Annotated in this window: 40 protein-coding genes (1 of these 40 running past the window's edge); 24 read left to right on the forward strand and 16 right to left on the reverse strand. The window is 63.5% G+C overall.

Features of this window, described 5'->3' with window-relative positions:
* The first annotated feature begins 321 nt into the window (after positions 1 to 321).
* Positions 322 to 1,293, forward strand: a complete 972-nt coding sequence (locus U5775_RS29735; protein WP_322061699.1) for a helix-turn-helix transcriptional regulator — start codon at positions 322 to 324, stop codon at positions 1,291 to 1,293.
* Here the strand turns inward: U5775_RS29735 and U5775_RS29740 are convergent.
* A complete protein-coding gene (locus tag U5775_RS29740; RefSeq protein ID WP_322061700.1) occupies positions 1,290 to 2,072 on the reverse strand; it encodes an alpha/beta hydrolase in 783 nt (260 codons plus the stop codon). The genes U5775_RS29735 and U5775_RS29740 overlap by 4 nt on opposite strands.
* Before the next feature lie 428 nt (positions 2,073 to 2,500).
* Here U5775_RS29740 and U5775_RS29745 point away from each other — a divergent pair, with 428 nt between their 5' ends.
* The 3 genes from U5775_RS29745 to U5775_RS29755 all read left to right on the forward strand — a co-directional run bounded on the left by U5775_RS29745 (position 2,501) and on the right by U5775_RS29755 (position 5,653).
* Complete coding sequence (locus U5775_RS29745) at positions 2,501 to 2,965, forward strand: DUF1425 domain-containing protein (protein ID WP_322061701.1); 465 nt, start codon at positions 2,501 to 2,503, stop codon at positions 2,963 to 2,965.
* A gap of 53 nt (positions 2,966 to 3,018) precedes the next feature.
* Positions 3,019 to 3,816 carry a DUF4189 domain-containing protein gene (locus U5775_RS29750; protein WP_322061702.1) on the forward strand — a complete coding sequence of 266 codons (798 nt, stop codon included), beginning with the start codon at positions 3,019 to 3,021 and terminating at the stop codon, positions 3,814 to 3,816.
* Positions 3,817 to 4,078: 262 nt separating this feature from the next.
* A complete protein-coding gene (locus tag U5775_RS29755) occupies positions 4,079 to 5,653 on the forward strand; it encodes a hypothetical protein (RefSeq protein ID WP_322061703.1) in 1,575 nt (524 codons plus the stop codon).
* Between the two features lie 507 nt (positions 5,654 to 6,160).
* Here U5775_RS29755 and U5775_RS29760 read toward each other — a convergent pair.
* Genes U5775_RS29760 through U5775_RS29770 form a run of 3 tightly spaced genes read right to left on the reverse strand, consistent with a single transcriptional unit; the run spans position 6,161 to position 7,468 of the window.
* Positions 6,161 to 6,658, reverse strand: a complete 498-nt coding sequence (locus U5775_RS29760) for a YeeE/YedE family protein (protein WP_322061704.1) — start codon at positions 6,656 to 6,658, stop codon at positions 6,161 to 6,163.
* A 1-nt stretch (position 6,659) separates the two neighbouring features.
* Positions 6,660 to 7,127 carry a YeeE/YedE family protein gene (locus U5775_RS29765; protein WP_322061705.1) on the reverse strand — a complete coding sequence of 156 codons (468 nt, stop codon included), beginning with the start codon at positions 7,125 to 7,127 and terminating at the stop codon, positions 6,660 to 6,662.
* Complete coding sequence (locus tag U5775_RS29770; protein WP_322061706.1) at positions 7,124 to 7,468, reverse strand: metalloregulator ArsR/SmtB family transcription factor; 345 nt, start codon at positions 7,466 to 7,468, stop codon at positions 7,124 to 7,126. The genes U5775_RS29765 and U5775_RS29770 overlap by 4 nt, the downstream gene beginning before the upstream one ends.
* 262 nt (positions 7,469 to 7,730) lie before the next feature.
* Here U5775_RS29770 and U5775_RS29775 point away from each other — a divergent pair, with 262 nt between their 5' ends.
* Together U5775_RS29775 and U5775_RS29780 are read left to right on the forward strand one after the other, a co-directional pair.
* On the forward strand, positions 7,731 to 8,699 hold the full coding sequence (locus U5775_RS29775; protein ID WP_322061707.1) for a zinc-binding alcohol dehydrogenase family protein: 969 nt from the start codon (positions 7,731 to 7,733) through the stop codon (positions 8,697 to 8,699).
* A 75-nt stretch (positions 8,700 to 8,774) separates the two neighbouring features.
* Positions 8,775 to 8,951, forward strand: a complete 177-nt coding sequence (locus tag U5775_RS29780) for a DUF1427 family protein (protein ID WP_322061708.1) — start codon at positions 8,775 to 8,777, stop codon at positions 8,949 to 8,951.
* Between the two features lie 19 nt (positions 8,952 to 8,970).
* Here the strand turns inward: U5775_RS29780 and U5775_RS29785 are convergent, their stop codons facing one another.
* Entirely contained in the window at positions 8,971 to 9,423 is a 453-nt protein-coding gene (locus tag U5775_RS29785; RefSeq protein WP_322061709.1) for a host attachment protein, read from the reverse strand.
* A gap of 306 nt (positions 9,424 to 9,729) precedes the next feature.
* On the opposite strand from U5775_RS29785, the gene U5775_RS29790 reads away from it, so the two are divergent.
* Positions 9,730 to 10,395 carry a pyridoxamine 5'-phosphate oxidase family protein gene (locus tag U5775_RS29790; RefSeq protein ID WP_322061755.1) on the forward strand — a complete coding sequence of 222 codons (666 nt, stop codon included), beginning with the start codon at positions 9,730 to 9,732 and terminating at the stop codon, positions 10,393 to 10,395.
* Positions 10,396 to 10,497: 102 nt separating this feature from the next.
* Here U5775_RS29790 and U5775_RS29795 read toward each other — a convergent pair whose 3' ends face one another.
* The 3 genes from U5775_RS29795 to U5775_RS29805 all read right to left on the reverse strand — a co-directional run bounded on the left by U5775_RS29795 (position 10,498) and on the right by U5775_RS29805 (position 13,351).
* A complete protein-coding gene (locus tag U5775_RS29795) occupies positions 10,498 to 10,632 on the reverse strand; it encodes an entericidin A/B family lipoprotein (RefSeq protein WP_322061710.1) in 135 nt (44 codons plus the stop codon).
* Positions 10,633 to 10,903: 271 nt separating this feature from the next.
* Positions 10,904 to 11,920 (reverse strand): IS110 family transposase, encoded by a 1,017-nt coding sequence (locus tag U5775_RS29800; protein ID WP_322061711.1) that lies wholly within the window; start codon positions 11,918 to 11,920, stop codon positions 10,904 to 10,906.
* Between the two features lie 324 nt (positions 11,921 to 12,244).
* On the reverse strand, positions 12,245 to 13,351 hold the full coding sequence (locus tag U5775_RS29805; protein ID WP_322061712.1) for a glycosyltransferase: 1,107 nt from the start codon (positions 13,349 to 13,351) through the stop codon (positions 12,245 to 12,247).
* Positions 13,352 to 13,533: 182 nt separating this feature from the next.
* Here U5775_RS29805 and U5775_RS29810 point away from each other — a divergent pair, with 182 nt between their 5' ends.
* On the forward strand, positions 13,534 to 14,649 hold the full coding sequence (locus U5775_RS29810) for a PLP-dependent cysteine synthase family protein (RefSeq protein ID WP_322061713.1): 1,116 nt from the start codon (positions 13,534 to 13,536) through the stop codon (positions 14,647 to 14,649).
* 197 nt (positions 14,650 to 14,846) lie between these two features.
* Positions 14,847 to 15,914 carry a glycosyltransferase family 2 protein gene (locus U5775_RS29815; protein WP_322061714.1) on the forward strand — a complete coding sequence of 356 codons (1,068 nt, stop codon included), beginning with the start codon at positions 14,847 to 14,849 and terminating at the stop codon, positions 15,912 to 15,914.
* Positions 15,915 to 15,927: 13 nt separating this feature from the next.
* On the opposite strand, the gene U5775_RS29820 is transcribed toward U5775_RS29815, so the two are convergent.
* Positions 15,928 to 17,310, reverse strand: coding sequence for a calcium-binding protein (locus U5775_RS29820; RefSeq protein ID WP_322061715.1), 1,383 nt, complete (start codon positions 17,308 to 17,310; stop codon positions 15,928 to 15,930).
* A gap of 566 nt (positions 17,311 to 17,876) precedes the next feature.
* Between U5775_RS29820 and U5775_RS29825 the strand changes: the two genes are divergently transcribed.
* From U5775_RS29825 to U5775_RS29890, 14 genes are all read left to right on the forward strand, one after another.
* On the forward strand, positions 17,877 to 18,968 hold the full coding sequence (locus U5775_RS29825; RefSeq protein WP_322061716.1) for a sugar transferase: 1,092 nt from the start codon (positions 17,877 to 17,879) through the stop codon (positions 18,966 to 18,968).
* Positions 18,969 to 19,086: 118 nt separating this feature from the next.
* A complete protein-coding gene (locus U5775_RS29830) occupies positions 19,087 to 20,292 on the forward strand; it encodes a polysaccharide biosynthesis/export family protein (RefSeq protein WP_322061717.1) in 1,206 nt (401 codons plus the stop codon).
* Positions 20,293 to 20,347: 55 nt separating this feature from the next.
* Positions 20,348 to 22,591, forward strand: a complete 2,244-nt coding sequence (locus U5775_RS29835) for a polysaccharide biosynthesis tyrosine autokinase (protein ID WP_322061718.1) — start codon at positions 20,348 to 20,350, stop codon at positions 22,589 to 22,591.
* Positions 22,592 to 22,665: 74 nt separating this feature from the next.
* Positions 22,666 to 23,829, forward strand: coding sequence for an SGNH/GDSL hydrolase family protein (locus U5775_RS29840; protein ID WP_322061719.1), 1,164 nt, complete (start codon positions 22,666 to 22,668; stop codon positions 23,827 to 23,829).
* A 123-nt stretch (positions 23,830 to 23,952) separates the two neighbouring features.
* On the forward strand, positions 23,953 to 24,780 hold the full coding sequence (locus U5775_RS29845; RefSeq protein ID WP_322061720.1) for a methyltransferase, TIGR04325 family: 828 nt from the start codon (positions 23,953 to 23,955) through the stop codon (positions 24,778 to 24,780).
* A 277-nt stretch (positions 24,781 to 25,057) separates the two neighbouring features.
* Complete coding sequence (locus tag U5775_RS29850; RefSeq protein ID WP_322061721.1) at positions 25,058 to 25,921, forward strand: cupin-like domain-containing protein; 864 nt, start codon at positions 25,058 to 25,060, stop codon at positions 25,919 to 25,921.
* 24 nt (positions 25,922 to 25,945) lie between these two features.
* Entirely contained in the window at positions 25,946 to 26,836 is an 891-nt protein-coding gene (locus U5775_RS29855; protein WP_322061722.1) for a hypothetical protein, read from the forward strand.
* 327 nt (positions 26,837 to 27,163) lie between these two features.
* Complete coding sequence (locus tag U5775_RS29860) at positions 27,164 to 28,267, forward strand: glycosyltransferase family 1 protein (protein WP_322061723.1); 1,104 nt, start codon at positions 27,164 to 27,166, stop codon at positions 28,265 to 28,267.
* A complete protein-coding gene (locus tag U5775_RS29865) occupies positions 28,255 to 29,472 on the forward strand; it encodes a glycosyltransferase family 4 protein (protein WP_322061724.1) in 1,218 nt (405 codons plus the stop codon). The genes U5775_RS29860 and U5775_RS29865 overlap by 13 nt, the downstream gene beginning before the upstream one ends.
* 59 nt (positions 29,473 to 29,531) lie before the next feature.
* Complete coding sequence (locus U5775_RS29870; RefSeq protein ID WP_322061725.1) at positions 29,532 to 30,941, forward strand: O-antigen ligase family protein; 1,410 nt, start codon at positions 29,532 to 29,534, stop codon at positions 30,939 to 30,941.
* A 188-nt stretch (positions 30,942 to 31,129) separates the two neighbouring features.
* Positions 31,130 to 32,065, forward strand: coding sequence for a glycosyltransferase family 2 protein (locus U5775_RS29875; protein WP_322061726.1), 936 nt, complete (start codon positions 31,130 to 31,132; stop codon positions 32,063 to 32,065).
* Positions 32,066 to 32,104: 39 nt separating this feature from the next.
* Complete coding sequence (locus tag U5775_RS29880; RefSeq protein WP_322061727.1) at positions 32,105 to 33,220, forward strand: glycosyltransferase family 1 protein; 1,116 nt, start codon at positions 32,105 to 32,107, stop codon at positions 33,218 to 33,220.
* A 158-nt stretch (positions 33,221 to 33,378) separates the two neighbouring features.
* A complete protein-coding gene (locus tag U5775_RS29885; RefSeq protein ID WP_322061728.1) occupies positions 33,379 to 35,415 on the forward strand; it encodes an acyltransferase family protein in 2,037 nt (678 codons plus the stop codon).
* Between the two features lie 98 nt (positions 35,416 to 35,513).
* Positions 35,514 to 36,596 (forward strand): acyltransferase, encoded by a 1,083-nt coding sequence (locus tag U5775_RS29890; RefSeq protein ID WP_322061729.1) that lies wholly within the window; start codon positions 35,514 to 35,516, stop codon positions 36,594 to 36,596.
* A 569-nt stretch (positions 36,597 to 37,165) separates the two neighbouring features.
* Here U5775_RS29890 and U5775_RS29895 read toward each other — a convergent pair.
* The 6 genes from U5775_RS29895 to U5775_RS29920 all read right to left on the reverse strand — a co-directional run bounded on the left by U5775_RS29895 (position 37,166) and on the right by U5775_RS29920 (position 55,328).
* Positions 37,166 to 38,563 carry an oligosaccharide flippase family protein gene (locus U5775_RS29895; protein WP_322061730.1) on the reverse strand — a complete coding sequence of 466 codons (1,398 nt, stop codon included), beginning with the start codon at positions 38,561 to 38,563 and terminating at the stop codon, positions 37,166 to 37,168.
* Positions 38,446 to 40,410 carry a hydrolase gene (locus U5775_RS29900; protein WP_322061731.1) on the reverse strand — a complete coding sequence of 655 codons (1,965 nt, stop codon included), beginning with the start codon at positions 40,408 to 40,410 and terminating at the stop codon, positions 38,446 to 38,448. The genes U5775_RS29895 and U5775_RS29900 overlap by 118 nt, the downstream gene beginning before the upstream one ends.
* A gap of 244 nt (positions 40,411 to 40,654) precedes the next feature.
* Positions 40,655 to 41,809 (reverse strand): SGNH/GDSL hydrolase family protein, encoded by a 1,155-nt coding sequence (locus tag U5775_RS29905; RefSeq protein ID WP_322061732.1) that lies wholly within the window; start codon positions 41,807 to 41,809, stop codon positions 40,655 to 40,657.
* 18 nt (positions 41,810 to 41,827) lie between these two features.
* Positions 41,828 to 44,182 carry a condensation domain-containing protein gene (locus U5775_RS29910; protein ID WP_322061733.1) on the reverse strand — a complete coding sequence of 785 codons (2,355 nt, stop codon included), beginning with the start codon at positions 44,180 to 44,182 and terminating at the stop codon, positions 41,828 to 41,830.
* Positions 44,183 to 44,185: 3 nt separating this feature from the next.
* Positions 44,186 to 54,106, reverse strand: a complete 9,921-nt coding sequence (locus U5775_RS29915) for a non-ribosomal peptide synthetase/type I polyketide synthase (protein WP_322061734.1) — start codon at positions 54,104 to 54,106, stop codon at positions 44,186 to 44,188.
* A 466-nt stretch (positions 54,107 to 54,572) separates the two neighbouring features.
* Positions 54,573 to 55,328, reverse strand: a complete 756-nt coding sequence (locus tag U5775_RS29920) for a 4'-phosphopantetheinyl transferase family protein (RefSeq protein WP_322061735.1) — start codon at positions 55,326 to 55,328, stop codon at positions 54,573 to 54,575.
* 558 nt (positions 55,329 to 55,886) lie between these two features.
* On the opposite strand from U5775_RS29920, the gene U5775_RS29925 reads away from it, so the two are divergent.
* Complete coding sequence (locus U5775_RS29925) at positions 55,887 to 56,804, forward strand: glycosyltransferase family 2 protein (RefSeq protein ID WP_322061736.1); 918 nt, start codon at positions 55,887 to 55,889, stop codon at positions 56,802 to 56,804.
* A 95-nt stretch (positions 56,805 to 56,899) separates the two neighbouring features.
* Here the strand turns inward: U5775_RS29925 and U5775_RS29930 are convergent, their stop codons facing one another.
* Positions 56,900 to 57,671 carry the 3' portion of a hypothetical protein gene (locus U5775_RS29930; RefSeq protein WP_322061737.1) on the reverse strand. The gene runs 995 nt beyond the window's last position, so only the last 772 of its 1,767 coding nucleotides appear in the window; its start codon lies beyond the right edge, outside the window; it ends in the stop codon at positions 56,900 to 56,902.

Raw genomic sequence — 57,671 nt, forward strand, 5'->3', positions numbered from 1 at the left:
ACGAGCCGCCGACAGTAATTGTTTGCGCTCAAGCGTGGTCAAGTTCATCTTTTCCATGTGTTTCATTGAATACCAAATCAGGTGCTTTTTCAATGACGCAATGGACTAGGCCATGCGCCGGCGCTATCTGGACGGTCGACGGCTTCGCATCTTGCTTTTGATTTCCGTATGCTTGCGAAGCAGGCGTCGGTAGTCCCGCTGTTTGGATTGTGCTCATTTTTATGCTATTAACATGAATACGAGGTATGATATTTTGAAGTCGCTGTGAGCCGATTTCAGCCCAGGCATAAGAAGAAGCCGGAATTGCGAACGGAGGCCTCCGTGCACGACCTCAGCCGATTTCTCCTCCTGCTACATCGTGCCGCCCGCGAGGTTCCCTTCGAGGATTTCCAGGAGCATGCGCTGACTTTACTCAAGCGCATAGTGCCGTTCGATGCCGCCCGATGGGGAACCGCACGTCATGACGCGCGGGGCGCTGAATTTCACGCGCCGTATTTGTATAACGACTCCCCGGAGACACTATCGGATTACGAGACGTTTCGTGAACATGACGGTGCTGGCAGGTGGTGCCTCGCTCATCTCGACACCGTGGGAAACTTCGAGCTGCACGCTCTCTACGCAGGCTATCCCTATCCGGGATTGCTCAACTACATCCGCCGATACCGCCACATGCATGCGCTCATTATTGGATGTAGGTCTGGGGACGATGGCTTGCATCAGGCGATCTCACTCTACGGCGCGTACGAGGACAAGCCATTCGACGAATCGCACCGACAGTTTCTCCAGACCGTCTTTCCCCATCTTACGGAGGCTTTGCATACGAGTCTCATACTCAAAATGGAGCGTCTCCGGCCATGTCGGTGCGACGCCATTTGGTCCCTTGCGATATGCGACGCGTCGGGGGACTATTGTTTCGTAGAGCCTAGCTTTCGAGAGATGCTGCGCCAAGAGTGGCCGGACCTCACGCATTGCACTTTGCCAGCGCCGCTCGCTGCAGTGAGCGATTCCCGCGCGCCCTCGCACCTGCAGGGCCGCGCCGTCATATTTTTCCTTGACGTTGTAAAGGACGTGGTTTTCATACGAGCGCGCGCGCGTATGCCTGTTGATGCGCTCTCGCGGCGCGAGCTTGAGATCGCTGGGCTGGCGGCCGCCGGACTCACTCACAAGGAAATCGCGAAATCCCTGATGCTTTCGCCCGCAACTGTTCGAAATCATCTACAGGCGATTCACGATCGCGCCGGCGTGCGCAACAATACCGAACTTATCGAGCAGCTCAAACGTGCCGGTTTCTAGCGCTCACGCCACCAGCGTTCAACCGGGGCTTCCAGATGGATGAAATGCCCTGTGTTTACTTCGGTGGACCGTGCGTGAGGAAAGAGTTGCGTCCATGTAAAGCGCTCGGCGTCGATGTTGACAAGCTGGTCCTCGCGGCCAAATACCAGTTGCACGGTCCGAATGCCAGTGGCGGCCTGTGGCAAAGGTTGCGGCTCGGCCCAGAAGTCCTGCACGATCACTTCGAATGCGCTTGAGTCCACGACGCTCTCATGCGTCAGCAAATTCATATACCAACGACGGCGGGTATCGGCCTCGGCACTCCAGTAGAGATCGAAGAAGTTGGCGCAACTCGTGACATGAGCTGCGAGGCGCGCGAAGCGTGAGTGGTCGCTCGCCGCCTTGAACTCTTCGAGTGCGGCGAGCAACGGTTCCGACGTGGGCGAAATCGTGAGTAGGCGCGTCGCCAAGCGCACAAACGCGTCGCCCATGTCATAGACAGGCGCGAGCAGCCAGAGCCTATCGATATATTGAGGAACGCGCTTCGCAAGTCGCAACGCGAGATGCGCGCCGAACGAATGCGCGATGATATCGACCGGACGTCCGCGCGACTCGGCGAGCATCCGGATCTCGTCTTCTGCCGCATCCACTAGTGCCTCGAACGGGCGCGCGAATAGCACGACCGATCGTGGCTGGTCCCACCAGTGAATCGACAGCGTCTTCCCGTAGAGGTTGCGCTCAGCGATCGAGGAAAGCCCCGGACCGCCATGCAGGAACAGCGCAGACAGGGGAGTGTTCATGCTCGCTCCGGTTGGCTTGTCGGCTTTGTCGAATGCTTACGAAGGTAAGTTGCAGTGAAAATTGTGCACTATGCTCGTGGCTGAACCATTGCGCGAATGCGCTGGCCGACCGTTCGAAGCGTCTTCCTGCCGCTTGCGTCGGCGGTGCTACAAGCGCAGTCCACGTTCGCGCGCCCAAGTTCCTGAGCGCGGCACGACACCGGCGTCCCAAGTGTCAGGTTACGTGCTTGGAAAGGTGAGGGCAATGATGCAAATGCACTATTGAGTCGAGATTGCCGGAACTGCTAGCTTGATACCGTGTGGGCAGACGACCATGCATCATCTGGTTGCCCAACATCGACGCTTTTCCGCACTGTGCGTACAGCAAGGCTCGTTCGAGCGGCCGCGCCAGAGTTTATTTCCATGACCCACGGAACCCTGAGGTCAACATGAAAAACAATAGAGTGATTCCAGTGACCAATGTATCCGAACAATTGTCGTCATTCACCCTAGGATTAAAACGGGCAAGACAACAACTGCGAACCGCAGGCTACGTGACTTTGCTGTTTCTGCTCGCGGTTCCGGCTTGTTACGCCCAGGGGGCGCCAAGCGTGGACACCTCAAAAATCGAATACTACGAAGCTATGTCCAGCGTAACCGTAACGTCGCTGTCGAGTGTCACGAGCATCAGAGGAATCACTGTTTCCGTCGCGTTCGCCAATTCGTCAAGCCAGAACCAGAATATTTATTACCGAATCGTCTGGCTTGATCAGGCCGGCAACGCGGTCGGTAGCCGGATGCCATGGAATGTGCTTGCCATTGGCGGGAATTCGGATCGGTCTATTTCGCTGACAACTAACGATCCATCCGCCTCGACTTATCGAATCCAGATTAGTCTCGGCAGAAATTTTTAAGGCTGTGCGCCCACAAATCAGACCGTTCAACATAATGAAATAAGGTGACGGAAATGGAATTCTGCCGATTTCTTATGCATATTGTTCTATTCATCTCGACTGCAGTTCTGATTTCAGCCTGTGGCGGCGGTGGTAGTGACAACGCCTCCAGCGGGCCGGGCGGACCGAGCTTCATTAGCTGGTCGGGCAGTAGCAACGGTTCTGTCGTGCTTGCGGCCAACAATGTCCAGATTCAGTTTCTTACCAACGGTGATTTGTACTATAGCAACGTCGAATATACGAACGTCAAGTTGGCGTCAACAAGCAGTGCCACCGTCGACTTGAATGGGACGCCGTTTGCGACCGTCACAAACACGACCGGTTCGAACGGCTCAACGATTGCAGTCCTTTATTGCGCGGGTACTACCACACTGGCCCAGATCGTTCCGACCGGTACGACGATTTCCATCGTCTGCGGGGGCGGCACGACGTCCGGCGGAGGCAGCAGCGGAACGGGTAGCAGCAGTTCGGGTTCAAACGGTGGCTCGACGGGGACAAGCGGCACCTACGGTGCAATCGCGGCGTCCGGCAACCAGACACATCTGCTGGGCGAAGGCATTTCGCATGACTATCCTACACAGGACGATGCGGACAACGCTGCAGTTTCAGCTTGCGCGTCCAATGGCGTAGCGGGCTGCGGCACCGTCACAGTCTTTGGCTCCGGCCAATGCGGTGCCTTGGCCGTCGGCAGCAACCTCGCTTGGGGCGCTGCCAGCGGCAGTTCTATGACCAACGCGCAAACCAGTGCGCTTAACGGATGTACCAGCGCTGGCGGGCAGGGGTGCAGTGTTCAGTTGGCAGCTTGTAACTGATCCTGTCGCATGAAAGCCTTGGAGTGTTGATTCGCGAGAACGCGGCTTCTGCTAGCGCAGACGTCATTGGGCAAATCCATGCTCATTGCCAAGGAGGTTGACATGGAAACGGAAATCTCCTTCCGGACGCGGTCGGTCATTAACTGCTCCACAACAAGCCTCGAATGCCTGATCATCGTCGTTGCCAGCATTGCTGGTAGGAGCATGCGGCGGCGGAGGAGGGGCTCAGTCCGTCGGTACGGCCATTGAAGGCGAAGCATTCATGGGGGCGGTCTCAAACGGAACGGTCACGGCCTACAAAATCGTGAACGGTACACAAGGTGCGGAGCTCGGTAGCGCGTCGACGGATAGCGTCGGCGACTATTCGGTCAATCTCGGCTCCTATACGGGACCGGTCCTGTTACAGTTAAGCGGTGGCACTTATGTGGATGAAGCAACCAATGGCAACGTCGCACTGTCGATCCCGATTCGCGCGGCGGTGGCGAATGCGGCCGGAACAATGACGGTCAGCGTCACAGGCCTGACCGAAGTCGTAGTTGAGAGCGCTCTCGCTGACCCGGGAGGACTGACGCCGCCCAATATTCAGAAGGAAAACAACGCGATCAAAACCGAACTTGGATTCGATCCAGAGACGACGTTACCAATCAGCGCGTTGGCCGCTCCCCCGTCTTCCGCGACGACGCTGCAAGTGGACTACGGTAGCTACCTTGCCGGCCTATCCCAATACGTTGCAGATAGCGGCGAAACAATGCGGACGGCCTTGCAGAATTACGCTGCCGCCATCAAGAGCGGAGGGTTGATTTACAACACCAACATCCTGGTGTCGCAAAGCAAGTTTCTCGAAAGGAATGCGAACAACAAATCGGGGGTGGCCACCTTGGCCGCCCTGATGGCGACGGCCAACCCCGTGGCTGCCACGTCAAGCACCGCGAGTACCGTCCTTGCCTCAACATTGATCGATCACTATGTGCCTAGCGCCGTCACGCCCACCGGACCGGAAATCTTCGTTACGGAAAGCGCTATGATTAATGGCAAAGCTACGAGTTTTTTCCCGACGGGGGGCAATACGGGTATCTCATATGGCCCGATGTTCGCCGGCGCCACTTTCTCTTCGGCTCGGCCGTGCGATGTCTATGTGGTTTCCGCAGACTACTACGGGGGTGAGAGCGAGCTGTTCCTGGACAACTGCGGAACACTACCTGGAATGCAGCCTTCAACGGCGATTTCCAGCCTGGGATGGTACTCAGACGCGTCGTTGGCCGCGCCTGAGCCGCCCGCTCCACCCGGTGATGGAAGCTGCACGACGACAGCCTATTTGTTCTCGGGTTGGTCGGGCATTTGCCAAGGGGCCAGCAATTGCTCAGCCTCGCTTACAGCCAATACACTACCTTCGGCCTACAACGGCACGATCCAACTAGCAGTTACCGCCAATTTCACCACCCAGACTGCAACTGGACTGTGCAGCGACGTACCTGACCTATCGGGCTCCTCACCGAGCTCATTCGCGGGCTCCGACGCTGGCTCATGGGAGGGCAATTGCAGCATTTCCAATGGTTCCGGAGCCGCGAATACAGTCGCTGTGTCCGGATCCGTCTCCGCGACCATTTCCTCGACCGGCGCAGTAAGCGGTTCCTTCAGTGGTGACGAGTCGGGCAGCATATCGGGAACCATCAACGCCAATGGGTCGCTTACAGCAACGTCTCAAGGCAACGCTGGATCGGACACGTGGAGCGGACAGTTCCAAGACACGAATGGAACGGTGACCGGATCCGGTAGCTGGTCGGGGCCAATGTCTGGGGGAAGCTGCAATGGCAACTGGAGCGTCAGCCAGAGTTAGTCGGAGCGTTAATCTTTGAAAGGTGTCGCCGGACAGTCACGGCGCGGCGCAATGGAGCCAGCGGAAACCGGAGTAAACAGGCAGATTCGAATGGGCTCAAGAATGCGGCTTTTTTGTTCGCTTCGGCAACTGTGTCTTCACTGCTTTCTGACCTCGGTTTGGACTTGCGGAAGCTCTCACCTTCGATTACGAGGCGATAGGCATTGTGTGGTGTGGCCGGTCCAGCGTCGCGGCGCCGCAGGATGCGAGTGCCGGGGAGCGTATCAGCCCATTCGTTAGATCTTACGTAACTTGACGTGACTATCGAAGCCGCGCTGTCGTACCTGCAGGCTGAGCTGCTTTGCGGACTTGCACCCAAACGGGCCACCACGGGGCGCTTTCGCTGTTGGGCCGGTAGCAGATGACCGAGCGATAGCCGACTGCGGCAACTTCGGCTACCTCGAAGCACGTGATCTGGCCGGCGCTCGCGAAGCCCGTGGTATTGCACGAATTTGCATGTACTCCTGACTAGCTCGAAGAGTAGCGGCGCTGCGCGTGCACCGCAGCAACGCGCTCGAGCACGGCAAAGATCGCCATGCCCGCAAGCATGGCGACTACGAAGAGCCATGCGCGCGGCTGGCCGCTCGCGGCGCTCACGAGCGCGGGGCCGGGGCAGAAGCCCGCGAGGCCCCAGCCCGCACCGAAGATGAGGGCGCTGGCGATCAGGCGCGTGTCGACGCGGCGTGCCGTGGGCAACTGCATGGGCGCACCGAGCACGCTCGCGGTGCGCGTGCGTGCGAGCCGAAAGCCGATGCTCGCGATAGCGACGGCGCCCGCCATCACGAAGGCGAGCGAGGGGTCCCACTGCCCGGGCAAGTCGAGGAAACCCAGCACCTTGGCCGGATTCGCCATCCCCGAGACGATCAAGCCGAGGCCGAAAAGCAGCCCGCAGGCGAAGGCGCTGACGTTGCGCGTCGCGTTGCGTCCGCCGCCGTTGCGCTGAGGATTGCCGCTGGACTGGTTCATCTCACGCTCCCGCGAGGTGGCGCACCGCGAACACGGTGACGAAGCCGGCGGCCATGAAGAGGCCGGTGGCGACGAACGAGCGCAGCGAGCCGCGCGCGATGCCGCATACGCCGTGGCCGCTCGTGCAGCCCGAGGCGTAGCGCGTGCCCACGCCGACGAGGAGCCCGGCGACGGCGAGCGTGACGGGCGAAGCATCGATGGTCGGCGACATGGCCCCGGCGCCTGCATTGGCAATCCCGGTGGCGTTCGCAGCGACGAGCCGCCAGAGCCACGGCGCGGCGACAAGGCCCGCGACGAATGCGATACGCCAGGCGCGCTCCCCGTGCCCACCTTGCAACAGCCCGCCTACGATGCCGCTGATGCCCGCGACGCGCCCATTGCCGAGCACGAAGAGCGCGGCGGCGGCACCGATCATGAGGCCGCCCGCGAAGGAAGCGAGCGGCGTGAAGTGCGCGAGATCGACGTTCATTCCGGATGCTCCGGCTGCGCCTTGATCTGGCCGCAGTAGAGGCTGGATAGCGTCTGCATCACCGCGATGACCTCGTGGCTCGCGAGGCGGTAATAGATGTACTTGCCTTCGCGACGCGTCTCGACGAGTCCTTCCTCGCGCAGCACGCCCAGATGCTGCGAAAGACTGGGCTGATGCACGCCGACGAGCGCTTCGAGCTCGCCCACGTTGCGCTCGCCTTCCGTGAGCTGGCACAAAAGGAGCAGCCGGTCTTCATGCGCGAGCGCCTTGAGCAGGGCGCAGCACTTTTCCGCGGATTCGCGCAGCGCCTCGCGCGCTCCAGGAGTCAGCGGTGAATTCATGTGTCGTGGCGCCGAGCGCGTAAGGAAGCGATGAACGTGCAGGTTGGCATGGAGCACCCGACAGTTGGTGAGCAAATATTATATCGATTCATAATATGTGTTGGACGGCACTGTGACAGCGCTCCGCGCGCGCTTTGTCCGAAATTCGAAAGCATCTGTCCACTCGACTGCGCGCCGGCAATCTAGACTCCGCTTCATGCCATTGCCGCTTCGCTCTGCGAGTGCGAAGCCAGCCACCCTACGACCCAAGCGGAGTCACGCCATGAAAGCCATCCAGTTCAAGACCTTCGGTACCCCCGACGTGCTCGAGTTCGTCGATCTGCCCACGCCCGCGCCCGCGGACGGCAGCGCGCTCGTGCAGGTGAAAAGCGCGTCGGTTAATCCGAGCGACGTGAAGAACGTCTCCGGTCACTTCGATCACACCGTGCCGCCGCGCGTGCCGGGGCGCGATTTCAGTGGCGTCGTGATGGCCGGCCCCAGCGAATGGATCGGCGCCGAAGTCTGGGGCACGGGCGGCGACATCGGCTTCACGCGCAACGGCACGCATGCCGAGTTCATCGAGATTCCGGCGGCGGCGCTCGCGCGCAAGCCCGCGTCGCTCACGCATGAGCAGGCCGCTTCAATCGGCGTGAATTTTGTGGTGGGCTGGCTGGGCACCGTCGATTACGCGCAGCTCGCCGCGGGCGAGACGATCGCCGTGATCGGCGTATCGGGCGGCGTGGGCGGCGCGGTCACGCAGATCGCGAAGGCGCGCGGCGCACGCGTGATCGGCATCGCGCGCGAGGAACCGCCTGCGGACTCGCCGGCCGCGCGCTTGATCGACGCCTTCGTGCCGATGGACGGCGACACGGTCCGGCGCGTGCAGGAGTTGACCGGCGGTGCGGGTGCGGACGTGGTCTACGACGCCGTGGGCGGCGTCGCGTTCGAGCTGGCGCTCGGGCTCGCGAAGCGGCGCGGACGGGTGGTCGAGATCAGCGCCACGGGCAAGCGGCGCGTGGAGTTCGATCTGATCGACTTCTATCACAACGAGACGCAGCTTTTCGGCGCCGACAGCGCCAAGCTCGGCGTCGTCGAGGCCGCGCCGATCATGCGCGCGCTCGCCGAAGCCTTCGACGCGGGGCGCTTCGCCGCGCCGGTGGTGGCCGAGCGCTATCCGCTCGAGCGCGCGCGCGAAGCGTATGCGGCCGTGGCGGCGGGTACGCGGGGGCGCGTCGTGATCGAGATCGCCTGACGCGTCTCGCCAGAGATGCCAGGGATCGATGATGACGACCCATCACGCCAAACGGAAAAACACGGGAGTCCCACGATGAAGGCTTATCTGGTTTCGTTCGCCGTGGGCGCGCTCGCAGGTCTCATTTACAGCCTGCTCGACGTGAAGTCGCCCGCGCCGCCCACCATCGCGCTCATCGGCCTGCTCGGCATGCTGGCGGGCGAGCACGGCATCGGTTTCGTGCGCACGTGCATCGCCCATTTCGCGGGTTGATCGCGGGCCCGAAAGCGCCTCAGGTCTGCGCCCGCACCAGCCGCTCCGGAAAATGCGTGCGCAGCGTGCGCGGGTCGAGCAGCGCGAGGTCCTTGTCGAGTTCGAGCGTGACGAGGCTGCGCGTCTGCGCGTCGAGCGCCTTGCGCAGCGCGCCGAGGAACGCGGGCGGCGCGGCCAGCACGAGCGTGCCGTAGCGCCCGTCATTGCGCGCCTTGGCGAGCGTTGTCGCGACCTGCGATGCGAACAGGGTGGTCTCGTGTTCGTGGTGCGCAGTATCGGGATCACTCGGCTGGCGGCCGCCCGCGGAGCGCTCGGTGCGCCCCGAGCGGTCGCTCACGAGGCTCTGTTCGGGCACGCGGCTTTCCGGATGGAGCAGCGTCTCGATTTCCTCGATGGCGCCCAGCGGACTTTCCGTCGCGAAGATGCGTGCGGTCACGCGGTTGGCGACGACGACCCAGATCATGTTCGACATGCTAGCCTCCCTGCCGGTGCTTCGGCGCAACGCACAGCCGAAGCGGTGAGTGGATTCGCGCGGCGCGGCGCGAACGTCAAGGGTAACGCGTTCGCGGTTTGCGGCGGCGCGGCATGCGCGGCCGATGCTCCGGACGCGCCCGGGTTTGCGCCATGCCATGCTTCATGGCGATTTTCATGGCGATCTGCGGCATGCTCTTCGTCCTCCCATGTTTCGGGAGGATGTTTCCCATGGATGCCGGATTCTGTTTTCCGGCGGAAGGGTCTATCTTGCAGACTCCACGGGCACGCAGCGAGGAGCCGCAAAATGGATACGTCCGCCATTCGTCATTCGAGCGATGTCGCGTTCACGCCGACGGTGAAGGCCATGCAGACGCGCCTCGGCTCGCGCGAAATCTATGCCCGCATGGAAGCGCAGCGCGGCTTCGGCACCGACCTCACGGCCGATGTCAGCGCGTTCATCGAGGCGCAGCGCAGCGTATTCCTCGCCACCGCGAACGCCGACGGCCAGCCGTACATCCAGCATCGCGGCGGCCCGCCGGGGTTCCTGCACGTAGTGGACGCGCGCACCATCGCGTTTGCGGACTTCATCGGCAATCAGCAATACATCACGCTCGGTAATTTGACGGACAACCCGAAGGCGTATCTGTTCCTCATCGATTACGCGCGGCGCAGGCGCATCAAGATCTGGGGCGACGCGCGCGTCGTGGAGGATGCGGTGTTAGTGGAGCGGCTGATGCCGCCCGGCTACAAGGCGCGTGCCGAGCGCGCGATTCGGTTTACGGTCACAGCGTGGGACAGCAACTGTCCGCAGCATATTCCGCAGCGTTTCGAGGCTGGGGATGTGAAGGCAGCGCTAGAGGCGCGCGATGAGCGCATCCGGGAGATGGAGGAGGCGGCGGTGCAGCGAGACGCGCGTGTGCGGGAACTGGAAACCGAGGTGGCGCGCCTGCGGGAATGCGCGCGCGATTAAAGCTGGCCGGACTCGACCCAAACGAAGGTGACCCAAACGAACGGTGCGCCGGCCACGCAGCACACCAACGCCGCGTGGCCGGCCCCATTGATTCCAGCGGTCTTATTTGACCTTGTCGGCTTCGTTCGTGATGGCGTTACCGCCCTTCGAAATATCCTGGCCGGCGCCAGCGATGGTGTTGCATGCGGCAAGCGTGACGGCGAAGAGGGCAAGGGCAATCGCAAGATAACGGCTCATGTCGGCTTATATGGACGCCTCCCGGTTTGCCAGGTGATGTTCAATGTGCGGCGCACAGGATCAGGTTGCAGACTTATATCCGGCCTTTGATGCGGACGCGGGTCCGCTGGCCCTGATGGAATTTGCCGGGGAAGGCCTCATCTCCTGGGAGTCCTCGAAGGACCGGCCGACATTCAGGCTTGCTTCCCCGCGGTCCGACCTGTTTTGCCATCACGCTTACATCTATCTGCGCAACCTATTGACGGTCCAACTCCTATAGTGGGTTGATCTTCTACGCGGCGTGAGCGACGTAGCCTGATTGGTATGTGCGACCGTGCGCAAGCAGCGCCCAGATCGTGCGCGCCATCTTGTTGGCCAGCGCCACCACCGCCACGTTGAACGGTCGTCGCGCCAGCAGACATTGCAGGGCTTTGCTCAGGTGTTTGTCATGTGTGAGCACGGAGCGCGCGCCATGAATCAGCAAGGTGCGCAAATACACGTCGCCTCGTTTGCTGATGCCCAACAGCTTCACACGCCCGCCAGTGCCGCTCTGACGCGGCACCAAGCCCAGGAACGCAGCGAATTCGCGTCCCGAATGAAACGTGCTTGCCTCGCCGATCGTCGCAATGGCGGCGGTGGCGCTAAGCAAGCCTACGCCCGGAATCGCCATGAGCCGCCTGGCCGCTTCGTTTTCGCGTCGCCAGAGCGCCAGCCGGCGCTCGATGGCAGCCATGTCGTGCGTGAGCGCCTCGATGCGCTGCAGTTGTTCTCGCAGCGTCTCGATCACCATCGCCGGCAATGTGTCGGCCAATTCCGTCAACGCCCGCGCTGCGTCGGCCATGCTGCGCCGGCCGGCTGGCACGCCTGCGCCGAACTCGTAGAGCAGGCCGTGCATCTGGTTGATCTGCATCTGGCGCATCTTCATCAACTGTTCACGCACGCGGTGCAACGTCAGCACGCTTTGCTGAGCTTCGCTCTTGACAGCGACAAAGCGCATCTCCGGACGTTGCGCTGCTTCCCAGATCGCCTGGGCATCGGCGGCATCCGTCTTGTTGCGCTTCACGAATGGTCTGACAAAGTGCGGGGCAATTAACCTCACCTCGTGCCCCAGCGCCACCAACTGCCGGGCCCAGTAATGCGCGCTGCCGCATGCCTCCAAGGCCACTATCGCCGGTGCCCGATTTGCGAAGAACGGGCGCACTTGAACTCGCTTCAGTTTCAGCCTTCCGACTTCGCCTGTTTCCATGTCGACCCAGTGAATCTGGAACACTCGCTTTGCCAAGTCCACGCCGAATGTCGTAGTCTTCATTTCGAGCCCTCCTTACCCCTGTGTGGTCGTTTCAACACCACCACTTTGGCACTCTGATGCCGTCGGGTACAGCGAGGGCTCCGCCGTTTCTACTGCCCCTCCAATCCGACGGAAGACGGAGGCGTCCATACCATCTCCTTATGCTTTCTAATGGGCGTTCAGGCGGATGCTCGGTCGACATTGCAGGACCACTCGCGCCGCCTGCAGGAATTGTACGCGCGAACCGGGGACACATGCTTGGGCCGCGCCGGGCCTGCGGCGGCCGGCGCTTTCCGATAGTCGTCCTTTTCGGTCAGGTGGGGACAGAGCTGCGTCAGAGGCGGCTCAAGTGCGCCGCTGATGCTTGCGCACCACGAGCCATTTAGGCGAGCGAAACCGCACGATGCTCACGTAGAGCCAGACGTAAGTGAGCGCAAACACCACCACGAAGCAGAACAGATGCAGCGTGTGGCGCCAGAACAGCGTGGCCGGGATCACGGCTACGAGGCACAGCAACCAGAGGTAGGGCGAGGTCAGCGAATTGCGGCGCGTGAGTTCGCGCGCGGTGCGCGCACCGACGGCCCAGCGCATCAGGCGCTTGTAGACGAGCATGTGCAGGTGCACGCCGTCGGGGATACCCGGCGACATGCCGCGCACGAACTTCTTCCGGTAGATCGAGAAGCAAGTCTCGAAGATCGGGTACATGAAAAGCAGCACCGGATACCAGGCCGAGACGTCGCGGTTGCGCATCACGAGCAGGATCGCCAGCTCGGCCAGCATGAAGCCGATGAAGTACGCGCCGCCGTCGCCGAGAAAGATCAGGCCCGCCGGAAAGTTCCAGATGAAGAAGCCCAGCACCGCGCCCATCATGATGAACGACGCGGAGAGCACGACCGCGTCGTGCACCTGGAACGCCACGTAGGCGAGCGAGGCGAACATCATGAAGGCGACCATCGAGGCGAGGCCGTTGAAGCCGTCGATGATGTTGATTGCGTTGGCGAGCGCCGCCACGGCCAGCACGGTGATCGCGCACGAGATCGCGGCGTAGGAAAGCAGGAAGTCGAGCGGCGGCACGCTGATGCGCGTGACGGCGATGTCGAGCGCGAAGTAAGCGAGCGCGGCGGCGGCCATGGTGCAGATCAGGCGCGCGAGCGGCGAGACTTTCTTGGTCAGATCCTCGACGAGCCCCGAGGCGAACGCGGGCAGCCCGCACGCGACGATGCCGAGAATCCCGCCCGAGACGGCCGGATACGTGAAATGAAGCTGCGCCGCCCCGACCACGAGCCCGACGAGGATGCCGGTGCCGCCGATGCGCGGCACGGGGCGCGCATGGAATTTCTGCACGCCCGCGAGATCGGAGTCGACGGAGAATCTTTCATGCAGATGCGCATAACGCACGATCAGCAGCGTGACCAGCAGCGAGACAAGAAAGCCGAGTGCGAAACTAAGCATGAAAGGTGAACGCAGGGCGAGAAGGGGGAATCCACAATTATACAAAGGCGGCGTGGCGCTTTCGGCGTGCGACGGGCGCCGAGCAGGCAAGGGCGCAACGGGGAACACGTCGCGCGCACCTTTGGCGCCCCGCGCGCACCCTTGTGCCATGATGGCCGCACCTCATCCGATGGATTGCGCCCATGTCCCATTCCGCCTGGGTTCGCGAAGCGATCCGCAAGATCGACGCGGACTTCAACCGCTCCGCCGACACGCATCTCGTACCGCTCGACCTGCCCGGCTATCCCGATCTGCGTTTCTATCTGAAGGACGAGTCGAGCCATCCCACCGGCAGCCTCAAGCACCGGCTCGCGCGCTCGCTCTTTCTCTATGCGCTCTGCAACGGCTGGCTCAACGAGAAAAGCACCGTGGTCGAGGCGTCGAGCGGCTCGACCGCGATCTCCGAGGCCTACTTCGCGCGCCTGCTCGGGCTGCCGTTCGTCGCGGTGATCCCGGCCAGCACCTCGCGCATGAAGATCGAGGAAATCGAGTTCTACGGCGGGCGCTGCCATCTCGTGAGCAAGTCCTCGGAGATCTACGAGGAGTCGCACCGCATCGCGCAGGCGCTGGGCGGCCACTTCATGGATCAGTTCACCTACGCCGAGCGCGCGACCGACTGGCGCGCCAACAACAACATCGCCGAGTCGATTTTCAGGCAGCTCGCGGCCGAGGAGCATCCCGTGCCCGCCTGGCTCGTGTCGAGCGGCGGCACCGGCGGCACGATCGCCACGCTCGGGCGCTATGTGCGCTACCGGCGGCACCTCACGCGCGTGCTCTGCGCCGATCCCGAGAACTCGGTGTTCTTCGACTATTTCCGCAGCGTGCTGGCGGGTAAGCCCGACGCGGGGCTCACGCTCGAGACGGGCTCGCGCGTGGAAGGCATCGGCCGTCCGCGCGTGGAGCGCTCGTTCATTCCCACTTGCATCGACGCCATGGTCAAGGTGCCCGACGCGCTCTCGTTCGCGGCCATGCGCTACCTCGCCGGGCGCCTGGGCAAGCGCGTGGGCGGCTCGACGGGGACGAACTTCGTCGGCGTGCTCTGGCTCGCGGAGCGCATGAAGGCGCGCGGAGAGGCGGGCGCGATCGTGAGCCTGCTGTGCGATAGCGGCGAGCGCTACCGGTCGACCTATTACGACGATGCGTGGTTCGCGGCGCAAGGCATCGATCTCGCGGGCGCCGAGGCATGGATCGCGCGCGCCGTGGACGGCGAGCCTGTGTTCGCGGCGGGTTCTGCCGGGGTGGAGTCCGCCGGGTTATAGGACAACGGCGGGACACGCGGAGGCGTGCAGGCCGCGCGCCATGCGGGTTTGCGGCGCTTCGGCGGCGATGCGCGCGCGTGATAGTATGGCGCGCCCGTGTCGGGTCGAGAGCCCATTCGAGGGCCAATTCCGGCGCTCAACCCCTGCATTAACCTGCGCTAACCCATTCGCCCGCGCCCGCGGGCTCGTCATTGCCGATGCCTCAGGATTCCGCTCAGGATCACGCCAACGATCACGACCATGCCGAGCCTTCCGCGAACGACGCTTCGCGCCCGCTCGTGTCGATGCTGCTCATTGCCTACAACCAGGCGAACGTGGTCGCCGACGCCGTTGCAGGCGCCTTGGCGCAGACCTACTCGCCGCTCGAAATCCTGATCTCCGACGATTGCTCGACCGACGGCAGCTGGGCGGCCATCGAAGCGGCCGTGCGCGACTATCGCGGCCCGCACCGCCTCGTGCTCAACCGCAACGAACAGAACGCGGGCATCAGCGCGCATCTCTCGAAGCTGGCCGCCATGAGCCAGGGCGCCTTGCTCGTCGTGGCCGCCGGCGACGACGTCCCGGTGCCCGAGCGCTGCGCGCGGCTCGTCGACTGCTGGAATGCACTGGGGCAGCGAGTGGACCTCATCGCCTCCGATCTCGTCGAGTTCGAGAGCGCGGCAGTGTCGACGGATGCGGGACATGATGTTGGACATGATGTAGGACGCATAGCCCCGACCGACCTCGGCCAGTACCGCCATTTCGACGACTGGGCGCGCGAGCGCCCGTGGGTCGTGGGCGCCTCGCACGCGTGGTCGCGACGCCTGTTCGAGCGCTTCGGGCCGATGCTGCCGGGCGCCATGGCCGAAGACCAGATCATGACGTTTCGCGCGGTCATGTCGGGCGGCGCGTACAGCCTGCGCGAGCCGCTCGTGCGCTACCGGCGCGGCGGCCTTTCGGGCAAGAAGCGCTTTCGCACCGTCGAGCAGTTCGTCGCGCGCGTGAAGCTCACAACGGCCTTCGGGCTTGCCGAGTCGGAGCAGTTTCAGCGCGATGCGCAGGTGGCGGGCGTCGCCGAGCCGATGCGCGCGCTGCTCGTGCCCAAGCTCGCGCGCGAGCGCTATGCGCGCGATGTGTTCGCGGCGGCGGGGTTCGGCGCGAAGCTCGCGCTGCTGCTGCGCACGCCGGACGTGAAAATGGGCTTCAAGATCCGCATGTTTCTTTATGCGGCGTGCCCATGCGTGTACAGGCCGTTCTTCGCGCTGCGCTCGCTCCTGAAGCGCTGAACCCCGCCAACGCTCACGAGCGGGGCGCACCCGCGAGTGTCACTTCCAGCAGGATCGGGTGATCGGGTATGGCCACGCCGAGCTTGCGCACGTCGCGATGGCTCGCGAGCGGGTCTGCCGACACGGTCGGATCGTAGAGATCGACGCGGCTGGCCGTCGCTCCGAAGTCGACTTCCACGTTGGCGGGCGGACTGCTGAGCGGCGTGCCCGCCCCCCGGTCCCAGATCGGCGTTTCGTTCCACAGCACCAGCACGAAGCGGCCGTCCTTCTTCTGCAGCAGCAAACTGTTCGCCGACGCCGGCATGCCCGCCAGCGCATAAGCCAGCGCGCCGCGTGCCGCGCCGTTGGCCGGCCGCACGGCGTCGGCGCGCAGAATCGACGTGAGATTGCGTATCGCGTGAGCTACAGGTTTCGCGCTGTTGTCGTAGCGGAAGAGCCCGTAGTGCAACTCGTTATTCTTGTGCTGCGGATCGGGCTTTTCGTCGAGCAGCTCATAGACGTAGGTCCGCTTCACGCCCGCCGCCGCCGCGTCCATGTAGCCGTTGAGCACGCCCTTGGCCTGCGTCGGTTCATCGACGCCCAGCATGTACCAGCCCGCCTGAGGCAACGAGAAGTAGCCGAATTCGGTGATGACGAACGGCAGGTTGTACTTCTTGAAGAGGCGGATCGCGGGGGGCATCCACTGGTCGCCGTTCGTGTTCCAGGCCGGTTGCTCGCCGTTCTGCGGATAGACATGCAGATTCACGTAGTCGGCGGCGTCCATGCGCGTTTCGACTGGCTTGGGATCGTAGCCCGTGAGGTCGTAGACGGCCACGCCCGCGAGCGCTGGCGTGCCGCGCACCCGCGTGTAGATCGCGCGCTGCGCGGCGAGTCCGCCGGCGGTGCCTGTGAGCCCGTCGTAAGTGACCGGCCAGTGGTCGACCTCGTTATAGCCCTCGAGCGCCGCGACGCTTCCCGGCACGGCGGCGTTCAGATGCGCCGCCTGTCCGACTGCGTCCGTGACTTCCGAGTGCGCGAAAAGGTTGAACTTGATGCCGCGCTGCGCGAGATAGACATAGGTCGAAAGCGGCGCGGCGCCGCCCGGCGTGGCGTCGCGAACGTGGTGGATGCCGAGCCACGCCAGATCGTCGGCGACATTGCGCACGTTGGCGTAGGCGCCATCGAGGTAATTGATGTGAGTATTGACGGCGAGCGTGTCGATGAAGGCGTCGGCGGGCATCGCGCGCACCGCGTCGGCCGCCTGCGCCGCCGATGCGCAGGCGAGCGCAAGGACGCTCGCAACGAAGCCTTCTGCGGCGCGCGTGGCAAACCACCTGACGAGCCGCGCATGCGGCGGGGTGCGCGAAACGGCCTTGCGAGCGAGCAGGGCGGCGCTAACGGCTACAGGATGCTTCACGGCGTATTCCTCGCGTGGGGCGACCCGCGGCTGCGCGCGCGTTGCCCCATGCCGGCGTCGCGGGACATTAGCCCGGCAGCGGATCTATATGGACGTGTCGCGGCATCCCCGGTGTGAATCCGGGTAGTGGCGTGCGTGATCTGAAGCGAAACTCAAGCGAAAAATTTCGGAATCCTTATTCAGAAGTTTTTCGCCACGTGAGTAGCGGCGGCATCGGTTGGTATTTGCTCATACCGAACGTGCTCCGCTGGTTTAGTCAGCAGACAGGTCATGCGATTGTTCAGTTCATTAAACCGGATCCGTCAAGGCGCGTCGGTGCGCCAGCGCACTTATCTCCCTTCTTGTGACATCCACAGGCACGCGCGTGGAGCGGCAACGGCTCGCCTGCGTCGGGTGCGGGAAGGGATCGCGTGAAGTTTGTGGGATTGCGCACGGACCCCCTGTTGCACGTTCCTTAATGTGTTGGCGTGGAGATCGAGGCGCGTAGTGCGGACGCATTCGCACAGAGTCAACAACCGTGCCGACTATGAACGACTGCCGAAGGCGACACGCATTGGGGTAGGGATATGTCTGAGCTAACGCAGCGCGCGACCGACATCGCGCTGATGCAGCGTGCGACCGACATCGCGCTGATTGTGCTGGGCGCTGTCTGCGCCGTGCACCTGAATTCGAATTTTCCGCAGTTTGGTCAGGTTCACCATCCTGATCCGACGCTGGTCGCGTTTTGCGCGGCGCTGGCCTTATCGGTGTTCCCTGCGTGCGGAACCTATAGCCCGCGCCGGAGCCGCTCGCTGTTCAGCGTTGCGGGCCGCACGGCGCTCGCGTGGCTTGCCGTGCAGCTCTGCGGTCTCGTGCTGCTCTATGCGATTCATCACGATCATTTGCTGTCGTTGCCGTGGTTCATTTACTGGACGCTGACGACGGGTATTTCGCTGCTGGCCTCGCATACGCTGTTCTTCTCGGAGTTCAGCGTGATGCGTCTCGCACATGCGTGGTGGCATCGGGAACCGCTCGAGGTCGAAACGCGCGGCGCGGTTCGCAGCGCCGTCGTCGGGCATGCCTTCAAACGCGTCTTCGACATCATCGCGGCGCTCAGTGCGCTGGTTCTGTTCGCGCCGCTGCTGCTCATCCTTGCCGTGCTGGTCCGGCGCGACGGCGGCCCGATTCTCTACGGTCACAAGCGCGTCGGGCGCCATGGCAAGACCTTCCGTTGTCTGAAGTTCCGCACGATGGTGGTGAACTCGGAGCAGGTGCTCAAGGATCTGCTCGCGCGCGATCCTGAGGCGCGCGCTGAATGGGAGCGCGAATTCAAGCTCAAGAACGACGTGCGCGTGACGCGTCTTGGCCGCTTTCTGCGCCATTCGAGTCTCGATGAATTGCCGCAGATCTGGAACGTTCTGCGCGGCGAGATGAGCTTTGTCGGTCCGCGGCCGATCATCGACGAGGAGCTGGAGCGCTATGGCGACGCACGCAAGTACTACCTGATGGCGACGCCTGGCATCACGGGCCTGTGGCAGGTGAGCGGACGCAATGACGTCGATTACGCGACACGCGTATCGCTCGATGTGTCCTATGTGACGAACTGGACCTTCCGCCGGGACATCGGGATTCTGTTCAAGACTTTTTTCGTGGTGATTCGCGGTAGCGGCGCGTATTGAGAACGCGTATCGAGCACGCGTATCGGGCAGGGGCAGTTGCGTCAGGCAGACCAGGTATCCGGGCCACACGTAATGGCCCGGAACGCATGTAACGGATTGGGGGTTGGAGGTTATTGCAATGGGAACGAACGCGAAGGAATGGATCGGCGCGGCGGCCTTAATACGCCGCGCGGCAGTGTGGATCGTGTGCCTGGGATTGGCAGGCCTGGGCGGCTGCGCGATGGCGCCGGGCATGACGTTCTCGCCGCCAAAGGGCGACGCCACCCAGAGTGCGGATGCGGCGACCGGCGCGTCGGTGCCGGACAGCATGGTGGCCAAGGGGATCGTGGGCGCGCCGTCCGGCCAGCTCGTCGAGATTACCGGCGAACTGGTGTCGAAAGAAGCCTTGGCGCGGCCGAAGGGCATTCCCACCGATGTGGAGAAGCTGTTCGGCACGCCCAAGCCGTATGAGATCGGTCCCGGCGACGTGCTCAGCATCGTGGTCTGGGATCACCCCGAACTCAACATGCCGACGATGAGCAGCGGTTCGACCGATTCCGCGTCGGGCGCCACGTCGGTGGCGTCGGGCTACACGGTCGACACCAACGGCTTCATTCAGTATGCCTATATTGGGCCGCTGAAGGTCGAGGGGCTCTCCGAGATGGGCGTGCGTGACGTGCTCGCCGGGAAGCTCGCGAAATACGTGCGTCAACCGCAGGTCACGGTGCGCATCGAGACTTACCGCAGCAAGCGCGTCTATATGGACGGCGAGGTCAAGACCCCGGGCGTGGAAGTGCTCAACGACCGGCCCATGACCTTGCCCGAGGCGATCAACCGGGCGGGCGGCTTCACCAGCAACGCCGATCGTTCGCGGGTCGCGGTCACGCGCGGCGACACCACCGTGGACGTGGACATGCCGGCGATGATCCGCAAGGGCTTCAACCCCGATCGCATCATTCTTCACAACGGCGACCTCGTGCGGGTCTACGCGCAGTCGGACAGCAAGGTATTCGTGGTCGGCGAGGTCGAGCGTCCCGGCGGCGTGATGTTCAACAACGGCCGCATGTCGCTCAACGAGGCGCTCGGCAACGCGGGCGGGATCAGCCAGGCGTCGGGCGACGCCTCGCAGGTCTACGTCGTGCGTGGACGCGATACCGGCAAGCCGGTCGTGTTCCACCTCGATGCGAGCAACGCCGCCGCGATGGCGACGGCCGATGGATTCGAGCTGAAGCCGAATGACGTGGTCTTTGTCGATACGTCTGCTCTCGTGAAGTGGAGCCGTGTTATCAGCCTGATTTTGCCGACGACCCAGGCCGCCGCGGCTAGCCGCGCAATAGGTTACTGATGTTTGCGCTTACGCGAGCCATACCTGGCAGTACGTCTCCAATCGAGAGGACAAGATGAAGCAGCGCGAATACTTGCTCGACGGGCCAGCAGAAGCGATCACGCCGCTGGCACCCGAAGGCGCACACATGGGCAATCTGCTCGATACGCTGTACTCGGGTCGCAAGACGATCCTGATCGCCACCGCGATCTTCACGCTCGCAGGCTTGATCTACGCGACGCTGGCACACCCGGTCTACGAATCGGACATGCTCATTCAGGTGGAGGAAAGCCCGAATTCCGCCAAGACGGCACTGGCCGATCTGTCCGCGCAGTTCGCAATCAAGACCGAAGCGTCGGCGGAAATGGAGGTGCTGCGTTCGCGGATGGTGGTGTCGTCGGCCGTGAACGCGACCAAGCTCTATATTCACGCGACACCGCACTACTTTCCGGTCATCGGCCGCTGGGCCGCGCAGCATCTGAGCCTCGGCAGCTGGTCGGGATGGGGCGGTTACGCGTGGGGCGACGAAGCGATCGACGTGACGCAATTCGACGTGCCGGAGCGCATGAACGGCCGGCCGTTCGTGCTGACCGCGCAAGGCGGCGGCGCCTATACGCTCAAGAGCGACGGCATTAGCCTCGAAGGCCGCGTGGGCCAGCCGCTGCACGCGCCGGTCGTGGGCGGTACGATCGATCTGCTCGTGAACGGTATCGACGCGCGGCCGGGCACGAATTTCAATCTGATGCGCACATCCGAGCTCAGTGCGATCCAGGCCTTGCAGGCGGCGCTGATGATTTCGGAGAAAGGTAAGGAATCCGATGTGATCGGCGTGGCGCTCGATGGCGACGATCCGGTTCTGACCAGCACGATTCTCAATGCGATCGGCAACGAGTACGTGCGGCAGAACGCACAGCGCACGCAGGAAGAAGCGCAGAAGTCGATTGCCTTCCTCGATCAGCAACTGCCGCAGCTCAAGGCGCAACTCGAGAAGGCCGAGAACGAATTCAATACCTTCCGCTCGGCACATGGCGCCGTGAACCTGGGCGCGGAAGCCACGGCGCTGTTGCAGAGCTCGGCGCAGGCCCAGCAGCGTATCGCCGAGTTGCGCCAGCAGCGCGCGCAGTTGATGGCCCGTTTCACGCCGGACAATCCCGCGCTGATCGCCGTCAACGGCGAGCTCGATGAAGCACAGAAGTCGCTTGGCGAGCTGGCGGCGCAGACGCGCGCGCTGCCGCCGGTGGAGCAGGGGCTCGTGCGTCTGCAGCGCGAAGTGACGGTGGATACGAACATCTACACGAACCTGCTCAACAACCGCGAGCAAATGCGTCTGCTCAAAGCGGGGCGCGTCTCGAACGTGCGCATGATCGACGCCGCCGTGCCGGGCGAAAGCCCGGTTCGGCCCAAGCGCGCCGTGCTCGTGATCGCGGCGTTCTTCACCGGCCTGTTCATCGGCATCGCGATCGTGCTGCTGCGCCAGCGGCTCAACCGCGGCGTGACGCTCGTCGACGAGATCGAAGTGGGCACGGGGCTGGCCGTCTTTGCGGCCGTGCCGCGCAGCCGCGTGCAGCATACGCTGACGCGCCGCACGCCGAACAATGCACTGGGCGCGAACACGGTGCTCGCGCACACGGCCGTATTCGACGCGGCGGTCGAGAGTCTGCGCAGCTTCCGCAGCGCGCTCGAATACTCGCTGCAGAATGCGAGCAATCGCGTCGTGCTGCTGGCAGGACCAACGCCGATGGTGGGCAAGTCGTTCGTCTCGGTCAATCTGGCGGCCGTGTTCGGCGCGGCGGGCAAGCGCGTGCTGCTGATCGACGCCGACCTGCGGCGCGGTTCGCTGAACCGGCATGTGGGCGTGCCGAATGCCCCCGGCGTCACGGACATCGTGGAGCGCTATCACGACTGCGGCGACGTGGTGCACCACGAAGTCATGCCGGGCGTCGACTTCGTCGCGACGGGCGGCTACGTGACCAACGCCAGCGAACTGCTGCGCGAAGGCAGTTTCGAAGAGTTCGTGGATTGGGCCAACGATGCGTATGACCTCGTGCTGATCGACGCGCCGCCGATCTTGCCGGTCGCGGATGCGGGGATCGTCGGCAAGCTCGCGGGCACGGTGTTCGTGGTCGCGCGCCAGGGCGCCACGAGCGTCGCCGAGCTGCGTGAATCCGTGCGCCGCTTCGAGCAGGTCGGCGTGCCGATTCGCGGCGTGATCTTCAACGACATGGCATCGCGTCCGGGTCGCTATGGCAACGCGTACAGCGCCTACGGCTATTCGAGCTATGGTTTCGCGGGGGACGAGGGGAAGGCGGCTCGCCCGTAGCGTCAGATCTTTGATCGCAGCGCCGGCCAGGATCGCAGTGAATTTCGGGGTTGATCGCATTGGGGGGCTGGTCCATGTCCCGTTCTATGTCCCGTCTGTGCAGCGTGTCCTTGGTCGTGCTTTGCGGCGCGCTGATCGTGGCCGGCCTGATGGTCGCGAGGCTGGCCGACCCGGACCTGTTGTTCCGGCCGGCCGCTGCTTTCGCTGCCGGCTCGGCCGTACCGTCCGGCAGGATACGATTTGCGGTGCTCGGCGATTCCGATAGCCAGTCCTACCATGACGCGCTGATGCTGCGAGATCCCGGCGAGCGCGGCGGCCCCTGGCGCGCGACCACCTGGCAGTGGACCGAGGTGCTGGCCCGGTTGCGTGGCGACCAGATCGACTTCGGTAAATGGGGGGCTTGGGGAACCGGCAAGTATCGCGCCTATGCTGATGAAGCGCTCGGCTTTCTCGCCCGTATGCCGCCCAAAGACGACTACCGCTACAACTTTGCCGTCAGCGGCGCGACCTGCAATCAGTTGATGGGGCATCCGCTGCGCGAGACGATCCGCCTCGTCGACTTGATGGATACCGATCCGCAAGCGTGGCGCGGCGGCATCGTGCTGATCCGGATCGGCGTCAACGATGTCTCGGACGAAGTCATCGACGAGTTGTCCCGTGACCGGAACGCATCGCATCCCAACGCCGTGATCGACGCCTGTATTGCCGAAATCGGCGCATCGGTCGCGCTGATCCGCGAGCACCATCCGGATACCGATGTCGTACTCGTGGGCGTGCTGAGCCGTGCGGATGGCTCGGACGTGCGCCGTTGGCAATCGGCGCAGGCGATGGCCAATATCGATACCGGCCTCGACCGCTTCGACAATGGCTTGCGCAAGCTGGCCGCGGGCGATCGCCATGTCTATTTTCTCGATGACCGCGCCTGGTTGAGGAGCTTGTGGGGCGGGCGTGACGCCCAGGGCCGCCCGTCTTACAAGACCGTGCATCTGTCGCCGGGCTGGGCGATCACGAATACGACCGGCGACGATCCGCATAATGCAGGTCTTTCCGATGGTCATGCCGGCGTGGTCTGGAATACGCTTTGGGCGCAGAACCTCGTCACCGTCCTGAATACCGCATTCGGATTGCATCTGAAGCCGATCACGGATGCCGAGGTCATCGGCTTTCTGCGGCCGAGCTTTACCACAACAAGCGCGCGCCCGGCGTTGCGATTGCCCACGGCCTTGTCGAAAAACTAGCGCTGCATGAGCGACGGCGAACATTCGCGTTGTCGAAGATCGGTAAGGATGTCTTCGCGCACCACGATTATCGGTAAGGATGTCGCCGTGCACCACAATTCAATTCTGGATTGGAACACATCGATGGAAGCGAAAATCAGTCTGCGCGATACGCAAATCGTCTGGGCCGCGAAGATTTTCCGGCTTCTCGGCATGCTCGCTTCTGGCCGCCGCTTGATCGAGGGAATCGAACGCACTGGCTTCGGCGCCACGATGTGCGGATGGATACTGGGCTACCGGCGTAGCTTCCGCACGCTCGACGAAGCCGAAAAGGCAGTCCGCCCCTACGCGAAGGGCGGCCACGAAAATCCGGTGAGACTCGAGCTCAGCCGCGTCGCCAAGCCCAGTGATTACGCCGCGTTCTATTACCTGCGCGACCGCATGCCTGGCATCAAGACCATATTCGATATGGGCGGCAGCGTCGGTAATCTCTACTATTGCTACCGCGATTACTTGCCGCTGGACGCGGATGCGATCTGGACCGTCCACGATCTTCCCGAGTACGTTCAGATGGGCCGGGAAATGGCCAGCGAAAAGGGCGAACGCAACCTTCAATTCACGCATGACCTGCAAAGGGTCGATGGCGTCGATTTATTAATCGTCAGTGGATCGCTACACTATTTCGATGAGCCGCTGCCGGCATTCATTGAAAAACTCAAGCAGCGGCCTCGATATATTCTTATCAATCGAACGCCGCTGACCGACGGTCCGGAATTCGCCGTCGTTCAGGACGCCGGATATATTCGTGTGGCTTGCAAGCTCTACAACCGTTCGAAGCTTATCGACGATTTCCGGCGTCTGGGCTACGGCGTAGGCGGAGAATGGCAGGCGGCGGAGCTCGGGCTTACCGTGGTGGATCGTCCATCGTCCAGCGTGGGAGCCTATACGGGCCTATGGCTCGAACGTCAGTAGCAGCAGGGTAGTTGGGCCAGAATTCGCGCCAACGTCGACGTACCGAGGGATGTTCGTCAACGCACATTGGGCCGACACGCGCGATAGTAGGCTACCAGCAATGGTTTTCAACCTATGAAGGTGTGCCATGTTTATGCCTGGCGATGATACCGCGTTAGCTAATACGTCACACCCCTTTCCCCTGGACGCTTCTATTCTTTTAGCTTGTCAGAAAGAATTCAAAAGTAATTTTAATACATATCCATTTAAATTCAAGCATACATTACACCAAAGTGGTTTGTTCGAAATTCCGCGGATCGTCGAGCTCACCAAGCGGATGATCGAAAAAAGTGCGGACTTCTGCGCGCTGGATTTCAAGCACGGTTCGGTAGCGACCAAGTTCAGCGATGGCGCCATCGACAAGAAGTTCAACGCCATGCCGCAGAGCGAGCGTCTTGACGAGACGGTGGCGCGCCTTGGCGAAAGCGGCACGTGGATCAAGCTGACCCGGGCGCAGGACTATGACGCCGAATATGCGCGAGTTCTCGATACGATTACGTGCGAGCTTGAAAACTTGTCGGGCTTTCCGCTGCGCGCGGACATGACCTACGTGACAATGACGCTGATACTCTCCTCGCCCCGGATCGCCACGCCGTTCCATATCGATCACGAAACCAACTTCCTTTTCCAGATACAAGGTTCGAAGGACGTCTGTCTTTTTCCTGCGACCGATCGCGAGCTCGTGCCGGATCAGGAGGTCGAAAGCTACTACACCGGCAATTTCGACGCCGTGCGTTATCGCCGGGAAATGCAGGATCGCGGCACGGTTTATCGGCTTGCGCCGGGAGAGGTGGTGCATCACCCGCCGCTCGCGCCGCATTGGGTACAGAACGGCGACAATATCTCGGTGAGCATCAGCATCAACTACTGCATGAAGACGCTCGAGAAACGCGCCAGGGTTTATCAAGCCAACTATTTTCTGCGCAAGCTGGGGCTAAAGCCCTTGCCGCCGGGACTTTCGCCGTTGCGCGACAGCTTGAAGACGAAGGTGCTCTCGACGCTGGAACACCGCGATCCCAAGACCTTTTCGGAAGTCGTCCACACGCCGGTGAACAGGTTGAAATCACCGCTAAGTGCGGTGCGACGGCTTGTCAGGCGTTGACCACCCAGCCTTGGATTTACAACGATGATACCTTCCGCCGATGCTCTGCTGACTGTCGACCCCGCCGTCTACAAGACCGGGTTCAACACTACGCCCTTCAATTTCACGCACTATCTGCATCAATTGCCGATGTTTCAGCCCGAGGCGCTCACGGCGCTGGCGAAGAAATATGGCGAGATACCCGCTGACTACTACGTCTCCAATTCGGCTCCCACGCCGGGGACCCGATTCTTCGACGTGAAGGCCAAGGCGTCGAAGCCCGATGAGGCGCTGGCCCAGCTCGCCACCGCGCCCACGCGCGTGCTTTTAAAGCGGCCCGAGAATTATGACGCTGGCTTCAGGGAGCTGTTGAACAAGCTGTTCGAAAAGGTGGCCGAATTGCGCGGCGGCCTCAATGGCGAAAAGGTCGTGCGGCTCGAATCGGCCGTGTTCGTCAGCTCGGCCTCGTCGACCACGCCGTTCCATTTCGATCCGGAGATCAATCACTTCTTCCAGATCGAGGGCGGCAAGCAATACCATGTCTATCCTCCCTGCGCCGTTCGCGAAGACGAGCTAGAGGATTTTTACCTCGAAGGCAAAGTCGAGATCGGTCAGGTGGATCTCGCCACACGCGACACGCGCCTCGAACATGTCTTCGAACTCGTGCCCGGTAGCGGCTTTCATCAGCCGCAGGACGCACCCCATTGGGTTCAAACCGGCACGGAGCGCAGCGTTTCCTATGCGTTCGTCTACGAGACCGATGCGAGCCGGGCCCGTGGCCGTGTGCTGGCCGCCAATCACTATCTGCGCAAGATCGGTGTCAATCCGCAGCCGCCCGGTGCGAATCCCGGTACGGACAGCGCGAAGTCATCGGTGATGAAGGTGGTGGTTCCCGTGCGCAGGCGCATCGTTCGAAATCTGAGCCGGGCCGGATGATTTTGTGAATTGAAAAGTCATTTCGGCACGGAAAACTACGCGCTGAAATAAATTCGGATTCCGATATAAAAGCCGAATTTCGGGTGAGGCAAGTGCGCTCGCGCTTGCGATCATTTTTACCTTGTCTCACTCATTCAATCTTCACGGCCGGTAGTTCTTTCCGTCACAGTTTTCTCCCAGGCATCGCGCGAATTAGCGCGACATGAGCGACTGCGAACATTCGCCGGCGCCTAAATCGACCACACTCCAAGCCATATAAGTTGTCATGTGTTGCGGTGACCGCGCACGGATGACGTTCGCTCACGAGCGATGTCCTGGACCTTGTCGATGAAACACGAGCCTCTCCCTAATCTGCTGATCAATGGCCGCTTCCTGGGCCGTCGCGCCACGGGCGTCGATCGCTTCGCGTTCGAAACGATCAGGGCGCTCGATCAATTGATCGAGCTGCGCGATCCGCTCGTCGCGGGATTGCGTAGCGAGATCATCGTGCCCGAAGCGCTGGCCGGCATGGCGAATCCATTTCGGCACGTCGGGCTGCGCGCGAGCGGCAAAGGCGGCGGCTTGCGTTGGGAGCAAATCGCTTTGCCGCAGGCCGCGCGCGGTGGCTTGCTGCTCAATCTCTGCAACTCGGGGCCGTTGCTGTACCGCCGCCAGGTGACCGTGCTGCACGACGCGGCACCCACGCGCGTGCCCGACAGCTATAGCCGGTCCTTTGTGGCCTGGTATCGCCTGATGGCGCCGTGCCTTGGCCGGGTGTCGCAGCGCGTGATCACGGTGTCGGAATTCTCGCGGCGCGAGCTCAGCGATGCCTACCGGATTCCGTCCGGCAAGATTGGCGTCGTCTCGGAGAGCGGCGAGCACATGTTGCGCGTGCAAGCCGATGACGGCGCCGTCGCGACCCGGTTGAACGGGCGTCCTTTCGTGCTCGCGGTGGGCAGCCTCAACCGGCACAAGAACTTTCAGCTCGTGGCCGAGGCCGCGCGCCTGATCGACGATGCGCAGTTCGACATCGTGGTCGTGGGCGGCGGCGATGCGCGGGTGTACGGAACGGGCAAGGACGCGTTGCCGGCGTTCGTGAAGCACCTCGGCTACGTGAGCGATGGCGAACTGGCCGCGCTCTACCGGCGTGCGGCGTGCTTTGTCTATCCGTCGCGCTATGAGGGCTTCGGGCTGCCGCCCGTCGAGGCGCTGGCGCTGGGCTGTCCTGTCATCGCTTCGAGGCTGCCGGCCGTGCAGGAGGCATGTGGCGATGCCGTGCTCTACACGTCGCCCGACGATCCCGCGGAACTGGCGGGCCTGCTCGAACGCATCACCGCCGATGCCGCATTGCGCTCGAGCCTGCAAGAGCGGGGCCGCGCACGGACTGGAGAACTGACCTGGCGCACGACCGCGGCCAGGTTGATCGAGGAGATCTCGCCGTGGCTAATGTAACGCTTGCCTCAACCCTCGCTAACGACGTGCGCCGTTTCGGCCGCGTCGCGCTCGTGCATGACTGGCTGGCTGCCTATGCGGGCTCGGAGAAAGTGGTCGAGCAGATTCTTCAGGTGTTTCCGGACGCCGATCTCTACAGCGTCGTCGACTTTTTTCCCGAGTCGATGCGGGGCGTGCTGGGCGGAAAACGCGCGCATACCTCGTTCATCCAGCATCTGCCGCGGGCGCGTCGATCGTTTCGCGGCTACCTTCCGCTCATGCCGCTGGCGATCGAGCAGTTCGATCTCTCTGGCTACGATCTCGTGATTTCGTCGAGCCATGCCGTGGCCAAGGGCGTATTGACCGGGCCGAATCAGGTCCACGTGAGCTATGTGCATTCGCCGATTCGCTATGCGTGGGACCTGCAGCATCAATACCTGGCCGAGGCCGGCTTGCAGCGCGGCCTGAAGAGCTGGATCGCGCGCGCGGTGCTGCATTACATGCGTATCTGGGATCAGCGCACCGCGAGTGGCGTGGATGCCTTCGTCGCCAATTCGGCGTTCGTGGGCCGGCGCATCCGCAAGGCGTACGGATGCGAGGCCACGGTGGTCTATCCGCCGGTCGATGTGGAACGCTTCGAGCTCAGCACGCAACGTGAGGACGTCTATCTGATTGCCTCGCGCATGGTGCCGTACAAGCGGATTCCGCTCATCGTCGAGGCCTTTGCGGCGATGCCCTCGCGGCGTCTCGTGGTGATCGGCGATGGCCCGGATTTCGCGCGCGCGAAGGCTTGCGCGGGGCCCAATGTGACGCTGCTCGGCTATCAGCCCGATGCGGTGCTGGTGGACTGGATGCAGCGCGCGCGCGCTTTCGTTTTTGCCGCGGAAGAAGACTTCGGCATTTCGGTGGTGGAAGCGCAGGCCTGCGGGACGCCGGTCATTGCGCTGGGCCGCGGAGGTGTGCGCGAGATCGTGGTCGAGTCGCCGGACGCCGAGCGCGCGACAGGGCTCTTTTTCAGCGAGCAGAGCGTGGCGTCCATCGTCGACGCCGTGGAGCGCTTCGAACAGTATCCGCCGTTTCGTGCGGAAGTGTGCCGCCGCAACGCGCTGCGCTTTACAACGGAGCGGTTCAAGCGCGAATTCCTGGGCGTGGTGGAGCGCGCCGTGGACGCCAGCAAAGTGAGCGCCGATCCGGCGCCGGAAGTCCGCCGCTGGCGCTCGGCCTGAGACGGTGCAATAACGAGGGGTTCACGCGCAAGCGTGCGGTGAACGGAGGGGTGAAGCGAGTGGGACCGACAATATTCGGCGTAGCGGTATTCGCCACCGGACTGGCCGTGCTTTACACGTCGTTTCGCGGCGCGATCTACTGGATGGCGGTTTATTCGCTGTTCGGATGCACGCTCGCGCTGGGATTGCCTGGCGGGATCGGCATCATGCCCGCGCAGCTATTTCTCGTTTTCTTCGTGGTGCGGGCGTTCAATCTCGCGGGCGGAAAGCAGATCACGAGTGCGTTCTCGCTCGACAAGCCGGGCTTCTGGCTGCTCTGCACCTGCCTCTGGGGCGTCGTGGGCGCCATTTTGCTGCCGCGCCTGCTGCGCGGCTCGACGCTCGTGTTTCCGGTCGATCGCACGGTCGTCGGCGAGGTGCTGCTGCAGCCGCTCGGCCCCGTTTCGGGCAATCTCTCGCAGGCGGTTTATTGCATCGGCGATGTCGTGGTTTATGGCTGCATGTATGCGTTGCTCAAATATCGTGGCGCGTACCGCGCGCTCGCGACCGGCATTTTCCTGCTGACCTTCTTCGACGTGCTCGCCGGGCTGATCGATGTCGGCACGCACGCGGTCGGTCTCGATGTGATGTCGGTCATCAAGACCGCTCAGTACGCCGATATGAGCGGCGAGGAGATGGGCGGCCTCGTGCGCATCACCGGCACGTTCAGCGAAGCGTCCGCGTTTTCGAGCTTCACGCTGCCACTGTTTGTGTTCTGCCTCAATCTCTGGCTGGTCGGTTATCGTCCGAAGGTGGCCGGCGCGCTGGCCATCGCGGCGGGAACCTTGTTGCTGCTGTCCACGTCGGGTACGGCCTATGTCGGGTTGGGCGCGTATATGGTCGTCCAGCTCTTCAGCCGGCCCGGCCGTGTCGCTCGGGGCGCCGACGCGCGCAAGCGGCGCATGTGGATCATGGCCGCGTGTGCCGGCGTACTGGGCGTGCTCTACGTCGTGCTCTTCTTGCCGAGCGTGGCCAATGCCGTGGTGGACTTCGCCAATCTCACCGTGTTCGGCAAAGCCGACAGCTCATCGGGCCTCGAACGCATGAGCTGGAACATGCAGGGCGTGAACAACTTCCTCGATACCTACGGCATAGGCGTGGGCCTGGGCAGTATTCGCACGTCGAGCTTCCTCGTGGTGGTGCTCGCCAACCTCGGTATCGTGGGCGTGGTCTGCTATGGCTTGTTTATCGGCAAATCCATTTTTACGCCGCTCCCCACGCATTACCCGCATACGGAGCGAGCGGTCTGCCTCGCGGCGCGACACAGCATGATCGCGACCCTGATCGTCGCTTCGGCTGCGGCCGGGGTGTTCGAACTGGGTTCGTGTTTCTACCTGTTTGCCGCGGCAGCGGCTGCACTTCCGCAGCGCGTGCCGAGACGCGTGCCGCGGGCGGCGCAGGGATGGGTTGCGCAGGGCGTTCATGAATGACTTACCGGGTACGTGCGCGTTTGCGTGGGGTAGGCAGCAGTCCTGCATCCGCGCTCTCGTTACCATGGCCCTCGACAAAACATATTGGCCGGAATGGCTTGCTCCGTCGGCCATGCAGGGCGATCGAGCCGGATAAAAGACGGGCCGTGATATTCCGGTTACCAGAGAATTCATCAAAGAGGTGAACATTGGATACGAATGTCTGTTCGCGGGTAGCCAGTTTCGGGGAAACGAGCTTGCCATCGCATGACAAGCAGGCAAAGGTTTGTGTGGTTTTTCCCACTCGCGGCCGTGCCGCGTTGCTGGAACGCGTCGTCGCTTTTGTCGAGACGCAGACGGTCAAGCCCGATCTGATCATCGTCTCCTGTGTTTCGGACGATGACATCGGCAACCTCGTCAGCCGGCCTGGCATGCTCGTCATCAAGGGGGCGCCAGGTAGCTCCGCGCAACGCAACCATGCCTTGGACCACGTGCCCGATGATTTCGACGTCGTCATCTTTCTCGACGACGACTTCTTGATGCACAGCACGTGGATTGCGAAAGCGCTCGATGCGCTGGATAGCGATCCCTCGATTGACTGCGTCACGGGACGGGTGCTCGCCGATGGCGCCCAGGGACCCGGTTATTCGTTTGAAGAAGGGCGGGCGATTCTGGAAACGATGAAAGACATTCCGGAAAGCCTGAATGCCGTGCCGATTCGCGGCCCGTATGGATGCAACATGGCGTTCCGGATGCGCAGCATTGCCGGGGTCCGGTTCGATGAGCGCCTCGTGCTCTATGGCTGGCAGGAGGATCGCGACTTTGGCGGCCAGATCCGGAATCGGGGCGGCCGGCTGGTTCGCATCAACGCGTTCGGCGTGCACCTCGGAGTCAAGGGCGGCAGGGTGTCCGGACGCAAGTTCGGTTATTCGCAGGTCATCAATCCGCTTTATCTGGCGAGAAAGAAGACCATGGGTTTGCGCGACGCGCTCGATCATGTTCTGCGCAACGTCGCAAGCAACGTAGTGCGAAGTATTTCTCCGGAGCCCTGGATCGACCGTCGGGGACGACTGGGAGGCAACCTGATCGGCCTGTGGGACCTCGTACGAGGAAGGCTGACACCCGAGCGGGCGGCAAAACTCTGAGACGCGTGCCCGCCAACATCTGCAACGAGGCAGTGCCGCATGTACAAGACGATTGCGTTCAACGGCAAGTTTTTTGGAGCAGCGCCGACCGGTGTGCACAGGGTTGCCGAGCAACTGATTGCCGCGACCGATGCCCTGATTGCCGAGCAGCGCGGTAATGACGCCGACTACGCGCTTTTAATCAGGAATAGCGTCAGGGTTCCGTCTTACCGCAAGATTCTGTGCGTCCGCGAGAATCCCCGGGTTCGGCGGATGCACCGGATAGCGTGGGAGCAACTCTATCTCCCGCTGGCTCGCAGAGAGGACTTCATACTCAATCTTTGCAATCTCGGGCCGCTCTATCATCGCGATTCGGCGACGCTCATACACGACGCGCAGGTGTATTCGGCACCCGAGTCCTATTCCCGGTCTTTTCGGCTCTGGTACAAGTTTCTGTTCTTTTTTATCGGCAGACGGCACAAGCTTATCGTCACCGTGTCGGAGTTTTCCAAAAGAGAGCTCGTCCATTATGGCGTTGCCACTGCCGACAAGATCGTGGTCGTACACAACGGCTGCGATCACGTTTTGCAGATTCGGCCCGATGAGGGGCAGCTTGCGACGCTGAAGCTTGCGCGGGGCCGTTATGTCCTCGCGCTCGCGAATACGCAGAAGCACAAAAATATCGCCATTCTTCTCAGGGCTTTCGCCGCGCCTGAACTGAAGGACGTGGCGCTCGTGCTGTTCGGCGGCGCGAGCCGGGCCGATTTCGAAAACGGCGGGCACGTCGTGCCGCCCAATGTGCGATTCGCGGGACGGGTCACCGATTCGGAGCTCGTTGGGTTGATGGCCAACGCGGGCGCATTGGCGTTCCCATCGTTGACGGAAGGATTTGGCCTGCCGCCGCTCGAGGCCATGGCGCTCGGTTGCCCCGTTGTGGCGGCCCCGTTTGGCGCGCTTCCCGAAGTCTGCGGCGACGCCGCGCTTTATGCGGACCCCTTCGATCCGCGCGCATGGAGCCTGAAGATTCGAACGGTGCTTGACGATCCGGCGGTGCGCCAATCATTGATCGCGGCCGGGCATCGGCAGGCAGGCATCTTTACCTGGAAGCGAGCCGCGCGAAACCTGTTCGAGGCTGTGAACGCAGTGAACGCCAGGACTCAGGCCGATCCGAAATAGCGCGCGTGTGGACTCTCCACGCCGCCGTTCGGGATCGATGCGTTTGCGTGCGGTAACCAGCAGTGCGCGTCTGCCCAGTCGATACCATGTAGGTGCAACCTGAGCGGACCGCCATTGGCGCGATCCGCAGCCACATGGATAGACGGGGTGAAAAGACAGTGAGCGTCACATCACGCAGGCCCGCACAAGCTTATCGGCCGGACATCGATGGTTTGCGCGCGGTTGCGGTCGCTTCGGTGGTCGTTTTTCATGCGTTCCCGGGAACACTCGCGGGCGGCTTCGCCGGCGTGGATATCTTCTTCGCGATCTCCGGCTACCTGATTTCGCAGCACATCATCGAGACGCTCGATCAAGGGCGCTTTAGTCTCGTCGACTTCTACGTGCGGCGTATCAAGCGCATCTATCCGGCCCTGATCCTCGTGCTGATCGCGACGCTCGCGGCGGGCTTCGTGCTGATGACGTCCGGCGAACTGGAACGGCTCGCGCGGGAGGCGCTCGCGAGCGTGGCGTTTGCCGCCAATCTCTACTTCTACCTGACGCGGGATTATTTTTCGCAAGACGCCTCGGCAAGCGCGTTGCTGCATTTGTGGTCGCTCGGCGTGGAGGAGCAGTACTACATCGTCTGGCCGGTCGCGCTCTTTCTGCTTTGGCGTTTCGCGAGCCGTCGCGTGGCAAGCGTTGCCATCGTCGCGGCGATCGTGCTGTCGTTGGCGAGCAGTGTTTATCTGAGCGGCTCGCATGCCATTGCGGCGTTCTATTTGCCGATCACGCGCATCTGGGAATTGCTGTTGGGTTCGGCACTCGCGTGGGCCGAGTTTCACGCGCACAAACGCGGTGCCGCACGTGAAGGTAGCGGCATGTTGGCGTTGCGCGATCTCGTCTCGCTTGCCGGCCTTGCGCTCATCGTGGCGAGTTTTGCGCTGCTGGAGCCGAGCAGCGTGTTTCCCGGCTGGCGCGCGGCCCTGCCTGCGGGCGGCGCCACGCTCGTCATTGCCGCGGGCCCGCGCGCGTGGCTCAACTACCGCGTGCTTTCGCTCAAGCCGTTCGTTTATATCGGACTGCTCAGCTATCCGCTCTACCTCTGGCATTGGCCTGTGCTGGTGTTTGTGCGTCTTTTGAGCGGCGGCGCGCCTTCCGTCACGATGCTGCTCGCGGCCATTGTCGTGGCCTTCGCGCTGTCGTCCATCACTTTCCACTTTATCGAGGCGCCCGTGCGCTTCAGCCGTCCCGCGCGCCTGTATCCGGCACGCGTTGCGAGCGTGCTCGTCGCGATGATGATGGGCATCGGCCTGTCCAGCTACGCGATTTCGCGTGACAACGGTTTGCCGGGCCGTTTCCCCGATGCGAGCTTCGGCGGCAATCAGGAGCACTGGGCGTTCACCGACACGTGCAAGAAGACCTTTCCGGGTTCCGAATTCTGCGTCATGCCCGCGCCCAACGGACGTCCGGTGGTGGCTCTGCTGGGCGACAGTCACGCCAATCACTATTACGATGCGCTCGCGCAGGTGCTGGCAGCGGGCGGGACCGGGCTCTTTGCGGCCGGCAGCGGCAACTGTCCGCCGTTCTACGACATCGATATTTCTCTTGGCGGGCACGTCAAGCATTGCGCGGCGCTGTTCGACACCGTGCTCGATTACGTCGTGAAGTCGCCCGAAATTCATTCGGTAGTCCTGTCGAGCTATGCGATTTCGTCGATCGCGGGCGGACTCGACTACGACAAGGGCGACTTCATTCGCCTCGTGGCCGTGGGCGGCAAGCAGGCGCCGACGTCGAGGTCATGGACCGACGAAAACAATCTGAACGTCTATCTCGCCGGTCTGGAACAGACGCTGACCCGGCTGACCGCGGCCGGCAAGCACGTGGTCTTCGTGCTCGATACGCCGGAGCTGGATTTCGATCCGAACGCCTGCGTGCAGCGCCCCGTGCAATTTGCCGTGCATTCGCCGTGCGCGGTCGCGCGCGCAAAAGTGGAGCAGCGGCTGACGGGCGCGCAAAAGCGCATCGTCGCGTTGCTGGACAGGTTTCCCGACGTGAAGGTGTTCAATCCGATGCCGCTGCTATGCGACTCGCAGAATTGCTACGCGCGGCGCAGCGGCGCATTTCTTTACGCGGACCGGGATCATTTGTCGCCCGACGGTTCCCGCTATATCAGCAGGTGGCTCTTGCGGGACATCGAGTCCCGGGCGGCGAGCTGAATGAGCTTGCCGTGCGCCGTGCGGAACATGGCATGGCCAGCGTCACCGACGCATCAAGTTTTTGGGGAAAGGCAATGAAAAGACTGGATTCGATTCAAGTGCTCCGCGCAATCGCGGCCTTGCTAGTGGTGTTCTGCCACGCGGCGACCGAGGTGGGCGGCGGCCATGCCGCGCTCGCACCGCAACTGTGGCCGCTCGTGAACGCCAAGGGACAGTTCGGCGTCGATATCTTCTTCGTCGTGAGCGGCTTCGTGATGATGTATATCGTGTCGGGTCGGCGTCTGGGGCGCGAGACCGCCACCTGGTTCATCAGCGATCGCATCGTGCGGGTGGTGCCGCTCTACTGGATGGTGACCTTGCTCTCGATTGCCATCGGGCTCCTGCTGCCTGAGCTGAAGCACAAGAACTTCTATCCGCTCACGTATGTCCTGCGCTCGCTGTTCTTCGTGCCGTCCAGCAACCCCGTGACGGGCGCGCCCGAGCCGGTGCTCGGTCTTGGCTGGACGCTGAACTTCGAAATGTTTTTCTATGTCGTGCTTTCGATCGTGCTGTTGCTCGGCATCCGGCGCGTGTATCTCGCGATGGCGGGAATATTCGTGACGCTCGTTGCGCTCGGCGCCTGGCTGAAGCCCGAATACCTGGTCCTGAGAGGCTGGACCCATACGATCATTCTCGAGTTCGTGTTCGGCGTGCTGTTCGCCCAGTTGCGCCTCTCGGGGTTCCGGATCGGCGTACCCACGCAGATCGCGCTGATCGTGGCGGGCGTGGCGGGCTGGATGCTGATGGGGCTACCCGCGGACGGCCCATTCGACATGCGCGGCCTCGTGTGGGGACCGCCCGCGGCGGCGATTTTTGCCGGTGTCGTGCTGGGCCGGCGCGAGATCGCATACCCGAAGCTGCTTATGCTGATCGGCGATGCGTCGTATAGCCTGTATCTCACGCATCTCTTCATCATGCGTGCCTCGTCGCTGGTGGTGAATCAGTTGCCCGTGAGCCCCGCGCTGCGCGTGGTGCTGTTTTTCGCGGTATTCATACCCGGCGCGATTGGTTTCGCCATCCTCTCTTATCGCAAGTTCGAAATGCCGACCATGCGCCTCGGTCGCCGGTTGCTGCACGCGCGGCTCGGCAAGCCGGGTCTTGCAGAGGGCGTTTCGGCAGGGGCCCAGCAGGCGAGGACCTGAAAAGAGGCTGGAGCATGGGGTGGCGCTCGCTCGCCACCTCTCATGCGCTGGACATGGGCCGCCACTTTGGCGGCCTTCGTGCCTGTATCGGGTTCTTCGCTGGCAGGACTTGTATTCCGAGTGGCCTTTGCATTGCTCACCCATGCTGGACTCGCGCTGCTTCGGGCATTCCAGGAGCCCAGCATCTGACCGCCGCGCGCGGTCGGTTTAGACCCTCACTACTTCAAATCCCTCTTTGTCGACGCGATCGATTACGTGATCGGTCGTTGACCGCACTCGCGCAAAGCTCCGATGTTCTCGGGCAGCGTTCGCCCCGCAAGAGCCCGGCAGACGTCGTCGAACTCGCGTACGTTGTGCTGGCTGCGAATGAGGGCGTTTCAGAAAAAGGGGGAGACGTAGCGTGTGAAGCAACGGGGCCGCTTCGCCAGGCGGTAGTTGCGAGCGCGAATGTCGTTACCGGCTCGCGTCGCAGAGGAGGGTACAGAGATGCTGATCCGCAAACGGACCCATTGATGAGCTCGACGCGGCCGAGGGAAGACATCTTCCCCAGCCCGTCAAGCATACTGGCATCACCCTTCTTCGCTAGGGCGCAGAGCAAGAACGCTATCGCGGGTCGCAAAGAGCTCCCCGATCATGCCGGAGCGAATCATGCAGTAGAGCAGGGTCGTCAAAATGGTTAGCTCACCTATCAGGCGCGCGGCGACCATGCCCATCGCCCCCCAATGACTGGCGAGCGGAATCGCGACGAGGATATTGATGATCGCGCTCGCTATACCGGCGCGGGCGAGCAGGCTCTCGCGATTGCGGGGAATCAGGAAATAAAGGCCGAGCGCCTGGTTGACGACACTCAGGGGCAAGACGAACACGAATACCTTGAGCACAGGAATGGCGTGCTGAAAATCCTTGCCGAACACGAGCGGCATGGCCCAGTCTGCAAGCAGCATCGTCACGGCGATGGCGGCGAGCGAGCCAAAAAGGAAAAAGCCCAATATCCGGCGTGTGAGCTGGTTGGCTTTCGCCGGATCCACGCCGACCAGATAGATGACCTTCGGCATGAGCACCTGGGACGCCGGGCCCATCAGGCTGAGACCGGCGGCGACGAGGCGCTCGGCCACGCCGAATGCGCTGACCTCGGTGGCGGGCGCGAACACGGACAGCACATAGGTCGAGGCGCTGATCAACAGCACCGACGTGCCGGTGTAAATGAAAATGACCTTCGAGCGCTGGATCAAATCGATGCCGGCGCGGATCGAGGAAAACCACCCGGAGAACTCTCGCCGGATCAAGCCATAGGCGATGACCGTTTGAGTGAGCGCCGAGATCAGCAGGAGCGGGAACACTCGCGAAAGGTCGGATGGGTGATGGACGAACGAGAAGATCAGCGCGAGCGAGGTGATGAATCCGACCACCTCGATCAGGACGCTTTTTTTGGCCCGCCCGGTGCTCATGTAATACCAGCCCAGGTTGAACGAGGAGAGCAGGCCGAGCAGCACCGTGATGGCGCCGAGCATCGGGTAGGCCGAAAGCGCGGGCGAAAGCGCGACGGCGCCGAGCCCGAACAGCGCGGTCGGGATGCACAGCAGCAGCCGGCCCGTCATGTGGCTCGACAGAATCGCCGCGCGTTCGGCGTCGCTGTTCGCGTGGACCGTATCGCGGCCGCCAACAGTTGGGAATCCGAAGCTCACGAAGCGCCAGATCGTATTCGACAGCGACATGCCGGCCAGCACGATGCCATAGCCGGCCGGCCCCAGCGCCCGGCCATAGAACGGCAGGAGCAGGAGCGGGTAGATGTAGCGCAGCACATAGGCGATGTACACCGCGGCCAGTTCCGCCTTGGCGAGCGAGGACTTCAGCGGATCCATGATTTCACCGTGTATCCGAGTTTGAACGTCGTCTGCACGAGCCGATGCGAGTGGGGGAATGCGCGCACCGCTGCTCCGCCTGGCCAGAGCGCCTGCTTCGCGCACGAAAGCCGTGTCCACAAGCTGCATTGCTCGTAGGTGCGGCCGGCGATCGAAACCGTGACGTCGCGGCCGAAATCGACCGACCGCTCCCGACCGGCGAGCCGGTTGACCAGTTCCGGATCCGGAAACATGATCGCGCGTTCCAGGCTTTTGGCCGCCATTTCATAGGCGCAAAGCGAGGCGTCGGCCGTCGTGCGCTTCGCGTTCCGCGCGATGTATTGGGCGACTTCCTCGAACTTCGGATGCGGCATGCGCACGAGCTGCTGCTGCCAGCCTTCGGTTTCGAGGTTGGAGACGAGGCGCCCGTCAGCGCGCCGGTCGAAGCGGCGCACGCTTTCGAGATCGGGCTCGACGAGGCTTTCGATCAGATGCCAGAACGCGAGGATCGACGAGATGGAGTCGCCTGGCTTGTAGCCGTTACGCTCCGTCAACAGCCCGGTGACGGCGCGAAAATGCTCGCGTCCAAGACGCTTGTAGTCGCAGCGTGCGAGTTGAACGCAGTGGGCCTCGTGTACGAGGTTGCCCTGCATGAGCATCTTGAAGGTGGTGCCATAGAGGCCGGTATCGCACAGCACGACGCTTTTCTTGCCTTCCGTGAGCGTGTGCCACGTTTCGCGGAATCGCCTGGCCTGTTCCTCGATTTGTTCGTACAGCCTGGCTTCGCGTCCGCTGCGCAATGCGTCGATGAACGCCCGCACGGTTGCGTAGTTGCCTTCGGGTGCCACGTCTGTGCCGGCGAGCGCGCGTGCGAGCCCCGCCACGTCGCGCACGTCGAACGCATATTCGAGTTCGCCGACTACGCCGTCGCCGCCGTACACGAGCGCGTCTCTTGCCGCCACGAGCCGCGAGATCATCAGCGGTTCGACGCTGATGTCGCCGCGCACGGGAAACTGTGCGGCATAGAGCTCGTAGAGCTTCTTGAGCCCGAGTCCGCCGCGCGCACAGAAGAGGGCGACCACGGGGCCTTCGATGGCTGCGGCCTGTTCGAGATAGACGTGCAGTTTGCGGCAGTATTCGGCGAACACGGGGCCGAGGATCTCGGGTCCGAGCGCGTCGACCACGGTGCCTGAGCCGCCGCGCGTCGCCAGTTTCTGCGCCTGGCGCTGCCGCCAATGGTTCCACTGCAACCGTTCTCGCGCGAGTACGGCGTTGGCGCGCAGCATGGCGGTGTGTAGACGCGAACGCGGGACGCGGATGGCGGTCATCCCGCACTGGCGCGGCATGGTCCAGTCCGCGAGGAGGTCGTCGCCGACGTGCGCGATGCGGGACAGCGGAACTCCGGCCTCGTCAGATACCGCGGCGAAGATCGTTCCGTCGCGTTTCGTGAGCTGCAGGTCGGCGCTCGTATGGACTTCGTCCCAGTGAAGCCCGGTCGGACAGACCGCAATGATCAGTTGCCGCAGAGCATCGCCGGACAAAGGCGTATCGCTCACGACGCGCAGCGGCATGCCCTTTGCCTGGAGCTCTGCGAGCGTGCGTATCAACGGCAGATTGGGCACGAGGCATTCGCGTTCCACCGCGAGTTCGCACGCGATCCATTGCGGCACGTAGGCGGTGTCGATATGGACGAGCTCCAGCAGGCTGAAGGCGATGCTTTCGAGGCGGACTTCCCCACGTGCCGCGACGTCGCGCGCGCGGTAAGCGATCCGCTCGATCTGGCGCCGGCGCTGCGCGAGCGCATAAGGGTCGAGTTCGGTCGGGGACAGCCCGAGACGTTCGCAGAACAGCTTCGCCGCTTTCAGCAGGCGCTGGTCCAGCGATACGGGTTTGCGAAGGAGCAGCGTATCGAACGCATCGACGCAAAGCAGGGCGCTCTGCGTTTCTTGCAGTACCCGGGGGAGAGACTTCACGAAGGTCATCCTCTCGGCAATCAGGCCGTGTTTTGATTCTCCGTCCCTATATGCGGCCTGTTCTTCGCGGCGCAGGGCTCTATATATCGGTCCAGGTCCAGGTGCAGGCGTGCCGATGGCGCGCGCCCGCAATGACCCTGCGGCTCATTGTGAACAATGAACGATGGCATGTTTGTGCGAGGGCGTACGCAGGACAGGGTATTTGCCTACCCCGATCCGGGATCGGCGGTCCTTTTCAGCGAGGTCAGTTTTTCGCCAGGGCGGCCGGTAAGGGCGACGCCGAGCGGGCACTCGCAGCAAAACTCGGCTGCAGAAAGCCGATGACCTCGTCATCGGTGATTGGCTTGAGAGGCAATCCGAATGCGGTGTTCAGGGAAGCGACAAGGTGCTGCGCCCAAAGCGTATTCCAGACCACGCCGGCATGGCCGTCGGCAACGACGGCGTTGTGCGGGGCGTCGCCCGATGTATTGGTGATCGCCCAGCCGGGCGACAGGCGCACGGTTTTGTAAAGCGGACGCCCCTGGCCATCACGCGTGCCCCACAGGCTCCGGAACCAGGCGCGATCGTCAAGAAAGTAGACATGGCGATCGGCTGCGGCCAGCTTGCGCAGGCCATTGTCGAAACGATCCATGGCGGCGTCGATATTCGCGATCGCCGGGCCCGATTGCCAGTTCTCGAACTCGACCGACCAATCGGCGTTGCTGAGCACGCCTACGAGTACGACCCAGGTATCGGGGTGATGCTTGCGGATCAGCGCGACCGCCTGGCCGATTGAATCGATGCAGGCGTCGATCAGGGCCGTGGGCCGCTTTGTATGCGGATCGCGGGACAGTTCGTCGAGCACGTCGTGCGCACCAACGTCGTTGATACCGATCCGGATCAGCACGACGCCGCCTCGCCAGGCCTCTGGCTCGGTGTCCATCAAGTCGACGAGACGAATCGCCTGGCGCTGCGAACGGCCCATCACCTGGTTGCAGGTGGCGCCGCTGATGGCGAAGTTGTAGCGGTAATCGTCCTTGGGCGGCGTGCGGGCGAGCGAGCCCATGGCTTCGTCGAGCCAGGCGCGTCGCTTGCCGGTGCCCCACGCGCCCCATGCGCCGAGGTCGATCTGATCGCCGCGCAGCCGGGCCAGCACCTCGGTCCACTGCCACGTGGTCGCGCGCCAGGGGCCGCCGCGCTCGCCTGGGTCGCTCAACAGCAGCGTGTCATGGTAGGACTGGCTGCCGGAATCCCCGAGCACGGCGAGCCGTATCGTGCCCTGCGGGGCCGCCAGCCCGGCAGCCATGACGGCAGCCGGGCGGCCGAACAACTGACGCATGGCCAGTTTCGTTAAAGTCAGGCCGGCAACGGCCAGCGCGGCGCAAAGCCCCGCAAGTAAGGTCTTGCCGAAACGGGGCATCGCCGCGCTACCCCATGCTCAAGCCTTGGCGCGGCTCAGGCGTGCGGCGGGAATCTCCTGCTCGCCAGCAACCGCTGCGGTTGCCGCACGGGTCTGGACTCCGGCGAGGCGCTCCCGCAGTTGCTGGCCGATGACGGCCGCGCCCGCCGCGCGGAAGATCTCGTCGTGCATGCCCGGAACCGGGGTGACAACGAGCTTGCCCGTGACCACCGATTGCCATCCCAGATCCCAGGCGAACAGCCGCCCCTTGAGCGCCTGGTCGCTGCGGAAGATCTGCACCTCGCCGTCATAGGGCGCCGGACGATAGCGCGCCTGCTGGTCCAGCAGATACTCGATGTACCAGCGATTCTCAGATACCAGGTGCTCCGAAGCATTGCCGCTGATGAGGCCGAGCTTGAGGGCAAGACTGGCGATGCCGAGCGCGCGCACGATCCGGTACTGGTTGAGGAAGGCGACCATGGAAAGCTCGCCGCGCATGGCCTTGCGGAAGTCGCGCGGGATGTTGTCGGCACGCACCTGGAGCTTGCGTAGCTGCCGATCGTACCAGGGCATCATCTCGCGATAGCCGGGGCACCACGAATCGTTGAGGACGACGAGCTCGACCGTTTCGCCCTCGCGCCGCAACTGATGCGCCGCTTCCAGTGACAGTGCGCCCAGCACGCAGTGCCCCATGAGGATATAGGGGCCTTTGGGGCGCGCCATCCGGATCAGCCGCACGGCATCCGCGGCGACGTCCTGGAACGCGCGCAGCGGGAACTCGCGCGGGGTGCCTTCCGGCACCATGGGGATGTCGATGAGGGGCCGGTCGGAGCCGATCTGCTGGGCCAGTCCATAGAGCACGGCCGTGTTGTTGAGCGCGATGATGGGCGTTCCCGGCGCGTTCTCGTTGAACCGCACGATATTGCGCGCTTTCTCCTCCAGCTCGGCCTGACTCATGAAGCCGCTGACGCCGACACCCGGGATAACGCTCGCCGTCTCAGTGCGCGCATGACCGGAAGCACTGCGAGCAGCAGGCGCCGGCGCCCGTTGCGCGACGATCTCCACGGTTTCCAGCACCTCGCGCCAGTTGGCCAGATACCGGTCGATCGTCTCGATGTCGTAGAGATCGGTGTCGCCTTCACAGGAGATGCGCCAGCCTTCCGGGCGCCGCACCATGAAGAAGTTGAGGTCGTAGAGCGCGCCCGCGTTGAAGGAGGGCGAGGTCGTCGCGGCGAAATCCTGGCGGCGCACTTCGTCGTCCATGCCGACGAAGCTTTTCTGCAAGGCGAAATTGACCGAGCAGAGCGGCGGGCGATTCGTGTCGGCAACCTCGCCCGCGATCTCCATCATCTCTTCGAACGGCAGGTGCAGATGCTCGATGGCGTCGCTGAGCTTGGCCCCGCACTGCGCCGTGACCGAGGCCAGCGTGCTGCCTTCGGGAACGTCGAGGCGAAGGATCACCGTGTTGATGAGCGGCCCGATCACGCCTTCGAGTTCCTGCTGATCGCGCACCGACATCTGCGTGCCCATGACCACGCGGGCTTGGCCGGCCACCGGCTGCAGCGTCATCGCGAGTCCCGCGGCCGCCACGCTGAAGAGCGTCACGCCTTGGGCCTTGGCGGCCGCGATCAGACGCTCGCTCAGCACGTCGGGCAGCAGGATCGAGCGGATGACGCCCTGGAAGCGCCGCTCCTGCATCCGTGGGCGATCGCCGGGAACGTCGAAGCGGCTGAAATCCTGAAGCTCCTGGCGCCAGTGCGCGCGCGCACGATCGATCGCGCCGCTGGAAAGGAACTCTTCCTTCCACAGCGCGTAGTCGCCATGGTGCAGGTCGACATCGGGGAATTCCGGCTCGTGGCCCGCATGGAGCGCGGCCAGTCCTTCCACGAGCTCGCGCACGAGGATCGCGAAGGACCAGCCGTCCATGACGAGCGAATGGAACGTGAGCTGCAATTCGCCCTGGGTGGCCGACCTGGGCAACCACACGGCCCGGAAGAAAGACGGCGCCGACAAGTCGAAAGGCGTATGCGCCTGCTGCCTGCCCACACGCTCGGCCTCGGCAAGCGCGGCCTTTTCGTCCATCCCGGCGAGATCGACCACGTCGAGCCGGAAGGGCGCGCGGCTCCACACCTGCTGGCGCAGCCCCGCACCCGTCATCAGGAAGCCGGTACGCAAGATCTCGTGCCGTGCTATCAGCTCGCCGAGCACCTGTTCGATGCTCGCGGCGGCGAGCGGCCCTGATAACTGCAGCCGGAAGGCGATGTTCAGCGCGGAGGCCTTCGGCGACGCCTTCTGTTCATGCCAGAACCGCACCTGGCAGGCGGTCGCCGGGAACAGGGCGTAGCCGGCTTCGATCTCGTGAGTCGGGGCGATACTCAACGCTATCCCGTTCATCGCTCAGAGTCCCTCCGCGCGGCGGCGCTTGAAGTTGAGGATCGATGGGCGGGCCGCGGCATTGGCCTCCATCAGTTCGTTCTCCTGCGTGCCGTCGAGGCTCGCAGCCAGCTCGGCGATCGTGACGTTCTTCATGAGCTGACGCGCATCCACGCCGAGCCCGCGCTCGTTCATGCGCGCGACGATGCGGAACAGCTGGAGGCTATCCGCGCCGAGGCTGAAGAACTGCTGGTCGATGCCGACGTGCTGGAGGCCGAGCACTTCGCCCCAGATGGCCGCGATGCTGGCCTGCGTCGGCGTCAGGGTTGCGGGCTCGAGCGGCGCGGCTGCGATCGTCGCTGCTTCGACCGGCGCGGGTTCGATCGCTTCCGGCTCGCTCGCAGCGGGTTCGGTCGGCACCGGGGCCGGCGGCACCACCTTGAGCGCGGCATGCGGCTGGCGTACCGGCGCGGCCACCATGTCCGCGCTCGGCACGGGCAGGGCCTTGCGGTCAAGCTTGCCGTTGCTGGTCTGGGGCAGCGCGTCGAGCGTCATCCATAGAGTCGGCACCATGTAGCCCGGCAATTGCGCGGCAACCTGCGTCGCGACCGCGCCCTGGTCGGGTTTTCCGGCGCCCGTGCCGACGATATAGCCCACGAGGCGCGGACTGTCGCCGACGGTATGCAGCGCGACAGCGGCTGCAGCCACACCGGGCGCCTTGCGCAGGACGGCCTCGATCTCCTCGATCTCGATGCGGAAGCCGCGCAGTTTGATCTGCTGGTCGCGGCGGCCGAGATGCTGGAGCGAGCCATCGGCAAGACGCTTCGCGAGATCGCCGGTGCGATAGAGGCGGCGCGGCGCGGCGCCTTCGATGGCGATCGAGCGGAACGCGGCATCGGTGAGGTCGGGGCGGTTGAAATAGCCCTTTGCGAGGCCTTCGCCGCCGATCCACAGTTCGCCGCTCACGCCTTGCGGGGCGAGATGCAGGTCGTCGGTCAGCACATGGAGGTCCGTATTCGCGAGCGGCGCGCCGATCACCACCGGCCCGTTCGCGACGACACGCGAAGCCGAGGACCAGATCGTGGTCTCGGTCGGGCCATAGAGATTCCACACCTCGGCGCCCGTCGCCAGCAGATCGTCGGCGAGATCGCGCGGCAACGGCTCACCGCCGCAAAGCGCCTTGAAACCCTTCGACGGCCTGAAGCCCGCCTCCAGCAGCATGCGCCAGAGCGACGGCGTGGCCTGGAGAACGGTCGCGTCCTCTTCCTTGAGCCGCGTCACGAGCTCGTAGCCGGTACGCACTTCCTCGTGGCCCGCGATGAAGGTCTGTGCGCCGACGATGAGCGGCAAGAACAGTTCGAGACCCGAAATATCGAACGAGAAAGTTGTGACCGCAACGATGCTGTCCCGTGCCGTCAAGCCCGGCGCCTGCGCCATCGACAACAGGAAGTTGCTGAGCGCGCGATGGGAAATCTCGACGCCCTTGGGCTGGCCCGTCGAGCCCGACGTGAAGATCACGTAGGCCGAATCCGCATGCGAGACGGCGGGCAACGCGACGGTCTCGTCGTTGCGTTCGTCGAGCAGCGCCTCCAGCTTCAGCACGCGATGTCCGCCCGCATCGAGCACCATGCGGCTGACCTCGTCGCTGAGGACGGCGGCGATGTCGGCGCCATCGAGGATCTGACGCAGGCGCGCAGGCGGCATCGTCATGTCGAGCGGCACGTAGGCGCAGCCCGCGCGCCACACGCCGATCATGGCGGCCACGGTCAGCGCGCCGCGGTCCATCGCGATGGCGACGCGTCCGCGCGGCGCGATGCCTGCCGCCACGAGCAGGCGGGCGATCTGGTTCGCGAGCGCATCGAGCTCGCCGTAGGCGAAGCTCGTCGTCTCGTCCGACACGGCCGTCGTGTCGGGCGTCTGGCGGGCCTGCGCGGCGATCATCGCCGGGGCCGTCTGCGAGAGGTCCCAGTCGCGGCGCGTGGCGTTCAGCTCGTCGCGAAGATGATGGATCTCGTGCTCGTTGAGCAGCGGCAGCGCGGCGATCGCCGTTTCGGGATCGCGGGCGATCGCCGTCAGCAGGGTCTCGTAGTGGCCGAGCCAGCGCTGGATCGTCGATTCGTCGTAGACGTCGGTGTTGAAGTCGCAATCGAGACGCAGGCCTTGTGCCGATTCGATCACGTTCAGGAACATGTCGAAGTTGCTATAGGCCTTCGCGTTGGGCGCGAAGTGCGTGATCACGCCGGCCATGTCGAGATCGCCGTCGACCTTTTCGAGGTTGAACTGCAGGTCGGTGAGCGGCAGCCGGTTGAAATCGCGCTTGATGCCGAGGTCGCGCACCAGCGCGCCGTAGGTGTAGTTCTGGCGGTCGCCGGCGTCGTAGAGGTGATCGCGCACCGCCTTCATGTGCGCGGCGAACGGCTGCTCGCGGTCGAACTTCACGCGCAGCGGCAGGAAGTTGACGCAGTGCCCGACGAGCAGCGCTTCGCCGGCCTGCGACTGGCCCGCCATCGGCGCGGCGATCACGACGTCGTCGTTGCCGGACAGACGGCCGAACAGCACCTGGGCCGCGCCGAACAGCGTGGCGAACAGCGAGCAGCCTTGCTTCGACGAAGCGGCCTTCACCTGCTTGAGCAGATCGGCGCTCACGTGGCGCGTGGTCGAGGCGCCGTTGAAGCTCTTGAGTTCCGGGCGCGGACGGTCGCCGGGCAAGTCGGGCTGCGGTGCCGGATTGCGATGGAGGTTCATCCAGAACTCGCGCGTTTCCTGGTCGACGCCGGCGGCGTCCTGTGCCTGGGAGAAGGCGAGGAAGCTTTGCACGTCGTCGAGCTCGGCCGGCTGGCCCGACACTTCGGCGCGGTAGAGGGCCGCCAGATCGCGCAGGATGATGTTGATCGACCAGCCGTCGCAGACGATGTGATGGGCCGTGAACACGAAGGCCCACTTCTGGCTTTCGAGGCGCACGAGCCCGGCGCGCACGAGCGGCGCACGCGTGAGGTCGAAGACCGCGCGCGCTTCCGCATCGACGATGGTCTTGAGCTCGGCGGCCGCATCGGCGCTATCGGAGAGGTCGATCTTTTGCAGCGGGACGCTCGCCGCCGGGTCCGCGAACATCGTGTCGCCGACGCGTGAGAACCACGCGTGCAGCGCATCGTGGCGGGCGATCGTCGCGGCGAAGGCGCGCTCGAACGCGGCCTCGTTCAGCTCGCCGATGAGTTCGAGCGTGAACGACTCGTTGAACACGAGCGAGGCTTCGTGGCCCAGTTGGGCCGACATCCAGATTTCTTTCTGCGGCTCGGTGAGCGCGGCCTGCGTGAGCGGGAGCGGCTTGGCGCTTGCGGCGATCGCGGGCGCTTCGTTCGTGCCCGCGAGAATGCCGGCGCGCTGGAGCGCGTCGATGCTTTCGATGAAGGCGTCGCCGATCTTGCGGATGTCCTCGTCCGAATGGCTCGTCGTCAGGAAGCAGGGGAAGCCTTCCATGATGTGCACGCCGAGGTAGCGCATGTACGGATAGAACAGGCTGCCGAGGCGGTCCTCGCTCGCGAAGCTCACATAGAACCAGCTCGAGAACGATTCCGCGCGCGCGGCGATGCCGACTTTCTCCAGATAGCCGTTGATGCGTTGCACGAGGCCGTTCATGCGCGCGCCGAGCGATTCCTGGAGCGCCGGGCCGGCCTCCTTGAGGTGCAGCAGCACGGCCTTCATTGCGGCCAGCACCACGGGATGGCGCACGAAGGTGCCCGCGAAGAAGGTCGGCGGGACTTCGGGCACCGAGGCGTCGCCGAATTGCCACTGGCCGCCGTCGAGCGCGTCCATGTACTGGGCGCTGCCCGCGAGCACGCCCACGGGCAGGCCGCCGCCGACCACCTTGCCGTAGGTCGCCATGTCGCCCTTGATGCCCCAGTAGCCTTGCATGCCGGCCGGATGGACGCGGAAGCCCGTCACGACCTCGTCGACGATGAGCGCCGATTCATTGGCGGCCGTCACATCGCGCAATTGCTGCACGAATTCCTTCGGGCGCAGATTGGGGTGGCGCGACTGCACGGGCTCGATCAGGACCGCGGCGATATCGTCGATGTTGGCCTTGATCCATTCGAGGCTTTCGGACCGCGCGTAAGGCAGCACGACCATGTTGCCCACGGAGCTCTGCGGGATTCCTGGCGCGAGCGGGAACGCGCGCGGCTGGCCCGCCTCGCTGCCCGGCTTGACGAGCACTTCGTCGAACTGGCCGTGATAGTCGCCGTCGAAGCAGACGACCTTCTCCTTGCCGGTCACGGTGCGCGCGAGGCGCATCGCCGCCATCACGGCTTCCGAGCCGGTGTTGCAGAAGGTGACGCGCTCGTGCCCCGTCATCTCGGCGAACAGCTGGGCGACCTCGCCCGCGAGCGGGGACTGCGGCCCGATGGCGAAGCCTTCCTCGAGTTGCGCGTTGACCGCGGCCACCACGAAGTCGGGCGTATGGCCGAACGCGGTCTGACCGTAGCCGTTGACGAGGTCGATGTATTCGTTGCCGTCGATGTCCCAGATGCGGGAGCCCTTGGAGCGCTGGGCGACGACGGGATAGACGAGTTCCTTCCATTCCTCGCGGAAGCCGCTCGCGGTGCGCGGATCGGCGAGCACGGCGCGATAGGACTGCGTGCGCGCCTTGGAGGTGGGCGTGCGCGCCGAATAGCGGGCGGCCAGATCGGCGATGAAGGTCTTCTGCACCTCGGTCATCTGCGCCGAGTTCGTTGCGCCGGGCTTATACGCGGTGAAGCGCGTCGGGCGGTTTTCTTCGAACTTGATCTCGGGACCGGCGGCGCGCGTGGGGGCGGCGGCTGGCGCGGGCACGGCGGCCGGAATCGGCGCTGCGCTTGGCGCGGCCAGCGCGGGAGCGGCCTGGACTACGGCGGCAGGCGCCTGAACGGCCAGCGGCGTGCCTTGAAGCACATCGAGCTGACGCGCCATCAGCGATTGCATCGCGGCGATCTGGTCGCGGATCACGGCCTGGATGTCGCCCGTGACCGGAGCGATGGCCACGACAGGAGCGGCGCCTGACGCAACGATGGCTTGCGCGGTCGCGACAGGCGCGGTTGACGCTTGAACCGCAACCGGCGCGGCTTCAGCGGCGGCCGGCGCGGCGGGCTGCTCCGGATCGGGCGGCAGTGCGCCATCGAGGAAGCCGGCCAGCGCGGGCAGCGTCGGATAGTCGCTCATGATCTGCCGGAAGCTGATCGTGACGTCGTAGCGGCGGCGTAGCTGCCGCGAGACCTGGCCCATGAACAGTGAGTCGTAGCCGAGGTCCCAGAAGGTCACATCCGGATTGGACGTATCCGGCGCTTCGCCGGACATCTCGGCGAGAAGGGACGCGAGTTCGGCGATGAGACGCGGTTTGCGGTCGATTTGGACGGTTTGGGCCATGGCGGTCTGAGGGATGGAAGTGGTGGCTTCGGACGAGACGGGGGCGGCGACTGCGGCGGCAATCGTGGCGGTATCCGTCGTCGGCTGGCGTGATGAGGATGCGGTTGCCGGGGCGTCGATCCAGTGCCGTTCCGGCTCGAAGGGATAAGTCGGCAGCGAAACGCGGCGGGCGCCTTCGGCCTGGACGGTTTGCCAGTCCGGCGTGACGCCGCTGAGCCACAGCCGCCCGGTTGCCTCGGCGAGCACGGGAAGCTCGCGCTCGCGCATGGCGAAGTCGGGCAGCGACGCAATCGCGCCCGCATGGCGGTCCTTGGGCAAGCCCTGCATGACAAAGGTCGAGAGCGTGCGGCCAGGGCCGATTTCGAGCAGAACGGGCTTGCTTTGCGCCGTCACCGTGGCGAGCGCGTCGCTGAAGCGCACCACGTCGCGGCAATGGCTGGCCCAGTAACGTCCCGTCACCGGCTGATCCGTTGCCGCCCACTGCCCGGTGACCGAGGACACGTACGGGATCTTCGGGCACGTGAAAGCGAGGCTGTCCGCCACCTTGGCGAGGTCTTCGACGACGCCGGACATCATGCGCGAGTGGAACGCATGCGAGGTATGCAGGCGCCGATGCTCGATGTCGCGCGCCTTCAGCGTGGCTTCGAAAGCCTCGATGGCCGCGAAGGGACCGGCCACGACGCTGAGCGACGGCGCGTTGATGGCGGCCAGATCGACGTCGTCGGGCAGCAGGGACGCGAGCTCGGCTTCGCGGAGACGCACCACCAGCATTGCGCCCGGCTCGGCCGACTGCATGAGCGCGCCGCGTTTGGCGATCAGCGAGAGCGCGTCATCGAACGAGATCGCCTCGGCCACGCAGGCCGCGACCAGCTCGCCGACGCTATGGCCGATCATGGCCGCCGGCTGGATGCCGCGCGAGATCCACAACTGCGCGAGCGCGTATTCGACGAGGAATAGCGCCGGCTGGGCGTAGATCGTCGAGCGGATCGGATGCGGGGTGTCGTCGCCTTCCGGGGCCTCGCTGAGCAGCAGGGTGCGGATGTCGAGCCCGAGATGCGGGGCCAGCGTCTCGGCGCCCTTGTCGATCCATTGGCGATAAACGGGCTCGGTGCGATAGAGCGCCGCGCCCATGCCCGGATACTGCGCGCCCTGGCCCGGGAACATGAAGACGACCGGAGGCGCGGCCTGCGGCGCCTGGGCTTCGATCGCGCCTTTGCCGAGCTTCGACTGGGCCTGATCGAGGCTGTCGGCGACAACCACGGCCCGGTGCGCGAACGCGCGGCGACCGGTCTGGAGCGTCGCGGCCACGTCGGCGAGCGGGAGGCCGGGATGGGCTTGCAGATGCTGCGCGAGGTTATGCTTCGCGCGTTCGAGCGCCGCCGCGCTCCTTGCCGAAAGCGGCAGGATTTGCGGCCGCTCTTGCGGCTCGCAGGCAGCGGCGCGCGAGAGGCCAGGCGCTTCTTCGAGCAACACGTGGACGTTCGTGCCGCCCACGCCGAAGGAGCTCACGCCGGCGCGGCGCGGCGTCGGGCCTTCGGCCCAGGCACGCGTGGCCACGTTGAAGAAGAACGGACTGTTCGCGAGGTCGATGCCGGGGTTCGGCGAGCGGAAATGCGTGAGCGGCGGCAGGACACGGTCGCGCAGCGCGAGCGACGCCGTGATGAAACCCGTCACGCCGGCGGCCGCATCGAGGTGCCCCACGTTGGCCTTCGCCGAGCCGAGCGCGCAGAACTGACCGCCTTCGACGCCGCCCAGTCGGAACGCCTGCACGAGGCCCGCGAATTCGATGGGGTCGCCGAGCGGCGTCGCCGTGCCATGCGCTTCGACATAGCCCACGGAAGTGGGATCGATGCCGGCCTCGGCGTGCGCGATGGCGATGGCGCGGGCCTGTGCATCGACGCTGGGCGCCGTGAAGCCGACCTTGTCGGCGCCGTCGTTGTTCATGCCCACGCCGCGGATCACGGCGTAAATCGGGTCCTCGTCGGCAATGGCGTCTTCGAGGCGCTTGAGCAGGACCACGCCGGCGCCGCTGCCGAACACCGTGCCCTTGGCCTCGGCATCGAACGGGCGGCACACGCCATCGGGCGCGCCCATCCCGCCTTCCTCATAGAAGTAGCCGCGCTTCTGCGGGAAGGTGATCGATACGCCGCCGGCCAGCGCCATGTCGCAGCGCCCCGCGCGAAGGTTCTCCACGGCGAGGCCGATGGCGGTCATCGAGGTCGAGCAGGCCGTTTGCACCGAGATGGCCGGACCCGTGAGGCCGAGCTTGTAGGCCGTGCGGGTAGCGACGAAATCGCCGGCCCCAACGAGCTTTTGATACTCGCCGATCTGGAACTGGCTCGTGAACTCGTCGATGACCGCGCGATCGGACAGGATGTGCTTGAGGAAGTAGGTGTTCATCGAGGTGCCGGCGAACACCCCGACGGCACCGGCGATGGCGGCCGGATCGTATCCGGCGTCTTCGAACGCCTCCCACGCGATCTGCAGGAACAGGCGCTGCTGCGGATCGGTCAGCGCCGCTTCGCGCGCGAGCATGCCGAAAAAGCCCGCATCGAAGCGGTCGACGTCCGTGATGATCGGCCGCGCTTTCACATAGCGTTCTTCGCGGCGCGAGCCGTCGTCGAAGCTGTCTTCGAGCTCGGCCACGTCGAAATGCGTGACGCAGTCGCGGCCCGCGAGGATGTTGGCCCAGAGTTCGCCGACGTTGCGTGCGCCCGGAAAACGTCCCGACATGCCGATCACGGCGATGGCACCGCTTTGCGCATCCTGGCGGCGCTGGATCGCACCGTTGCCTTGCGTCCCGAGCGCGGCGTGCAGATGCTCGGCCAGCGTCTCGACATTGGGATGGCGGAACAGATCCACCAGCGCGACTCGCGCGGACACGTCGCGGGCGATGATGGCATGCGCGCGCATCAGATCGAGTGAGCGCAGTCCGAGGTCGAAGAAGTTCGCGCGGCGATCGACAGGACTCCCAAGCAGCCCTTCGAACACGGCCGCGAGCTTTCCGGCGATATCGTCGTTCACCGGTTCGGGTTCGGCCGCTGCCGCGGCGGCCGTATCGAGCCCGGCAAGCAGCGCTTTGCGATCGATCTTGCCATTGGGCGTCAGCGGAAAGTCGGGCAGGACGCGCAGCTCCGAGGGCATCATGTAATCGGGCAGCGCGGCCTTGAGATACGTGCGTAGCGTATCGACGAAGGAGGCGGCATCGGCCGCATCGGCTTTCACGAAACCGGCGATGGCCTTGCCCCTGCGGCCCTCGAAGGCGGCCACGGCCGCATCGGCGACGCCGGGCGCCACGCGCAGCGCGTGCTCGATTTCATCGAGCTCGATGCGCTTGCCGGCGATCTTGATCTGCCGATCGTTGCGGCCGAGGAAATCGATGGCGCCGTCCGGGCGGCGGCGCACCAGGTCGCCGGTGCGGTAGAGCCTGGCGCCGGGCGTGAAGACGTCGTCGACGAACTTCTCCGCGGTCAGCTCGGGGCGATTGAGGTAGCCGAGCGCCACGCCGTCGCCGCCCGCCACGAGCTCGCCGACTTCGCCGTCGCCAACGGGAACGAGCTTCTCGTCCACGATGTAGACGCGCGTGCCCGCGATGGCGTCGCCGATGGGTATCGCGTCGCCGTGCGCCAGCGCCTCGCCGCCGCGCGGAATGCGATAGCAGCAGGTGAAGGTCGTGTTCTCGGTCGGACCGTAGCCATTGATGATCTGCAGCCCGGGGTGCGCCTCCATGACCTTGTGGACATGGACCGGCGAGAGCACGTCGCCGCCCGTGAGCACTTCCTTGAGCGGATGAAAGGCTTCGAGCCGATAGTCGGCGAGCGCATTGAAGAGGCCGGCCGTGAACCAGGCGCTCGTGACGCCGAGTCGCGCCATTTCGGCCGCGATCGTGTCGAGCGAAGGCTGGACTTCGTTGATGATCGCGGCGCAGCCGCCGTTCAGCAGCGGGCCCCAGATCTCCAGCGTGCTCGCATCGAAGGCGAGCGGCGCGAGGTTGAGGAAGCGCGTCTGCGGCGAAAGCTCGGTGAAGGTCTGGTGCTGCACGAGGCGCACGATCGCGCGGTGCGGGACGATCACGCCCTTGGGCTTACCGGTCGAGCCCGAGGTGTACATGATGTAGGCGGGATCGTCGCTGCGCGCAGCGTGGAGCGGCGCGGCATCGGCCACTTCGGCCGATGCCATGACCGCCGCCAGATCGACCAGCGCGTCATTGAACTCGCCGGCGCTCGCGAGGGCGGCGCCTTCGGCGATGATGAGGCGCGGCGCGCAATCGGCAACGATGAATTCGAGCTGCGCGCGCGGATAGGCCGGATCGAGCGGCACGTAGACGGCGCCCAGACGCAGGATCGCCAGCATCAAGGCCAGCGTGTCGCGGCTGCGCGGCACCATGATCGCGCAGCGCTCGCCCGGTGCCAGTCCCATGTCGCTCAGGACGGTTGCGATGCGGGCGGCACGTTCGCCCAGATCGGCGTAGCGCTCCTCACCCGTGGTGTCAATCACAGCAAGATGAGTGCCGAATTCGGCAGATACGGCATCGAAGCGTGCTGCCACGCCAGGCTCATGATCGGTCCCGCCTGGCAAAACGCCTGAAAATCCCTCTCTGTGCGACATTTGCTGATCCCCCAGTGACTTTGATGAAGGCCTTTTAATGATTCACGCCTTGATGCGCGCGGTTGCGCACATCAAGGCGGACGGCCGCGGGAGGCGCGGGGAGCACGAGGCTCCATACGCATCTCCCGCGTCCCGAACGCGAAATGTGCTGTAAGAGGAAGTTAAACTTGCGCGGCCCGTATCTCCGTTCGCCGTCGCACACACAGCAGATGCAACAACACATCGCACGCAGACGTTTGCGCGCGCGCTCGAGGCGGGGGAGTCAGGCGGGGGAAGGGGGCGCCGGTTCTGGCGGACGAACGTTCGGACGCGGAATGGGGCCGGGCCGCTGCCGTATGCGGCAGGGCACAATCAGGTCGGTCGGGGCGTATGTTCCCGATCTATTTTTCGCCCTGTTTTTCGCTTTTTAAGCGGGCCGGTAGCCAACGGGACGCTGGCGGAGTGCTTCCTGATTCATTTCAACGATCGACCAGTCTTTACGTCGAGCCGCCACGGCTCCCGCGCAGACCGGATTGGCCGGCAGGGCGCGAATGCGCCAATGCGTTGCTTCTTGCGCATCGCCGCCGACGAAACGCGGTGTCGTATCGCCGTGAACGGAAAGATCGAATTCGAAATGATCGGGCGGCAGGATAAAGCCCGTGCCGAGCGCTTTTAAACCGGCTTCTTTGCGCGCCCAGGTTTCAAAGAAAACCTTTTGCCGTTCTTCTGTACCCGGTAGCGCGTCGAATTGCGCGCGTTCCCGTGTCGAGAATACGTGGGTCGGCAGATTTTCTTCGATTGGGCGGACCTGTTCTATGTCGATACCGATCTCGAAATCGTTCGAGATGGCGAGAGCCGCTCTATTCTCGGTGTGGCTGAGGTTGAAACAGAGCTTCCAGTCAGAAGGCTGGATGGTGCAGAACGGTTTGCCTTCCGGGCCATAGTCAAGCGTGACGGCCTGCGGCGCCAGTGCGAGATAGCGGCCGAGGATTTGCCGGAGTTCTCCGCGTCCCACCACATAACGATGACGATGTCGTTCGAAGCGGAATTTGTCGGCGCGCTCGCGCTCTTGCGTCGAAAGTATTTCCCAGTACTGATTAAATTCGCTGCCACGAACATCGAGATCCCACTGCCAGACATGGACGTTTTGTTCAGAAGGCGGTGTAAGGAGAGAAGAGGACATTGAAAGCCTGGATTCGGCTGGGCCGTACGACATCGAAAGATACACCTACGGTAACACGACCTGCGTTCCGTTGATCCGCCTTCGTTCGCGATGCGCCGAGCGTAATTCACGCGGAATTGTTGGGCAACCCACGGAGCGAGGCCGGGAGTCCGTCATACGATCCGGCACAGCGGATTGCACTGCCTGCTGATGTGATTGCACAGCGCGGCGTGTGTATCCGGCTCAGACGCAAGCACATGAAAACGACGAAATCGAATCGTGGCTTGCCGGCTGCGCCGGATCTGCAGGAACACAACTTCTTCGCTACCCCACCGAATCAGGCCTGGGCGAGCGACGCTTTTACGTACCTTCGTCGTATTCGAAATTTGACCATGTCAACACGTGATGTTCGACAAGCGCTATGTCGCGCCCCGGTTTTGGAAGGCTAAATGAAAGAATCAATAATGAAATTGGCGGAATTCAGGAAGGTTTATGTAATTAATAAATATGTTGGGTTAAAAAAGGCGTTTTTTAATATTTCTGTGAGCAATTCTTCGAAATTCTGACTCGAGGTGTGGGATGCGGCGCGATTTTGAAGATGCTTGCGGGGTAAGTGTGATAATTCCGCACTACAACAGCCTTGATCTGCTTTGGGTAGCCATAGAATCGATATCCAGCCAAACCATTGTTCCGCGCGAAATTATTGTTATAGACGACGCATCGGGGTTGCAGTTCGACTTGCCGAGTCGTTGCGGGGACGGGATTGCCCTGCGCCTGATACGCGAGAGCGTGAACCGGGGGGCGGCTTGGTGCCGAAACCGGGGCATCGAGGAGGCCGCCGGCGATCTGATTGCTTTTCTGGACGCGGATGACCGTTGGCTGCCGAACAAGCTTGAACGATGTATCGCCGCGCTCGGGCCCAAGCCGGCCGAGAGCGAGGTGAAGGTGTTGTTCAGCAATGTCGTGCTAATCGATGGAAGCCGGCGCGTGCTCGGCAACCGGTCTCCCTATGATGGTCAGCCGATGTTCGATTTCATCCTGCTCGAGGGCGGCTACGTTCAGACTTCGTCCATCATGATGTGGCGTCATCAGTATCCGTTGATTCGCTTCGATGGATCGTTGCGTCGACATCAAGATTGGGATTTTGCCATTAATGCCGAAATGGCGGGCTGCGCATTTATCTATGTGCACGACGCGTTGGTGGAGTATTCGTTAAGTGGAAGCCCAAAGCGGATATCGCGGGAAACCAATTGCGAGCCGAGCCTGGTATTTTTTGAAAAATACGACAGATATATGTCGAGAGGACATGCATCCTCGTTTATATTCAATGTGCTGATTTACAAGAATCTGAATATGCTTCTAAGACTCAATATTATCGAAAGAATCATATCGAGAGAGGTGGTCATTCCGGGTAAGGGTTGGTGGCTGTTGTTCGTAAAGTTGATTATCGGAAGGGATGGTGTGAATCTGATCAAGCGGCTGACGTGGAAGATCTGAATCCGCGAGCAGATCGACTCGATGTATTCGGTGCTTCGCCCTGCTACCCGGCGGCATGACGCCGCCGGGTAGCAGGGCGAATGGTTTAGAGCCGGCTATTGGGTCGCGCCGCTAAACTTGTAAAGCCAGGCAGGCGTGCCCTTCAGCGGTACCCAGCCAGGACCGGGCTGAATTTTTGGCATCGACAGCGACACGACCGCTCGCGCTCCGGCTTGAGAGAATGCCTTCATGACCTGCTCGCGTTGTTGCGGCGTGAGCTTCGTCCAGAACATCTCGCTATAGTCCGGCCACGGGTTTGCGTCTTGACGATCAAAGCGGGTGAGGTCCTCGGGCTCGATGCGGTACGGGAGAGCGCCGAATTCGGCAACGATGCGCAAGCGTGAGACATAGGCCCAACTGACCCTGACAGCAGGGTAGGTGTCCCGGATCACGGCCACGGGGTCGCCCGGTCGTAATCCCGAGGCGGTCAGCGCCTCGGCGATCTGCCAGCGTGGGTCTTCGTGAAAGTCTGCATGATGAAGCGCCCCCTTGAATGAAACTGCATCGGTAGCCGCAAGTTCGCCGAGCGCGCCCGCGCCATAGATCAGGACGAGCGCCGCGGTGAGCAGGCGACGGGCGGGCAGCGTCACATCGAGCAAGGGCGCGCAGGACAGCAGCGCAACGATCATGATGAACGCACTGAGATAGCGCTCCTCGACATGAACGAGAAAATAAGCCCCAAAGCCTCCGATGGTCGGCAACAGCAATGGCCAGGTTCGAATCGCTGTCTTGGCGAGCGACGTTCGCCATGACCGCTTGACAAGAGGTAACAACAAAGCCAAGACGACTGCCAGGGCGATCGGGTGTTGCCGGAGTATCTGCTGCAAG

It is taken from the genome of Paraburkholderia sp. J63 (genome assembly GCF_905220245.1).
Lineage (GTDB): Bacteria > Pseudomonadota > Gammaproteobacteria > Burkholderiales > Burkholderiaceae > Paraburkholderia.

Coding starts and splice junctions, on each gene's coding strand:
- U5775_RS29835 (WP_322061718.1), top strand. CDS start 20,348: ATGAAGCAGCGCGAATACTTGCTCGACGGGCCAGCAGAAGCGATCACG.
- U5775_RS29750 (WP_322061702.1), top strand. CDS start 3,019: ATGGAATTCTGCCGATTTCTTATGCATATTGTTCTATTCATCTCGACT.
- U5775_RS29920 (WP_322061735.1), bottom strand. CDS start 55,328: ATGTCCTCTTCTCTCCTTACACCGCCTTCTGAACAAAACGTCCATGTC.
- U5775_RS29795 (WP_322061710.1), bottom strand. CDS start 10,632: ATGAGCCGTTATCTTGCGATTGCCCTTGCCCTCTTCGCCGTCACGCTT.
- U5775_RS29770 (WP_322061706.1), bottom strand. CDS start 7,468: ATGAATTCACCGCTGACTCCTGGAGCGCGCGAGGCGCTGCGCGAATCC.
- U5775_RS29830 (WP_322061717.1), top strand. CDS start 19,087: ATGGGAACGAACGCGAAGGAATGGATCGGCGCGGCGGCCTTAATACGC.
- U5775_RS29880 (WP_322061727.1), top strand. CDS start 32,105: ATGTACAAGACGATTGCGTTCAACGGCAAGTTTTTTGGAGCAGCGCCG.
- U5775_RS29860 (WP_322061723.1), top strand. CDS start 27,164: ATGAAACACGAGCCTCTCCCTAATCTGCTGATCAATGGCCGCTTCCTG.
- U5775_RS29760 (WP_322061704.1), bottom strand. CDS start 6,658: ATGAACCAGTCCAGCGGCAATCCTCAGCGCAACGGCGGCGGACGCAAC.
- U5775_RS29810 (WP_322061713.1), top strand. CDS start 13,534: ATGTCCCATTCCGCCTGGGTTCGCGAAGCGATCCGCAAGATCGACGCG.
- U5775_RS29740 (WP_322061700.1), bottom strand. CDS start 2,072: ATGAACACTCCCCTGTCTGCGCTGTTCCTGCATGGCGGTCCGGGGCTT.
- U5775_RS29790 (WP_322061755.1), top strand. CDS start 9,730: ATGGATACGTCCGCCATTCGTCATTCGAGCGATGTCGCGTTCACGCCG.
- U5775_RS29910 (WP_322061733.1), bottom strand. CDS start 44,182: ATGAACGGGATAGCGTTGAGTATCGCCCCGACTCACGAGATCGAAGCC.
- U5775_RS29775 (WP_322061707.1), top strand. CDS start 7,731: ATGAAAGCCATCCAGTTCAAGACCTTCGGTACCCCCGACGTGCTCGAG.
- U5775_RS29780 (WP_322061708.1), top strand. CDS start 8,775: ATGAAGGCTTATCTGGTTTCGTTCGCCGTGGGCGCGCTCGCAGGTCTC.
- U5775_RS29785 (WP_322061709.1), bottom strand. CDS start 9,423: ATGTCGAACATGATCTGGGTCGTCGTCGCCAACCGCGTGACCGCACGC.
- U5775_RS29840 (WP_322061719.1), top strand. CDS start 22,666: ATGTCCCGTTCTATGTCCCGTCTGTGCAGCGTGTCCTTGGTCGTGCTT.
- U5775_RS29825 (WP_322061716.1), top strand. CDS start 17,877: ATGTCTGAGCTAACGCAGCGCGCGACCGACATCGCGCTGATGCAGCGT.
- U5775_RS29905 (WP_322061732.1), bottom strand. CDS start 41,809: ATGCCCCGTTTCGGCAAGACCTTACTTGCGGGGCTTTGCGCCGCGCTG.
- U5775_RS29755 (WP_322061703.1), top strand. CDS start 4,079: ATGGGGGCGGTCTCAAACGGAACGGTCACGGCCTACAAAATCGTGAAC.
- U5775_RS29925 (WP_322061736.1), top strand. CDS start 55,887: ATGCGGCGCGATTTTGAAGATGCTTGCGGGGTAAGTGTGATAATTCCG.
- U5775_RS29745 (WP_322061701.1), top strand. CDS start 2,501: ATGAAAAACAATAGAGTGATTCCAGTGACCAATGTATCCGAACAATTG.
- U5775_RS29815 (WP_322061714.1), top strand. CDS start 14,847: ATGCCTCAGGATTCCGCTCAGGATCACGCCAACGATCACGACCATGCC.
- U5775_RS29855 (WP_322061722.1), top strand. CDS start 25,946: ATGATACCTTCCGCCGATGCTCTGCTGACTGTCGACCCCGCCGTCTAC.
- U5775_RS29805 (WP_322061712.1), bottom strand. CDS start 13,351: ATGCTTAGTTTCGCACTCGGCTTTCTTGTCTCGCTGCTGGTCACGCTG.
- U5775_RS29765 (WP_322061705.1), bottom strand. CDS start 7,127: ATGAACGTCGATCTCGCGCACTTCACGCCGCTCGCTTCCTTCGCGGGC.
- U5775_RS29800 (WP_322061711.1), bottom strand. CDS start 11,920: ATGAAGACTACGACATTCGGCGTGGACTTGGCAAAGCGAGTGTTCCAG.
- U5775_RS29845 (WP_322061720.1), top strand. CDS start 23,953: ATGGAAGCGAAAATCAGTCTGCGCGATACGCAAATCGTCTGGGCCGCG.